Genomic DNA, 56,937 nt, shown 5'->3' with positions numbered 1-56,937 from the left:
GGTGGTGATCGTCGGCACGGGCGCCGGCGGCTGCGCCGTCGGCCCGGGTGGGCAGGACGACGCGACCGAGGGCGTGGCTCCGGGCTCCGCCTCGACCGTCCCCGGCCCGTCGGGCTCGGCTTCGGGCGCGGGGGAGGGGCACGGGCTCGGCCTCGACGGCGAGGGCTTGGGGCGCGGCCAGGTCCGCTGCGGCGTCGGAGTGGACGTCACGGGGGTCGGGCTCGGCTGATGGACGCGGGTTCCGCCGACCGAGGGGACGACCACGGCCGGGGGCGGCGTCGCCGCGGGCGGGCGCGTCATGGACGAGGTGTCGCGCTCCCCGTCGTCCACACTGGTCGTCTGAGACAGGCCGGTGCTCTCGACCACCTGGGTGCGCAGGTCCGGGATGATCATCACGGTCGCGCCGGCCACGAGGACGGCGCCCGCGACGGATGCGCCGACCCGCCACCAGAACAGGTTGCGCACGCCGCGCCTCGCGATCCGGGCGCGGATGATCTCTAGTCCTTCGGGAGACGGTACGACCGAGTCCGCCTCCGCGCGCAGGGCACGGCGCAGCGACTCGCCGTACTCGTCGTCGGGCGGGAAGGTCATGAGAACTGCTCCAGTGCCATCCGTAGTGCGGCCATGCCGCGGGACGTGTGACTTTTCACCGCGCCCTTGCTGATGCCCATCGCGTGCGCGATCTCGGCCTCCGACAGGTCACCGTAGTAACGCAGCACCAGCGCCTCGCGCTGCCGGGTCGGCAGGCGGCGAAGTGCCTCGATGACAGCGGAGCGCTCCAACTCGCCGATCGCGCCGTTCTCCGCGCTGGGGGCGTCGGGCAGGCCCTTGGGGGCGTACTTCTCCACGACCGCGCGATGGCGCAGCACGGAACGAGAACGGTTGACGACCGACTGGCGCAGGTAGGCGAGCGCCTTGTCGGTGTCCCTCAGGCGGCGCCACGCCCCGTGAATCGCGACGAACGCGTCCTGGACGACCTCTTCGGCGCTGGCGACATCGCGCACCAGAAGCACCGCGAGACGCACCAGCGACCGATAATGGGCGCTGTAGAGCGCTGTAACGGCCATGTCGGCGTCCCAGCCGACGGGCACCGCTCCCAGCGACCGGTCGGCCACGAGGGTCTCAGTGGTCACGTCGATAGGACGCTCGTCATTCCCGGGGGGTTTACGTTCTTCCGAATCATTAGGGGGCATGGCCCAGCGCTGTCCTCGCCCGACGCTAGGAATTTTTTCCTGTGCAGTCTCGCACAAGCTCAGGTTATCCGGCGGGATCATCAGCGTCATCACGGATCGACAACGGCTAATGTTGCCCTGTGACCGACTGCCTGTTCTGCAAGATCGTGGCCAAGCAGGTGCCCGCTGAGATCGTTCTGGAGGCCGGCCGCGCACTGGCCTTCCGCGACATCAACCCGCAGGCGCCGACCCATGTCCTCGTCGTACCGAAGTCCCACTACGAGAACGCCGCGGCCCTGGCCGCCGCCGACGACGGCCTCGCCGACGACGTGCTCAAGGCGTGTCACGCGGTGGCCGTCCAGGAGGGCGTGGCGGATTCGGGGTACCGCATTGTGTTCAACACCGGGTCCGGCGCCGGTCAGACGGTCTTCCACGTCCACGCGCACGTGCTCGGCGGCCGGGGCCTCACCTGGCCGCCGGGCTGAGCCCGTCGGCGGCCCGGCCGGGGGCGCTAGCATGAAAAGGAATTAGGGAGGCGAGCAGGCCGTAGGGCCGCCCATGACCGAGTCACAGCAAACCAACAAGACCCAGGCCAAGGTGGTCATTCCCGAGGGGCAGTCGATGGTCAGCCTCCTCGGTTCGCGTGACGAACTGCTACGGGTCATCGAGAAGTCCTTCAAAGCGGACATCCACGTGCGCGGCAACGAGATCACCATCACCGGCGGCCCCGAGGAGAGCGGCGTCGTCGTCCGTCTCTTCGAGGAGTTGGTCGAGCTGGTCGGCTCGGGCGCCGAGCTGACCCCCGACGCCGTGGAGCGCAGCATCGCGATGCTGCGGATGGCGACCGACCGCCCCGCCGAGGTGCTGTCCCTGGACATCCTCTCCGCGCGCGGCCGGACGATCCGCCCCAAGACGGTCAACCAGAAGCGGTACGTCGACGCGATCGACAAGCACACGATCGTCTTCGGCATCGGCCCCGCAGGCACCGGCAAGACCTATCTCGCGATGGCGAAGGCCGTGAAGGCCCTGCAGAACAAGCGGGTCAACCGGATCATCCTGACCCGGCCCGCCGTCGAGGCCGGGGAGCGGCTGGGCTTCCTGCCCGGGACGCTTTACGAGAAGATCGATCCGTACCTGCGGCCGCTCTACGACGCGCTGCACGACATGATCGATCCCGAGTCGATCCCGCGGCTGATGGCCGCCGGCACGATCGAGGTCGCGCCGCTCGCGTACATGCGCGGCCGCACGCTCAACGACGCGTTCATCATCCTCGACGAGGCGCAGAACACCTCGCCCGAGCAGATGAAGATGTTCCTGACCCGGCTGGGCTTCAACTCGAAGATCGTCGTCACCGGTGACGTGACCCAGATCGACCTCCCGGGCGGCCAGGAGAGCGGGCTGAAGGTGGTCCAGAACATCCTCGAGGGCATCGACGACATCCACTTCAGCAGGCTCACCAGCGCCGACGTGGTGCGGCACCGGCTGGTGAGCGACATCGTCGACGCCTACGGACGCTACGACGCGGCGCTGGCCTCCGAGCCGCGGACCATCGCCAACAAACAACGGCCGCGGAGCAGACGGTGATCGAGGGCATGACGCCTCCCCATCCGGGGATCGCGGAATCAGGGGCCGGGGGCGCGAGCGGACCGGACGAGGAGATCGGTTTGAGCATCGAGGTGGCCAACGAGTCGGGCGTGGAGGTCGACGAGTCCGCGCTCGTGGAACTGGCGGGCCACGTGCTCGGCAAGATGGGCGTCAACCCGCTCGCCGAGCTGTCGATCCTGGTGATCGACGAGGCGGCGATGGCCGAGCTGCACGAGCAGTGGATGGGCGAGCCCGGCCCGACCGACGTGCTCGCCTTCCCGATGGACGAGCTGCGGCCCGACTCCGGCAGGGACGAGGACTCCTCGCCGGACCCGGCGCTGCTCGGCGACGTCGTGCTCTGCCCGCAGGTCGCCGCCAGGCAGGCGGCCGAGGCCGGGCACGCGGCGCAGGACGAGCTCGAGCTGCTGTGCACGCACGGCATCCTGCACCTGCTCGGCTACGACCACGCCGAGCCCGAGGAGCACGCCGAGATGTTCGGCCTGCAGGATGAGCTGCTCGGATCGTGGCGGGAGGTGCGGCGGAAGCCGTGAACAACGGCTGGCTGCTGTCTGCCGTCATCCTGATCGTGATCGGCGGCCTGCTGGCGAGTGCCGAGACCGCGCTGACCCGCATCTCCCGGGTGCGCGCCGAGGAGTTCCTCAAGGACGGGCGGCGCGGGGCGCGGCCGCTGCGCGCGATCGTCGCCGACCCGCCGCGCTACCTCAACCTGGTGCTGCTGCTCCGATTGAGTTGTGAGCTGGCCGCCACCGTGATCGCCACCCTGCTGTTCATCGACTGGCTCGGTGACCAGGGGCAGGCCTACGCGGCGGCGGCCATCGTCATGATCATCGTGAGCTACGTGATCGTCGGCGTTTCGCCGCGTACGCTCGGCCGCCAGCACGCGGAACCGGTCGCGCTGGCGAGCGCGCCCATCGTGTACGGCCTGACCCGGATCTTCGGCCCGCTGCCCAAGCTGCTGATCCTGCTGGGCAACGCGCTCACGCCGGGCCGCGGCTTCCGTGAGGGGCCGTTCACCTCCGAGGCCGAGCTGCGCGACCTGGTCGACCTGGCAGAGGAACGCCGCGTCATCGAGCCCGACGAGCGGGAGATGATCCACTCGGTCTTCGAGCTGGGCGACACCCTGGTCCGCGAGGTCATGGTCCCGCGCACCGACATGGTCTTCATCGAACGGGGCAAGACGCTGGGCCAGGCGCTCTCGCTCGCCCTGCGCAGCGGGTTCTCCCGCATTCCGGTGGTGGGGGAGAACGAGGACGACGTCGTCGGCATCGCCTACCTCAAGGACATCGTCCGCCGCATGCAGGACACCGGCGACTCCGCCGCACGGGTGGACGGGCTGATGCGTCCGGCGACGTACGTGCCGGAGAGCAAGCCGATCGACGAGCTGCTGCGCGAGATGCAGGCCCGGCAGACCCACCTCGCCATCGTCATCGACGAGTACGGCGGCACCGCCGGGCTCGTCACCATCGAGGACGTGATCGAGGAGATCGTCGGGGAGATCACCGACGAGTACGACCAGGAGATCCCTCCGGTGGAGTGGCTCGACGACGGCGTGGTGCGGGTCACCGCCCGCCTGCCGGTCGACGAGCTGGCCGAGCTGTTCGGCGCCGAGATCGAGGCCGAGGACGTGGACACCGTCGGCGGGCTGCTCGCCCACGCGCTGGGCCGCGTGCCGATCGCCGGCTCCCAGGCCACGATCGGCGGGCTGCGCCTCACCGCGGAGAACCTGGCGGGCCGCCGCAACCGGATCAGCACCGTCGTCGTGCGCCGCGTACCGCCGACCGACAGCGGGGACGAGATCGTGGCCGCCGCTGCGGAACACGAGTGACCGGCTGCAAGCGGTCGTCAAGCGCTCTGCAAGCGTCGTGGGACACAGTCGTGTCGGGCGCCCGGGAGGGAAACGGGCGTCCGGTGAGGGAGCCGGGACTCGGGGGAGGGGTTCACCGGGGTCCGGCGCACCTCTCGGGGGGGGCTGTAAAAGTGCGGGGCCCTCGCCCGGTTCGGGCGAGGGCCCCGCACTTTCGCGGCGGTGAGCGCCCGGATCGTCGCCCAGACGGTCCGGTCCCCGGGATCGGTACGCTTGACTCGTGACAGAGACGCTGGATCCCGAGGACAACAAGATCATTACGCTGGCGAGGTCGGTCCGCGCCCGCAACGGGTCGCCCGAGGGAGCCGCCGTGCGGGACGAGACGGGGCGGACCTACGCCGCGACCGGGGTCGCGCTGCCCTCGCTCACGCTGTCGGCGATCCAGGTCGCGGTCGCCATGGCCGTTTCCAGCGGCGCCAAGTCCCTGGAGGCGGCCGCGCTGGTGACCGACGCCGACGAGCCGGACGCGGCCGATCTCGCCGTCATCGGGGACGTGGGCGACGGCACGCTGTTCCTCGCCGCTCCGGACGGGTCGCTGAAGGGCCGGTACAGCTGACGTGAACGCGGACCTCCACGCCGGCTTCGGCACCGGCTCCGACGCGGGATTCCGCGCCGGGTTCGCCTGCTTCGTCGGCAGGCCCAACGTCGGCAAGTCCACGCTCATGAACGCCCTGGTCGGCACCAAGGTGGCGATCACCTCGTCGAAGCCGCAGACGACGCGCCGGGCGATCCGGGGCATCGTGCACCGGCCGGACGCGCAGCTCGTGATCGTGGACACGCCGGGCTTCCACCGGCCGCGCACGCTGCTCGGCGAGCGGCTGGACAGCCTCGTCCTGTCCACGCTCACCGAGGTGGACGTGATCGGTTTCTGCGTCCCGGCCAACGAGGCCGTCGGCAAGGGCGACCGGTTCATCGTCGACAAGCTGGCGGCGGTGAAGAAGACCCCGGTCATCGCGGTCGTCACCAAGTGCGACCTCGCCACCCCCGAGCAGATCGCGAGCCAGCTCCTCGCGGTGTCGGCACTGGCCGACTTCGCCGAGATCGTCCCGGTCTCCGCGGCCGGTGGCGAACGGCTGGACGTGCTCGCCGACCAGCTCATCGCCCGGCTGCCCGAGTCCCCGCCGCTGTACGCCGGTGGGGAGCTGACCGACGAGCCCGAGCAGGTCCTGGTCGCCGAGCTGATCAGGGAGGCGGCCCTGGAGGGCGTACGCGACGAGCTGCCCCACTCGATCGCGGTCGTGGTCGAGGAGATGGCGCCACGGGAGGGCCGCGACGATCTCCTCGACGTCTACGCGTTCATGTACGTCGAGCGCCCGTCGCAGAAGGCCATCGTCATCGGTCCCGGCGGGGCCAGGCTGAAGGACGTCGGCACCCGCGCCCGGCGGCAGATCGAGGCGCTGCTCGGCAGCCGTGTCTACCTCGACCTGCGGGTCAAGGTCGCCAAGGAATGGCAGCGCGACCCCAAGCAACTGCGCCGCCTCGGCTTCTACGACTGACGCGGGAAAGCGGCGATGGCGAGGACGGCCACCGCGATCGAGGCCAGCAGAGCGGCGAACCAGCCGTACTGGATCGCCGGAGACACGGCGAACGGCCCGGGGAAGCGGAGGCCGAGCCGGTCGGCCAGCTCACGGGGGTCGGTGAGGAACATCGCGAGCGCGAACGCCGCGACCGCGCCGGGCAGGATGGCGAACCCCGCGAACAGCCGGTCGCGCCGCATGCCGAGCATTCCGAGCAGCATGGCGGTGATCCCCGCCCCCAGGACGAACCACCCCGCACCGTAGTCGACCCCGCGGATCGAGCGGGTGAGCTCCGCGCCGAGGACGGCCGTCCGCGCGGTCACCCCCGCCCAGGGCAGCAGCGCGGTGCCGGCCAGCGCCAGACCGGTCACGGTCACGCCGACGGCCGGCAGCCCGCCGGTGCGCTGACGCGGGGTGCCGCCGATCGGCGGGGTGGGGTCGGGCACGATCACCAGGCTACGACGCCGGGGTTCCCGCTGCCATTCGCGCGGAAGTCTTCACCCCCCGCCCGGGTTTCATCCCGCCCCGGTTGCACTGTGCCCGCCGCCGGCGTGGCTCAACGCAGGGGCGGGACGGCGTCCCCGGCCCGTTGGAGGGCGAGGTCCGGCCAGAAGACACCGCCTTCCGGCGAGGCGACTCCGTAGACCGGGTCCTCCGGACCGGAGGCGCCGCGCCTGCACCGCCCGCTCGACCTGGTGGGATCGCGAATCCACAGGTAGGCGTCGGTCAGCTCGCTCGCCGTCGCGGTCGTGGCACGGATGCCGACACCCCGGCCCGGGGGATTGCACCAGGTCTGGGGGTCTTTGTACTTCCCGTCGGGGGGCGTCCACTCGCCCTTGCCGTTCCGGGCCGTGTCGATCACGAAGTGGGGCAGCCCCGCGGCGTCGTCGGGCACCGCGTCGATCTCGGCGTCGAGACAGTCGTTCCGGCCCGTCGACCTGACCACGTGGACGCACTTCGCCAGCTTGATGCCGTACGCCTCGATCTGCGCTGTCGGCTGGAAGCCGGAGGCGTTGAGGTAGAACCCGTCGGCCCGGTCGATCCCGGCCTCGATCAGCCTGGTCGCGGCGTTCTCGACCGCCGGCCAGTGCTGCTGCCCGCCGTCGAGGTAGACCGCGGTGTTCGGGAGCCGCCCGAGGCGTTCGACCGCGTCGGAGAGCTGGGCGTACCGCGTCTTTCCACCCTCGGGTCCGCCCAGGTCGCAGCTGTTGCCACCCGGAAGCTTGCTCAGGCTGTTGGGCTCCAGGATGATCACGGTCGGGCTGTCGCCGATGGTCTCGGCGATCGTGTCGATCCACGAGGAGTACGCCCGTGAGTCGGGCAGGCCGCCGGGATGGCAGTCGCGCAGGGGGATCGCGTTCGTGACGAAGACGGCGACCGCGCCCTGTCGCGCCGCGACGTCGAGCGTCGCCCGCACGGCCCTGGCCGCGTCGGCCGGGCCGGACCACCGCTCCAGCCACACGGCCTTGGGGGCCTCGGCGAGCGCCGCCATGAGGGCCGCGTCCGAGCTGCGGCCGGAGGCCCGCAGGGTGGACGCCGCGCGGGAGGCGTCGCTGTCGGGGCTCACGTAGAACCGCACGTTCCGGCCGCCCAGCGGGTTGCCCGCCCCGACGCCGGAATCCCCACCGGCTTCCGTGCTCGAATCCGTGCTCGGTTTCGTGCTCGCCGCGGAGCCGTCGGCGCCGATGCCGCCCGCGGTCTCTGCCGGTGCCGGCGTGGACGCCCGCGCCGACGAGGTGGAGAGCGCCCGCATCCGCGAGCCTTCGTCGCCGTCGGCCGCGCCGAGTCGTACGGCGACGATGGCCCCCGTCGTCACGAGCACCGCGGCGGCGACCGCGCCCACGACGATCCCGGGCCTGCGGCGAGTGACGATCGTGCCGGTGCCGCCCTGCCGATGCCCGGTGCCCTCGGCGGATCCGGTGTTTCCCGTCGTGCCGGGGATTCCGGCCCCCTCGGCGGGTACGGCCCCGCCGAGGGCAGCCGTCCGATCGGGGAGCGCGGCGGGGTTGTGCCGGGTGAGGGCGTCGAGGAGCTGCTGCGCGGTGGGACGCAGCGCGGGGTGCTTGGCGAGAGCCCGGGCGACGATGGCCCGAAGTCCCGGTTCGAGCGCGGCGAGGTCGGGCTCGTCGTGCACGACCCGGTAGAGCACGTTGGGCAGCGGCCCGTCGCCGAAGGGCGGCCGTCCCGCGGCCGCGTAGGCGATCAACGCTCCCCAGGAGAAGACGTCGGACGCGGGCGTGACCGGCTCGCCCCTGGCCTGTTCCGGAGACATGAAGGACGGGGTGCCGACGACGACGCTGCTGACGTGCGCGCCGGGCTCGGCGAGCTGGGCGATGCCGAAGTCGATGACCTTGGGACCGAGCGGCGACAGCAGCACGTTGCCCGGTTTCAGGTCGCGATGGACGACTCCGGCGCCGTGTATGGCCTGGAGGGCGACGGCGACGCTCACCGCGACGGTCTCCAGGTGGGAGCCGCTGAGCGGCCCGTGGACGCGTACGGCCTCCCGGAGAGTGGGACCGGGGACGTATTCGGTGACGAGATAGGCGATGTCGCCGTCGACGTCGGCGGCGAGGACGGGCGCGGTGCAGAAACGGGCGACCCGCTGGGCGGCGGCGATCTCACGGGTGAAGCGCCGTCTGAAGTCGGGATCGGCCGCCCACTGGCGGTGGATGAGCTTGACGGCGACCTGCCGACCGTCGGGCGCGCGGCCGAGGAAGACGGTGCCCATCCCGCCCTCGCCGAGCCTGCGCAGCAGCGTGAAGGGCCCGGCCCGGCGCGGATCCCCCTCGCGCAGGCCGCCGTTCACCGCGGATTCATCGCCACCGGCTGATCCCACTTTGCGATCATAACTGCCCGAATCCGACGTCGAAGGCTGGTGCCGCGACCGCCAAGGTTTGCCCGGAAGGAGCGGCGGCCAGGGTGGTGCATCGCAAGGCGGAGGAGGAGCCGAGTAGCGGAGCTACGAGCGACGACTCCAACGCCGCGAGGTGCCGCCCTGGACGACGCGACGGGGCAAAGATCGGCGGGAGGGGCACTAATATTCGTAGTCCTCGATCTCGCCCGCCGGTCGGGGCGCCGCGTGGTCGGGGTCGTCGCCCACGTCCCGTCGAGCGCGCCGCTGCCGCAGCAGATCCCAGCAGCGGTCAAGGGACCGCTCCAGGAGCCGGATCCTCGACTGCTCCTCCTCAGAGGTGAGCTCGCCCGCGGCCAGGCGTGCCCGCAGCCGATGCTGCTCATCGATGAGCTGTCTGATTTGTCCGAGAATCTCATCATCCCTCATGTCCACTCCCCGAACTGTCGATTGCCAGGCGTCTGCTACCCTTCATGGCATGCTGCGCGGGCTCCTTCTTATCCGCCGCGGCGAGGGCCTGTAGCAGGCCGGCTCCCTCGCCGCGGAGATGAGTCATGCGCGTCGGCCGCTTGGTCTCTTCCACCCGGCGACCTTTCTCTCGGATCTTTCGATTCTCTTGAGACTTCCCGTCTCCCGATCCCTCGTGTCGCCGGTCTGCCCGACGAGGAGCATGATGAACGCGAATTCGCAGCAGCAACCCAGCCCGATGCCGTACCGGCGTTATGCGCCGTTCGAGCCGGTACGGCTGGCCGACCGCACCTGGCCGAACAAGGTGATCACCAAGGCGCCGCGCTGGTGTGCGGTCGACCTGCGCGACGGGAACCAGGCGCTGATCGACCCGATGGACGCCCACCGCAAGCTCAAGATGTTCGAGCTGCTGGTCCAGATGGGCTACAAGGAGATCGAGGTCGGCTTCCCGGCGGCCTCGCAGACCGACTACGACTTCGTCCGCCAGATCATCGAAGAGGACCGCATCCCCGAGGACGTGGTCATCCAGGTGCTGACGCAGGCCAGGCCCGAGCTGATCGAGCGGACCTTCGACTCGCTGCGCGGCGCCAGGCAGGCCATCGTCCACCTGTACAACTCGACCTCCACCCTGCAGCGCCGGGTGGTCTTCGGCCTGGACCGGGAGGGCATCACCGCCATCGCCGTCGAGGGCGCCAAGCTGTGCAAGAAGCTGGCGGCCCAGATGGAGGGCACCGAGATCTTCTTCCAGTACTCGCCGGAGTCGTTCACCGGCACCGAGCTGGAGTACGCGGTGGAGGTGTGCAACGCCGTCAACGACGTGTGGCAGCCGACCCCCGACCGCAAGGTCATCGTCAACCTGCCGGCGACCGTCGAGATGGCCACGCCCAACGTGTACGCCGACCAGATCGAGTGGATGAACCGCCACCTGGCGTACCGGGACTCGATCGTGCTGTCGCTGCACCCGCACAACGACCGTGGTACGGCCGTGGCCGCGGCGGAGCTGGGATACCTCGCCGGCGCCGACCGCATCGAGGGCTGCCTGTTCGGCAACGGCGAGCGGACCGGCAACGTCTGCCTGGTCACCCTGGGCATGAACCTGTTCTCCCAGGGCATCGACCCGGAGATCGACTTCTCCGACATCGACGAGATCCGCAGGGTCGTGGAGTACTGCAACCAGCTCCCGGTCCACCCCCGTCACCCGTGGGGCGGCGAGCTGGTCTACACGGCCTTCTCCGGCTCCCACCAGGACGCGATCAAGAAGGGCTTCGAGCACCTGGAGCGCGACGCGGCGATCGCCGGGGTGGCGGTGGACGAGTTCGCGTGGGCCGTGCCGTACCTGCCGATCGACCCCAAGGACATCGGCCGCACCTACGAGGCCGTGATCCGGGTGAACAGCCAGTCCGGCAAGGGCGGCGTCGCCTACATCATGAAGGCCGACCACAACCTCGACCTGCCGCGTCGCCTGCAGATCGACTTCTCTCGGGTGATCCAGGGCCACACGGACGCCGAGGGCGGCGAGGTCACGCCGGCCGAGATGTGGGAGCTGTTCCAGGACGAGTACCTGCCCAACCCCGCCAAGCCGTGGGGCCGGCTCGGGCTGCTGGCCCACCGGCACACCTCGACCGTGGACGACAAGGACGTCATCAACGCCGACGTACGGTTCGACGGCGAGGTCCGGGAGATCGAGGGCGTCGGCAACGGTCCGATCTCCGCCTTCTGCGACGCGCTCGCCGTGGTCGGCGTCACGGTCCGGGTGCTCGACTACACCGGGCACGCGATGAGCGCGGGCACCGACGCCAAGGCGGCCTCCTACGTGGAGTGCGAAGTCGGCGGCCCGGACGGCGTCCAGGTCCTGTGGGGTGTCGGCATCGACGCCAACACCACCACGGCCTCGCTCAAGGCCATCATCTCCGCCGTCAACCGCGCCACCCGCTGACCTCCCCCCACCCGGCCGTGATCTTGTAATTACTCGCGGGGAGGCGGCATGACCTGCCCCGATCCCATTCGTGATCTTGCAAGAACTCGCACGTACGGCCGTTGACCTGCCCAAAAGGCTTTCGTGATCTTGCAGTTGGGGCGGCATCCGGGCGATCCCCGGGTGCCGCCCCTGCTGTGTTCCCGTCTCTCACACGGGATTTCCGACCGGAGCGCCTCCAGGATCCACACTTGTCGCAGACGATTGGCAAAGCCGGGTAAGGCCGCACGCTCGACGTTCTGGTCGGCTGACAGACTCTTGGCTTGTGATGACCATTGAATCGGTGCTGCGTCTTGAGATGGCTCCGGGCATGATCGAGATCCCCGCCGGTGCGATCATCCTGCGGGACGAGGGCACGAAGACGGGCTGGAAGGTCGAGGTCGAGGCATTCCGGCTGGCGCCGCATCCCGTGACATGCGAGCTGTACCAGGCTGTTCGAGGTGAGGCGCCCGTTGGCTCGGCAGGGCCGCGGACACCGGTGACCGAGATCTCCTGGATGGAGGCCGTACGGTTCTGCAACCTGCTCTCGCAGGCGATGAGCCTCGAACCCTGCTACTCGATGGGTGACGACCCCGATGGGCAGGACGTGGTCTGCGACTGGGACGCCGACGGCTTCCGCCTCCCGTCGGAGGCGGAGTGGGAGCACGCGTGCAGGGCCGGGACTTCCGGCGTTCGCTACGGAGAGCTGGACGAGATCGCCTGGCATCGCGGAAACTCGGGCGGCGAGTTGCACGATGTCGCCACCAGGGCGCCGAACGCGTGGGGCCTTTACGACATGATCGGCAATGTGTGGGAGTGGTGCTGGGATCTCTATGACCCCGGCGTCTATGGCCCGTACCGGGTGTTCCGCGGCGGCGGCGCGTATGACCGGCCCAGAGGATGCCGGGCGTCGTGCCGCCGTAAGAGCCACCCGACCTTCCGCATCGACGATCTCGGGTTCCGGCTCGCCCGATCGCTGTGAGCGGGGTTCGCGCTCGGATCGAACCATGTAGATAGCGATTTGTCCCGGTGATACCGCATCGTACGGATCACTTCCAGAGGTATCGCACCCGCGGGAGTGCGGTTTCGCCGTCGATCATGACGTTATTGCTGAAAAAACGCGGGTTTCACAGCAACAACGTCATGGTCGATTGGTTGTTCGCTGTCGTGATCACCAATAGATGATCAATGCGAGTTGTCGGGTGAAGCGGATCGGGCCGCCGTGGCGGGATTTGCCCGAAAGGTACGGGTATGGAGACGCCGGCAGGTAGGGTCGTCCGCGTGGATCTGAGCGACATCGCCGCCCGGCTCGGGGTGCCCGTCGAGGACGTCGACCGCGTGCACCGGCTCGCCGGCGCCCTGCCGTCGGCGCCGCTGCCCGCCAAGGCCGACGTGCCCGCGATCCTCGACCGGCTCGCGGTGCGGCCGGACGACGCCGCCGAGATCATGGCGGGCTGGCCCGACCCCGACTCTCCACTGTGGACTCCGGAGCTGCGCTGGCTGCTCGACCGCTCGATCGCCCTGGTCCGCGCCGATCTCGGGGGCCACGACTGGCTGTCGCCCGGTCCGGACCTGCCACGCGAACGGGGCCCCGCCTGGCGGCATCTCTACGTGTATGCCTACCTGGCCCTGGTCGAGGTCGTCACGGGGTACCACCGCGACCACGGCATCGCCGATGCCGTCTCATGGGTGACCCTCGCGGACCTCGGCCGCAACCTCGCGATCGACCGGCGGATGCACGGCGAGGGCTGGCCGGTCATGCAGAGCTGGCTGACGCTGCACGCGCGCGGCGGCGTCTACGAGCTGGGCCGGCTGCAGTACCAGCGCGGCGACACCGCCATCGGCCTGCACATCCCCGAGTCGGGACCGATGACCCCGGAGGCGGTCGCGGCGTCGCTCGACGAGGCCCGCGAGTTCTTTCCGCGCCACTTTCCCGACGAGCGCTACACGGCGTTCTCCTGCGGCTCGTGGCTGCTCGACCCGCAGTTACTGGAGTATCTGCCCGAGGACTCCAACATCGTCCGGTTCCAGCGGAGGTTCGAGCTGGAGCCCTACGAGGAGCCGGAAGGGCTGGACGCCGACGTCGAGGCGCTGCGGTTCGTGTTCCGGACCCTGACCACGCCGCTCGACCGGCTGCCGCGCCGCACCGTGCTCCAGCGCGCGATCGTCGACCATCTGAAGGCCGGCCGCCACTGGCACTGGCGCACCGGACGTTTCCCGATCTAGGGCACCTCCCCGCCGGGACGGCGCAGTTCGAGCAGCCTCATCGACTCCTCGTCGCGGGCATCGGAGCCACACAGGGCACCACCGCGCGCGAACAGTTCCTCGTCCGGCAGGTCGCCGAAACGCTCATGAGCGAAGCACAGGTACATCCGCCGCCTGTCCTCCGGCTCGGCCACTGCGGCTCCCGGCGGGCCACCGAGCCCCAGGCCTATCGGGCGGTCATGCCGTTTCGCGGACTCTGTCAACGGCACGGTGGCGCTCAACCGTGGTACGGCCGAGGCGACCGAGAACATGTCATCCTCGCGGCGATCCGCCGGCGTAAACGATGCGTTCCAAACATGGCGCATCAGTCGAAAGGCAGGCCGAGGAGGTGGGCGAGGCAGGTCATGCTGTGCTCGAAGAGTTCGGCGCGGTGCTCAATGGTGCCGTTGAACTGGCCGAACAGCTCGAAGCTGACCATGCCGAACAGGTCCGTCCAGGCGATGACGGCGCGGGCGACCACGTCGTCGGGGACGCCGGGCATCAGCTCCCGCACCGCATCGAGGTCCGCCGACAGGATCGCCGGCGGCTGCGGGCATATCGGCGGCGGCGACAGCCGTCCGGCATGGTGGGCCTCGGAGATGATCCGTCCATAGACGATCGTGTCGCGGGTGGCCGGCCCGATCGTGTCCTGAGGGGCACGGTAGCCCGGCACCGGCGATCCGTACAGCAGGGCGTACTCATGCGGGTGCGCCAGGGCCCAGTTCCGTACGGCATGGCAGGTGGCGAGCCAGCGTCCGGTGAAGTTCTCACGGGGGCAGGCGGCATCCGCCTTCTCCACGGCCTCGCCGATGGCGTTGTATCCGTCGATGATCAGCGCGGTGAGCAGGTCGTCCCGGCTGGGGTAGTACCGGTAGATCGCCGAGGAGACCATCCCCATTTCACGTGCCACGGCCCGCAACGACAATCCGGCCGCCCCATGGGTCGCCAGATGACGCCGCGCGATATCGGTGATCTCCCGGATCAGTTCCGCCCTCACCCGCTCCCGTGCGGTACGGCTCGCGTTCATGGGGCCACGTTATCAGAGCATGAGAGCAAAACGAGAGCACCGCTCTTGACATTTGCACTCCCGTGAGAGAGCGTTGCTCTCGTAAGAGAGCGGTGAGCGCCAGGGAGACGTGATGCAGGTCGCCAAAGGGGCCAACCTCGCCCTGACCTTCCTTCTGGAGTTGGGCGTGCTGTTCTCGGCGGGCCGCTGGGGCTTCACTCTCGACGCGGGAGCCGTGCTCAGGATCCTCGCCGGGCTGGGCGCCCCGGCGGCGCTCGCCACCCTGTGGGGATTGTTCATGGCCGGGGGCAAGGCGCCCTTCCAGTTTCACGGGCTCGCCCGTGCCGTGTTCGAGATCGTCTGGTTCGGGATCGGAGCCGGTGCGCTCGCCGCCTCCGGGCTCGTCACCGCGGGTGCGGTCTTCTACGCGCTCTACGTCATCAACGCCGTCCTGCGGCTCGTCTGGCACCAGGTCTGACAGCCCACGCATACCATCGTAAAGGAGAAGATCATGGCCAAGCACGTCATCGTCGGGGCCGGGCAGGTCGGTGGTCATGTAGCGGAACTGCTCGCGAATGCGGGCCACGAAGTCGTGGTCGTCACCCGCTCCGGATCGGGTCCCCGCAGGGCAGGTGTCACGCTGGTCGCGGCCGACGCCGGTGACGCCGCGACGATGCGGCGGATCACCGAGGGAGCCGAAGTCCTCTACAACTGCGCCAATCCGCAATACCACCGATGGGCCCGGGACTGGCCGCCGATCGCGGCCTCCCTGGTGTCGGCGGCCGAGGCGGCGGGGGCGGTCCTGGCCGTGCTCGGCAACCTGTACGGCTACGGCCCGGTCGACGGCCCGATGACCGAGGACCTGCCCCTGGCCTCCACCGGGGTCAAGGGCAGGGTGCGGGCCCGGATGTGGGAGGACCTGCTCGCCGCCCACCGGTCGGGCCGGGTGCGGGTGACCGAGGTGCGCGGCTCGGACTACTTCGGTCCTCACGCATCGGACCAGTCGTACTTCGGCGAGCGGTTGCTCGGGCCGCTGCTGTCGTCCGGCAAACCGGCGATGGTTCCCTGGAACCCCGACGTCCCGCACAGCTGGACCTATCTGCCCGACGTCGCGCGGGCCCTGGTCGCGGCGGCGGCCCGGGAGAGCGCCTGGGGCCGGGCCTGGCATGTGCCGACCGGCCCGGCGATGACCATGCGTGAGGTGGCGGAACGGCTGTGCCTGCTCGCCGGCGCCCCCGCACCCCGGTTCAGGCGGCTCCCCGGCTGGATGCTCACCGCGGCCGGACTGGCCGTGCCGTTCCTCAAGGAGTTGAAGGAGATCCGCTACCAGTTCGACCGGCCGTTCATCCTCGACTCCTCGGCGTCGGAGGCCGCCCTCGATCTCGCGCCCACCCCGATGGACGACGCGCTCAAGGAGACCCTCGCCTGGTGGCGCGGCCGCTGATCTGTAGTGTACCGCTGAAATTTCATGGTACGCGACTTCCATATCGTGTACCGCGCCTCTTGAAAGGTGGACAGCCCGGCGTTTAGCCTTACAGCATGACGGACGAAGTCATCAGCGTCGGAGTGCGGGAGTTGCGTGATCGGCTCGCGCACTTCCTGCAGCTGGCCCAGGCGGGGACCGTTGTGGAGATCACTGAAAGGGGGCGGCCCGTGGCGCAGCTCGCGGCTCTGCCGCACGACCGCGTCGTCACCGAGAAGCTCGTCGCCGAGGGGCGGATGACGATGCCGGAGATCGAGATCGACTGGAACCACTGGCATGTCACACAGGGGCAGCCGGGTGCGCCGCTGCCGAGCGAGACGCTGGCCGATCTCCGGTCGACGGAACGATGATCTATCTCGACTCTTCGGCACTGGTCAAGCTCGTCGTCCTGGAGGCCGAGACGGCGGCGCTCGGGCAGTGGCTGGCGGCGAGGGCGACGCCCGTGGTCACCTGTGCCCTGGCGCGTACCGAGGTGCCGCGGGCGGTACGGCCGCACGGAGCCGAGGCGATCGCCGCCGCACGCGGCCTGCTGTCCAGACTGCGGATCATCGCCATGGATGACCGCCTCCTCGACGCCGCAGGGGTGATCGGGCCGCCTGGCCTGCGCAGTCTCGACGCCGTCCACCTCTGCGCCGCGCAGGCGCTCGATCGCGCGCTCGACTGGTTCGTCGCCTACGACGAACGCCTGCTCGCAGCCGCCGAGGGCGCTGCTATGCCGACCATCTCTCCGGGAGTCATATGAAGATCGGAATCATCGGACTGGGCGACATCGCGCGCAAGGCCTATCTGCCGGTGCTGGCGGCCACGGCGGGGATCGAGCCGCACCTGTGCACACGCGATCGGGAGGTCCTCGGCCGGCTGGGCGACGCTTACCGGATCGGCGCCAGGTTCACCTCGGTCGACGAGCTGGTCCGGGCGGGGATCGACGCGGCGTTCGTCCACGCCGCCACGGAGGCCCACGTGCCGATCGTGTCCGCGTTGCTGGAGGCGGGCGTGCACGTCTACGTGGACAAGCCGCTCGCCTACGATCTCGCCGACGCCGACAAGCTCGTACGGCTGGCCCGGGAGCGGGACAGGTCGCTCATGGTCGGCTTCAACCGCAGGCACGCCCCCGGCTACGCCGCGCTGCGTGAGCTGCCACGCGACCTGATCGTGATGCAGAAGAACCGGTCGGGCCTGGCCGCCGACCCCCGTGCGGTGATCTTCGATGACTTCGTCCACGTCGTCGACACGCTGCGCTTCCTCGCCCCGGCCGAGGTGACGGACACGGTCATCAGGACCCGGGTGCGCGATGGGCTGCTGGAGCACGTCACGCTCCAGCTCGGCGGCGACGGCTTCACCGCCGTCGGCGTGATGTGCAGGGTCAGCGGCGCCGCCGAGGAGACCTGCGAGGTCATGGGCGGCGACGTGAAGCGGAGGGTGGTCAACCTCGGCGACGTGATCGACTACACCGCGGGCGAGACGCTCGCCAGGAGGGCCGACTGGACCCCGGTGGCCCGGCAGCGCGGCATCGAGCAGGCCTGCGGCGCGTTCCTCGACGCGGTACGGCAGGGCCGTACGATCAGCGCGGATGACGCCCTTGTCACCCATGCCATCTGCGAGGACATCGTCGCCGCCGCCGGCTGAGCCGTACGCCACCGGGTCACGGGCCGGTGTCACGCGGTCAGCTGATCACCGGGAGGACAGGTACCGCTCGCCGAGTGCGCGGAGCCGGGAGTGGGCCGACTCGTACGCATCCGGACAACCGAGGTACGCCTTGGGTAGCTTGGCGACCATTGTGTAGTTGGTGTCCACCACGTTGCCCACGGGCGCCTCGCCGCCCTGGCTGATCAGCTGGTAGGCGTCGAGCGTGTCGAGCCCGGTGAGCGAGGCCGTCCAGGTGACGAGGTCGTGCTGGCTGATCCGGTAGGCGTCCTCCAGCGGCCGGGCCGAGCCGGTCGACATCAGGTGGTCGTCGTCCTCCAGTCGCGGCCACGGTGTGCCGACGCCCTTGACGAGCTCGACGGCGACGACCGTGTTCATCGCGGCCTCGACGGCGGTGCCGCAGACCTCGCCGTGGCCCTGGCGGCAGTGCCCGTCGCCGACGGAGAACAGCCCGCCCTCGACGTTGACGCCCAGGTAGAGGGTGACGCCGGCCCGCAGCTCGGGGGTGTCCATGTTGCCGCCGTGCGCGTCCGGAGTGATCGTCATCCGCGACTCGGACGCGGCCGGGGCGACCCCAACCGTGCCGTGCATCGGGTCGAGCGGCATCTCCACGCTGAAGTCGCCGCGCCGCGCGTGGTAGCGGACGACCCCCTTCTCCACGTCGACGTCGTACATCCAGACCACCTCGTCCAGCGGCGGGTGCAGCATCGCCGTGGTGTGGGTCGTGGTGAGCGCCCCGAAGTGCGGAAACGTGGTGGAGACCGCCCAGTCGCGGGCCGGCTCTATCGACACGAAGTGCAGCGCGATCGTGTCGCCGGGCTCGGCCCCCGCCACGTGGAAGGGCCCGGTGACCGGGTTCAGGTACGGAAACTCGCAGACCCGCGACGGCAGGTCCGCCGGGCCGCGCACCCGCCCGCCGAAGCAGTCCTCCGTGTAGATCTCCAGGATCGTGCCCGGCGCGATAGTGGCCACGGGCGGCCGCCCGCCGAAGGTGTAGGACAGCTCTTCCGGCGTGGGCCGGTAAGAGACGACGTTCACTCGGAGACCTCCGTCTCGTCGGGAAGGGAGGGGCGACGGCCGAGGAGAGTCAGCACGCCGAGCGTGACGATGCCGAGCGCCAGCCAGATCAGGCCGACGGTCTGCGCGGCGACCTTGGCGTTGATCACGACGTACAGCAGGATCAGGAAGCCGATGCCCGGGGCGATGAGGCGCCGCCACCAGTCGCGGCTGCCCTTGCGTACGACGTAGTGGACGACGACCGAGACGTGCAGTGCGAGGAAGGCGGTCATCGCGCCGAAGTTGATGAGCGAGCTGAGCAGGTCGATCCCGTCGTCGCGCGAGGACATGTAGACGCCCAGGACCAGCGAGACGGCGGCGACCAGCAGCGTGGCGTTGACCGGCGCCTTGTGCTTGGGGTCGATCTTGCTGAGGAACCGAGGGAGCTGCCGGTCGCGGGCCATCGCGAACAGCAGGCGCGAGGTGGCCGCCTGGGCGACCAGGGAGTTGGCGAAGCCCCATGCCACGGCGGTGGCGACGGCGGTGAGCACGCTCAGCCAGTGGCCGCCGGCGGCCTCGGCCGCGTTGTAGAACGCCGTGCCGTCCGGGTCGCCGTTGGCGAGCAGCTCGGCGCGGTTCGGCACGAGCAGCGAGGCGACCCAGGTCTGGGTGATGAACAGCAGGCCGGCCAGCATCAGTGCGCCGAACATGGCCCGGCCGAGCTTGCGGGCGTCCTCGCGGCTCTCCTCGGCGAGCATCGAGATGCCGTCGAAGCCGAGGAAGGAGAGCACCGCGATCGACACCGCGCCGAACGCGAGCTCCCAGGTGAACGTCGAGGAGTCGAAGATCGGGCTGAAGAAGTCGCCGTGGCCCTTGCCCTGCGCGAGCGCGACGACGCCGATGACCAGGAAGATCGCCAAGACGATCAGCTCGCCGATCAGCATGATCTTGTTCATCCTGGCGGTCATCTTGATGCCCAGGGAGTTGACCACCGTGTTGAGCACGATGAACATGATCATCCAGGCCCAGAGGGGCACGGCGGGCACGAACGACGCCATGGCGGCGCTGGCCACCAGGTAGAGCAGTGCGGGCACGAGGATGTAGTCGGCCAGGATGACCCAGCCGGCGAGGAAGCCGACCGGGGCGCCGATGCCGCGCCCGGCGTAGGTGTAGACCGATCCAGACATCGGGAACGCCTTGGACATCTGCGCGTACGACAGCGCGGTGAACGCCATCGCGACCATGCCGATCGCGTAGACGAGCGCGACCATCCCGCCGGAGGACTGGAAGACGCCGCCGAAGATCCCGAACGGTGCGATCGGCACCATGAAGATCAGGCCGTAGATCATCAGGTCGGCGAAGCTCAGCGACCTGTTCAGCTCCTGCTTGTACCCGAAGCGTTCCACTCCGGAGGGGGATGCCGCCGGGGCCGGCGACTCGGAGAGGGATGACATTCGTGCTCCTTCGCGTGGGGGGCAGAGCGTACGATAGAGCTAATCCTTGAATTAGAAAAGGTTTCTCTAGAAACTTTCTTGCGAAAACCCTTACAAATCGACGACCGGGCAGGTCAGCAGGAGGTCACGACATCGAAGTCCAGGCCATCGGCTCGTCCCAGGTATACGCGCTGCCGTACGTGCCGCCCGGAAAGGGTGAGCGGCCCCCGGCCGCTGACGATCGAGGTGCCGTCGGAAACGGCGTCGATCGCCGGCACGACGAGGGCGCCGGCGCGCTCGGCGAGGGCCGCGAGCATGAGCACGCCTTCGTAGCAGCCGTGTCCGTGGCCGTTGAGCAGCGGAGCCTGCGGCCCGAACCGCCGGGTGTAGCGTTCGCGAAGGCCGAGGTTCGCCTCCGTGGCGATGCTGCCGAAGTAGCCCATGGCGGCGTACAGCTCCCCGCTGGTGTCGCCCCCGATCGCCAGCAGGCCGTGCTCCTCCAGCGCACCGCACAGCCGGGCGCAGCCGAGCCCGCTCGCCGCGAACTCCCGGTTGAACCCGACGAGGTCGCTGCCGATGAGGTTGAGCAGCACCGCGTCGGGCCGCACCGCGGCCAGCTCCTCGATCAGCGGGCCCATGTCGCGGATGCCGAACGGAACGAGCCGTTCACCGACCACGGTGGCCGACCGCGACAGCAGATGGTCCCGCGCGGCGGCGTGCACCAGCCGCGGCCAGACGTAGTCGTTGCCCAGCAGGAACCAGCGCCGTGCCCGGCGGTGCTCGATGAGCCAGTCGAGTCCCGGCCCGACCTGCCGGGAGGCCGGCTCGCCGAGGAAGTAGACGCCGGGACGGCGGACGCCGCCTTCGTACGGCGGCGCGTAGACGAAGGGGACCATGCCCCGCAGCGAATCCTCGATCGACACCCGCACGTCGCTGGCGTGGGTGCCGACGACCGCCTGTACGGCCCCGGCCCGCGCCAGCTCGGCGACCTCTTCGGCGACCAGCGCGGGTGGGCGGCCGCCGTCGACCAGGACCAGCTCCACCGGCCTGCCGAGCAGCCCGCCCGCGTCGTTGACCTCCCCTGCCGCCAGCATCGCGCAGTTGATCGCACCCGGGCCCACGAGGCCGAGTACGCCGGAGACCGGCACCACCAGGGCGAAACGGAGCGTGTCGGCCCTGAGCAGGTGCGCCTCCAGCGGTTCGAGGAGGGCTGCGGCAAGATCGGCCACGGAGAAGAGTATGGTCCATCGGCACCAGCCGGGGAAAGGATGAATCGATGGTGACGGCCGGGCGCGACGGTGACGACGGCGCCGGAGTCTCCCGGGCGGCGCCCGCCGACCCCGGCTCGACCGGGCCAGGCTCGACCGGACCAGGCGCAACGGGATCCGGCTCGACCGGACCGGGCTCCTCCGGGCTGGGCTCCTCGCTCGCCTATCTGCTGAGCCGCGCCGAGCGCGGCGTCAACCGGGGGCTGGCGGCCGCGCTCGCCGCGGAGGAGGTCACCGTCGAGCAGTGGCGCATCCTCCAGGCCCTCGCGGACGGGCGTGGCCACACCATGGGCGACCTCGCCGAGGCCGCGCTCATGCCGCACCCCACGCTCACCAAGGCCGTCGACCGGCTCGTCGACCGGGCCCTCGTCTACCGGGGGCGCGACCCCGTCGACCGCCGCAAGGTGGTGGTCCTGCTGGCGGGCCGGGGCAGCGACCTGCTCGGCCGCCTGGAGGCGGGGATCGCCGAGCACCACCGGGTGATCCTCGGGACGTACGGCCCGGCCAGGACCGAGCGGCTCATGCGCGAGCTGGAACAGCTGGTGCGGTCGCTGGAGGGCGAGCCATAGGCCGTACCACCCTCGCCGGTCCGCGCCATCCTGGCCGGTTCCGCCGTCAGAACTCCTTCAGCGCCTCCGCCAGCCGGTCGACCGCCCAGGACAGGTCCTCACGGGAGACGACGAGGGGCGGCGCGAGCCGGATCGTCGAACCGTGGGTGTCCTTGGCCAGCACGCCCCGGCGCATGAGCGCCTCGCTGATCTGGCGGCCGGTGCCGAGGGCGGGGTCGATGTCGATGCCCGCCCACAGGCCGCGCCCGCGCACCGCCACCACGCCCCGGCCGACCAGCTCGTCGAGCCGCTCGTGCAGGAGAACGCCCAGCTCGCGGGCCCGTGCCTGATATTCGCCGGTACGCAGCAACCCGACGACCGCGATGCCGACCGCGCAGGCGAGCGGGTTGCCGCCGAACGTCGAGCCGTGCTGGCCGGGCCGGATGACGCCGAGCACGTCGGCGTCGGCGGCCACGGCCGAGACCGGGACCACCCCGCCGCCCAGGGCCTTGCCCAGGACGTAGATGTCCGGCACGACCCCCTCGTGGTCGCAGGCGAACGTGTCGCCGGTGCGGCCGAGCCCCGACTGGATCTCGTCGGCGATGAACAGGATCCCCTGCTCGGAGCAGAGCTCGCGGACCGAGGCGAGATAGCCGTCCGGCGGCACCAGCACGCCGGCCTCGCCCTGGATGGGCTCCAGGAGCACGGCGACCGTGTTCTCGTCGATCGCCTCTCTGATCGCCTCGGCCGAGCCGTACTTGACGATCCGGAAGCCGGGGGTGAAGGGGCCGAAGCCCCCGTGGGCGTCCGGGTCGGTGGAGAAGCCGACGATCGTCGTGGTGCGGCCGTGGAAGTTGTCCTCCATGACGACGATGTTCGCCCGGTCCGGGGCCACGCCCTTGACCTCGTAGCCCCACTTGCGCGCCACCTTGATGGCGGTCTCCACGGCCTCGGCGCCGGTGTTCATCGGCAGGATCATGTCCTTGCGGCACAGGTCGGCCAGGGCCGTGGCGAACTCGGCGAACCGGTCGTGGAAGAACGCCCGGCTGGTCAGCGTCAGCCGGTCGAGCTGTTCGCGTGCGGCGGCCAGGATGGTGGGGTTGCCGTGGCCGAAGTTCAGCGACGAATATCCGGCCAGGCAGTCGAGGAAGCGCCGGCCGGCCACGTCGGTCACCCAGGCGCCCTCGGCGGAGTGGAGCACGACGGGCAGCGGGTGATAGTTGTGCGCACCGCGGGTCTCGCTGATGCGGATGAAGTCTTCGGCGTTGGAAGGAGTGTTCACCGGATCTCCAGGGTGCAGCACTTGGGACCCCCGCCGGACTTGCGCAACTCGCTCAGGTCCACGGGGACGACTTCGAAGCCCCGGCGCTTGAGCTCCAGGATGAGCCCGGTCGCCTCGGCGTTGACGACCACGTTCCGCCCGTCGCTGACCGCGTTGAGGCCGAGCACCTCCGCGTCGGCGGCCGAGGCGATGACGGCGTCGGGGAACAGCCGCTGCAGCACGCGCAGGCTGCCGGCCGAGAACGCTCCAGGGTAGTACGCCACGTTGTGGCCGTCCAACGGGAACAGCGCCGTGTCGAGGTGATAGAACCTGGGGTCCACCAGCCGCAACGTGACGACCGGGCGGCCCAGGAACTCCTGGGCCTCCATGTGGGAGGCGACGTCCGTACGGAACCCGGTGCCGGCGAGGATCACGTCGTCGAGCGTCAGGTAGTCGCCCTCACCCTCGTTGGTGAAGGACGGCGCCAGCGTCTCGTAGCCCCGCCGGATGAACCAGTCGAGGTAGGCCGGGCCCTCGGCGGCCCGCTCTGCGTGGGCGAACTTCGCCCCGTAGACCCTTCCCTCGACGACGAGCGCGCCGTTGGCGGCGAACACCATGTCCGGCAGGCCCTCGATGGGGTCGATCAGGCTCACCCGGTGCCCGAGGCTCTCGTACGCCTGCCGCAGGCTCTCCCACTGCCCTACGGCTCTCGCCGTGTCGGTCCCCTCGCCGGGGTCCATCCACGGGTTGATGGAGTAGGAGACCGTGAAGAACTCCGGCCGGCACATCAGGTAGTGCCGAGCCGTGCTCGTACGGTCGCTGCGCGAGATCTCAGCCGATGGCGCGAGTGACATTCAGACTCCATCCGAAAAACACCTCAGCTAACGGATCTTCAGGTTAGGAATCCGGGGCCGTGGGGCCAATGGGTGCTCGTTGCGCCTTCGGGTGGATCGGTTGCGTCTTCGGCCGAATTTCGGCGATCCGTTAACCCGGGGGCGCGGGGTGGTGGTGGGTCCCGCTGATCAGACGGGACAGGACGATCGAGCTCTTGGTCCGCACGACGAACGGCTCGGCCGCGATGCGCTCGATGACGCGCTCCACATGGCGTACGTCGGTCGCGCGGATGTGCAGCAGGGCGTCCGCCTCGCCGGTGACCGTGCAGGCCGAGACGACCTCCGGGTGCCGGGCGGCGGCCGCTCCGATCTCCGCCGGCGAGGTCTTGCCGCGGCAGTACAGCTCGACGTACGCCTCGGTCGTCCAGCCGAGGGCCGACGGCTCGACCCGGGCGCTGAAGCCGGTGATCGCGCCGGTCGCGACCAACCGGTCGACGCGGCGTTTGACCGCCGGAGCCGACAGCCCGACCTGGCTGCCTATCTCGGCATATGTCGCGCGCGCGTCCTCTACGAGAGCCCTGATGATGGCGCGGTCCAGCTCGTCCACCTTCACGGGACCTGTATACCGGTCCGCCGTCCGCTGCACGTCACGCGGCGGCGGCGCCGCGGCCGCTTCACCCGTCCGTGGCGGGACGTAGCGCGTAGTCGCCGACTCCGTGCTCGAGCAGGTCGAAGGCGATCTCGGCCTGGGCCCGGATGTCGGAGACGATCCGATCGCCGTCCTCCCCGGCCATCCTGCGGACCGCGAAGTGGCGGGTCAGGGTGGTGACCACCGAGCAGATCTGGGCCGCCACCAGCCAGGGCGTGACGTCGTCGGGGTCGGCGTCGGTCTCGTCGGCGAGCGCCTCGGCGAGCAGCTCCTCCCGGCGGCGGGTCATCAGGCTCAGGCGGGCCTGCAGGGCGGCGCTCTCCCGGACGCGCCGGGTGAACAGGTCGGCGCCCTCGTGCATGCCGTACCGCCAGTCGCCGTCGCGCAGGGACTCGAAGAAGTCGCGGCGCACCGCCCCGACGGCCGACTCGCCGGGCCGCCGGTCGAGGATCACCCGCGCCAGCAGGTTTTCGACGTCCTCGCTCCGGTCGAGGAACAGGTCCTCCTTGGTGTGGAAGTAGTTGAAGACCGTGTTGACGGACACGTCGGCGGCCCGCGCCACCTCGGCCACGGTCACGTCGTCGAATCCCCGCTGCAGGAACAGCCCCATCGCGATGTCGGCGATGCGCTGCCGGGTCTCCCGCTTCTTCCGTTCACGCAGGCCCTCCATGCGGACATTCTAAGGGTCGCAACAATTTTTCAGTGACTCCAAATTTGGTGTTACTCTACCAATCATGATTCACGCCAGAGGACTCACCAAGACGTTCGGCGACGTCGAAGCCGTGCGCGGCATCGATCTCGACGTGTCGGCCGGGGAGATCGTCGGTCTTCTCGGGCCGAACGGGGCCGGCAAGACCACGACGATGCGAATGCTGACCACCCTGCTCCGGCCGACATCGGGCACGGCCGCCGTCGCCGGATGCGACCTGCTCGCCGACCCGGCGGGCGTCCGGCGGCACATCGGCTACGTCGCCCAGGGCGGCATGATCGGGCCGTTCTCGCCCGTGGGGGAGGAGCTAGAGCTCCAGGCCCGCCTGTACGGCATGCGCCGTACCGAGGCCGGGGAACGGGTGACCCGCCTGCTGGCCGAGCTGGACCTGAGCGGGGTGGAGCGGCGGATCGCCGCGTCGCTGTCCGGGGGTCAGAAGCGGCGGCTGGACATCGCGATGGGCCTGCTCCACCGGCCGGACCTGCTCTTCCTCGACGAGCCCACGACCGGGCTCGACCCGCAGAGCCGGGCCGACCTGTGGGAACGCGTACGGCGCCGGCGCGAGCAGGACGGCCTGACCGTGTTCCTGACGACGCACTACCTGGAGGAGGCCGACGCGCTGTGCGATCGGGTCCTCATCGTCGACCACGGCCGGATCGTCGCCTCGGGCACGCCGCGCGAGCTCAAGTCGGCGTACGGCGCCGCCACGCTCGACGACGTCTTCCTCTCGGTCACCGGCCGGGAACCGCGTGAGGGAGCCGCGGCATGACCACACTCACCGGGCCGACCACCGCGCACACGCTGGCCGCGCTGATCGGCTACTACCTGCGCGGCACCCTCAAGAACAGGTTCGCGATCGTCTTCGGCGCCGTGCAGCCGTTCCTCTACCTCGTGCTGTTCGGTCCGCTGTTCGACCGCAGCGGCGTCGGGTCGTGGGCCGTGCTCGTTCCCGGCCTGCTCGTCCAGCTCGGGCTGATGAGCGCCGGGATGGTGGGCTTCACCATCGTGTTCGACCAGCGGTTCGGCGTGTTGGAGCGGCTCAGGGTCACCCCGGCGAGCCGGGTCGCGCTGCTGCTCGGCCGGGTGTTCAAGGACGGCCTCGTGCTGCTCGTCCAGGCCGTGGTCATCATCGCGGCGGGGTTCTTCCTGGGGCTGCGGGCGCCGCTTCCCGGCGTGCTGCTCGGCCTGCTGCTCATGGTCGTCCTGTCGGTCGGCATGGCCTCGCTGTCGTACGCGGCCGCCCTCACGATCAAGCAGGAGCTGTTCGCGCCGGTGATGTCCACCGTGGCGATCCCGCTCATGCTGCTGTCGGGGGCGCTGCTGCCGATGTCCCTCGCGCCCGCGTGGCTGGACGCGGTCTCCCGGCTCACGCCGTTCCGGTACGCGGTCGAGGCGCTGCGTGCGCTGTTCGCCGGAGCTTACGCCTCGCCTGACGTTCTGTGGGGCGTGCTCGTGACGTCGGCTTTCGTCGTCATCGCGGTCGCCATGGGCACCCGGATCTTCCAGCGGGAAAACTCCTGATCATCGGCGCGGAAAGTCAGCGGAAAACCACGCGAACTTCCTTCCGGTTGCGGCAGCGCGTACACGACTGAGGCGGTCACAATGGTTGCGTGGCGGACGTCAACTTCACACTCGTCCAGCTGCGTTACTTCGTGACGGCGGCCGAGCTCGGCAGCATGACCGCGGCCAGCAGGGAGCTGATGGTGGCGCAGTCGGCGATCTCGGCCGCCATCGCCCAGGTCGAGCGGGAACTCGGCGTCCAGCTGCTGATCCGCCATCATGCCAGGGGGCTGTCGCTCACCCGTTCGGGGGAGCGGTTCCTCGTGGAGGCCCGTGAATTCCTGTCACACGCCGCCGCGCTGGCCCAGTCGGCGCGTGGGCTCGCCGGCTCGCTGACCGGGGAGCTGTCCGTCGGCTGCCTGACCGCGCTCGCGCCGTTCTACCTGTCCCGGCTGCTGCGCGAGTTCGCCGGCCGGTTCCCCGGCGTCCGGGTCACCGTGATCGAGGGGGAGATCTCCGCCATGGAGGCCGCCCTGCTCGACGGCCGGTGCGAGGCCGCCCTGGTCTACGCGACCGACCTCGCCCTCGATCTCGACCTCCGGCTGCTCACCCAGGCCAGGCCGCACGCGCTGCTGCCGCCGGGGCACCGGCTCGCCGAGGCGGAGGCGGTGTCCCTGGCCGACCTGGCGGGGGAGCCGATGATCCTGCTGGACCTGCCGCGCAGCCGCGACTACTTCCGCACGCTCTACGCCAGCGAACCCCGGGTGCGGTTCCGCACGTCGAGCTTCGAGACGGCCAGGTCGTTGGTGGCCGGCGGGCACGGTTACTCGATCCTCACCCAGCAGGCCGCGACCGATCAGACCTACGACGGCGGCCGGGTGGTCAGCGTGCCGATCAGCGACGAGGTGCCGCCGCTCGACGTCGTGCTGGCCTCGGTGCGTGGCGTACGGCCCACGGCCCGCGCGGCGGCCTTCGCCGAGACGTGTGCGGCGTTCTTCGCCGCGATGCCTGAGTGATGACAATTGCACGTGCAAGCGCGCTTGCATACGCAAGGGTCAGGGCAAGATACACGATGAAGGGAAGCTCACATGAGGTGACGGGTGACGACCTGAGGGAACGGCGATGACCGCAGATCTGGCAGGGCCGGGAGCAGCGACAGCACCTTCATGGCTGACCACGATGTTCGAGCAGGACGACTTCCCGGATCTGCCGGTTCCGCCGTCGGTCGTGTGCGCGCTTCCGGCCGGAAGCGTTTCCCCCGCCGTCGCCCGGGACTTCACCGCCGAGACGCTGCGCGCGTGGGGTTTCCCGCGGCTCGTCCCCGACGCGCTGGTCGTCGTGTCCGAGCTGGTGACGAACGCGCTCCGGCACGCACCCCGATGTTCGCAGCGCCAAGATTCACAGCGCCAAGATTCACAGTGTCGCGATTCCCAACGCCGCGATCCCGACGGCCCGCCCATCCTGTTGTGGTTGGTGAACCACGTGGATGTGACGGGCCGCTTTCATATCGGCGTCGGCGTCGGCGACGCCAGCGAGCGGGTTCCGGCACTGAGCCGGGAGTGCGATCTGTCGACGGAGACCGGCCGGGGCCTCCACCTGGTCGACGCGCTGAGCATCGCATGGGGCTGGATCCTCACCGGCGACGGCAAGATCGTGTGGGCGCTGTTCGACGGCCACGCCGACTGAGCTGCTCAGATTCAGGCGGCGGCGCGGACTGAAGATCAGCGGGGTGCCCCCCTCGCCCTACCTGCACCGACCCGTCGTCCGGGACGTCGTGCCCGTGCTGGAGCGTCCCCGGCGGCACGGGCGGGCTCTCGCCTGCAGGCGTGAACCGGCTGCCGCGGCGACGGCAGGCCGGCCACGATCCGGTGGCGGGCCCCGCCGCCGCTGGTCAAGATCGCTGCATGCGCATTCTCCATGAACTCACCCGGGCCCACTGGGAGCAGCGCCGGTGGCCATGGCCACCCAGCCGAGATCGCGGCGATTGCAGACTTGCCGGTAGGGACGGGTACGGCCACCGCGATCATCGAGTGTCGTGCTGACAATCAACGATCAAGCGGTGGCCGCAGGCCATGCCCCCTCGCCTGGAGACCGGAGAAGGAGCCGGGCTAGGCCGGGTCGGCGTCGCCCGTGAGCTGCTCGGCCGCCTCCTCGGGCGACTGCTCGAGATCCTGGTCGGCCTGAGCCTGGGCCTGGGCGGAGGCCTTGTCCAGCCGCACCCAGCTCACCACGCTCTCCACGGCGAACAGGACGAACAAGTAGGCCGTGAGGACGGCGACGACGGCGGTCAACTGACCGGCCACCGCGCCCACACCCAGGATCAGCAGCCGGCCCTCCCAGCCGAGCCCGGCGCGGAACAGCCACGCGGGCGGCCAGATGCCCTGCCTGGTGCGATAGACCGTGTCGTACGTGTGGTAGCCGACCACGTAGAGTAGCACGAACAGCAGCCACTTGGGGGTGTCCTCGGCCAGCCCGAGCAGGATGATCGTGAGGAACTCCGCGCCCCGCAGCAGCGGCGGGGTGAGCCAGTCCAGCCGTCCGAGGTGGTCGCTCGGCGCGCTCGGCACGACCAGGGCGACCAGGATCAGCACGGGCGCCAGCAGGATCGGTCCCTCGTCGAGCACGCCGCCGACGGCCAGGGCCACGATGGCGAGCAGCGCCACGAGCGTGAACGGCACGGGCGGCAGGCCGCGGCCCAGCACCCCCTTCAGCGTGGTGGCGATGGGGCCGTCGTCGCGATAGGCCAGCAGCCGCTCGGTCTGTATGCGGCGGCGTTCCTCGTCCGGGTCGGGAATCGTGGTGGTCTGCGGCTGGGTGATCATGCGAGAGACCTCAGGATGCGTCCGGTGAGGGTGTAGATGGTCGCGACGCCGCCCCAGATCACGAGCGTGAGGAACGTGACGCGGGGGTCGAAGAAGGCCGCGGTGATCGCGATGGCGGCGAAACGCTCCCCGATAGGGAACACGATCATCTTGCGCGCCCAGTGCACGGGACGGAACCTCCCGGCCTTGGTCCAGAGCTTGAGCAGGCTGCGGATGCCCGAGTTGCGGCGCGCCTTGCGCTCCTCCAGCGCCTCGCGCAGCGGGCGGTCCTCGGGGACCGTCAGATCGAGCGTGGGCAGCGGGACGGGCGCCCTGCGCCGGTTGGCCGCGCCGAACGAGAAGTCGAGCAGGTGCTTGACCGACTGGAGCGCCAGCGCCACCAGGGCGAGGATCCAGATGCCCTCTCCGTCCCCGAACTGACCGGACACGGTCGCGCCGACGGCGAGGCCGACGAAGACCGCGTACTCCTTGAACCGGTCGAACGTGGCGTCCAGCCAGGCTCCCAGCACGCCGAACTTCCGTGCGTATCGGGCGACCTGCCCGTCGACGCAGTCGAAGACGAACGCGAAGTAGATGAGCACCGCGCCGGCGATCGCACCCCACCGGGTGCCGGTCGCGAACGCGCCGGCCGACAGCAGGCCGAGAAGGATCGAGATGAGGGTGACCTGGTTGGGGGTCAGCCCCCGGCGGGCCGCCCAGCGCGCGATGAACCTCGAATAGGTGCTGACGAAGAACGTGGTGAAGAAGCCGTCGGCGCCCTTCACGGCGTGGTTCAGCCGGGCCCGGTCCTCGTCGAACCCGGCCATCTCCGCCAGGGCCTCGTCCGCCTCCCGCTGATCGTGGACCCGGCGGTAGAACAGGTCCCTGCGGCCGCGGATGCCGACCGACACGCCGCGCCGTACGAGACCCAGCACGAGCAGCTCGACGACGTCGTCCTCGGGGCCGAACAGGTGGGCCATGTCCGCCAGCTCGCGGGCGGCCTCGGCGAGCACGGCGGCGTGCCGCTGGTGGAGGCGGAGCGGTCCGAGCAGCGCGGCGTTCGGGCGGGTGACGGCGTGATAGGCGGTGCCGACCGAGATGATCCGGCCGCGGCCGGCCCGGGTGCGCTGGGGGAGACCCTCGATCACCTTCTGGCCGATCTCGGGCTCCGCCTCCTCGATGGGCGGCTCCTCCGGCGCGTCCTCGTGCCGCTCCTCCCGGACGATCAGTGCGAGGGCGTGCCGCTTGGCCTTGTTGATCTGGTAGATCAACTCGTCGTGCACCAGCGACTGCGCGGGCAGGATCAGCAGGTTGTCGGCTGAGTCCTCGACCGCGTCGGCGAGCGCCCGAAGGTCCCCGGCTACGTCCGGGCTCTCCACGACCCGCCTCGAATGGCGTCGGAAGGCGGGAGCGTCGGCAGGCCGGGCGATGGTGATCGGCTCGGGATCGAGCGAGGCGAGCTGCTCGAGCAGCCTGCCGTACACCGAGGGGGCTCCGGGAAGCGACGCCAACGTGATGTCCGCCGGCGACACGGGCTGGCCGCCTGGCGGTGGAGAACCGATCGGGCCGGGCGGCGAGCCCAGCAGGACCACGCGGGTCATGGCAACCTTTCAAGCGACAGGGGGATCAGGCCACGGTCGCGGCCCGTGGATCTTCTGGACCTACCTGCGTCGCTACGGCGAAGACCCATCGGGACACTCCCTGGGCGTGCCCCGGGATCGTCGCCGTGGCGAGACCCACGGGACACTCCCTGGCTTGACCGGCGCGGAGAAATCCGCCGGAGGCCAAAGCTTAGTGACCTTTCGGTCGAACCAGTGCATCCCAGGCACACCGTACGACCGACAAATGCCCGAGCAGCCCAATCATTACCGAATTTTCATCATAATGAGCCCGGCCGTCGCCGCTCTCAGCCGCCGCTCCAGGCGCCGATCGGGACGGCCATAGGATGGGACGATGAGCCTCTACCGGGACGAGGGCGTCGTGCTGCGCACCCAGAAGCTGGGCGAGGCCGACCGAATCATCACGATCCTCACCAGGCGCACCGGCAAGGTCAGGGGCGTGGCCAAGGGCGTACGCAAGACCAAGTCGCGGTTCGGCGCGCGGCTGGAGCCGTTCTCCCACGTCGACCTGCAGATGCACGCCGGCCGGTCGCTCGATGTGATCACCCAGGCCGAGACCCTGCGTCCGTACGGCGAGGCACTCGTGATCGACTATCCCCGCTACACCGCTGGCACGGCGATGCTGGAGACGGCCGATCGGCTGATCATGGGCGAGAAGGAGCCCGCCCTGCGCCAGTTCCTGCTGCTGCTGGGCGGGCTGCGCACGCTCGCCGAGGGCGGGCACGAGCCCAGGTTGGTGCTGGACGCGTTCTTCCTGCGCTCGCTGGCCGTGGCGGGCTACGCCCCCGCCCTGTCGGGGTGTGCCAGATGCGGGGCAGAGGCCGTACGAGCCTTCGCGATCGCCGCGGGCGGCGTGGTCTGCGGCTCGTGCCGCCCGGCCGGAGCCGCGGTGCCCGCCGCCGAGACGATCGCGTTGATGATCGCGCTGCTGCGCGGCGACTGGCCGGCCGCCGACGCCTCCGAGTCCCGGCACCGGACCGAGTGCAGCGGTCTCGTCGCGGCCTACCTGCAGTGGCACCTGGAGCAGGGCATCCGGTCCCTCCGCCATGTCGAGAGGGAGTGGCACGAGCGCGAACGGCCGGAGCGCGGCCGGGCGTTCCGTCCGGAAGAGGCCGCCGCGAACCACGGCGATGTGCGGGCCGGGCGGCCGGGTCCTGCACGGGATCCGCACATCTTCCCCGTCTGAGGACCCCCGCGGAAGCAATACGCTCGGAACATGGTCCGTCCTCCGACTCCGCATCCTTCCGGCGCGGTCCCGCCCGCCATCCCCCGCGGCCTCGTCCCACGGCACGTCGCGATCGTCATGGACGGCAACGGCCGCTGGGCGAAGGCCCGAGGGCTGCCGAGGACAGAGGGCCACAAGATGGGCGAGGCCTCGCTGTTCGACGTCATCGAGGGCGCGATCGAGCTCGGCGTCCCCTACCTGTCGGCGTACGCGTTCTCGACCGAGAACTGGAAACGCTCGCCCGACGAGGTCCGCTTCCTGATGGGGTTCAACCGGGACGTGATCCGCCGCCGCCGTGATCAGCTCAACGAGATGGGGGTCCGGGTCCGCTGGGCCGGGCGCCCCGGGAGGCTCTGGAAGAGCGTCATCAAGGAGCTCGAGGACGCCGAGCGGATGACGACCGGCAATGCGACGTTGACGCTGCAGTTCTGCGTCAACTACGGGGGCCGCGCGGAGATCGTCGACGCGGCCGTGAAGCTCGCGCGGGACATCGCCGCCGGCCGGGTCAATCCGGCGAAGGTGTCGGAGAAGGCCTTCGCCCGCTATCTCGACGAGCCCGACATTCCCGACGTCGATCTCTTCATCCGGTCGTCCGGCGAGCAGCGCACGTCGAACTTCCTGCTCTGGCAGTCCGCCTATGCCGAGATGGTCTTCCTCAACCGGCTCTGGCCGGACTTCGACCGCCGGGACCTCTGGCAGGCCTGCGAGATCTACGCCAAGCGCGACCGGCGGTACGGCGGTGCCGTACCGAACGAGGTCCGTCCGGCCGCCGAGCCCCTGCTCGACCGGACCGTCTGAGATCCACCGGCGGCACCGGCGGCACCGGTGGCAGGGGTGGCATCTGGAGGGTCACCCCAGCGCCGGGCGCTTCTTCCCCTGACCGGACTCCGGGCGCCGCCGGGCCCGATAGGCGGCGACATGCATGCGGTTTCCGCAGGTGCGGCTGTCGCAGTAGACCCGGGAGCGGTTCCTCGACTCGTCCACGAACACGTTGTCGCAGTCCGGTGCACGGCATTTGCGCAGCCGGTCCCACTCGTCCTCGGCCAGCACGTGCGCGAGGGCGACGCCGCAGTCGGCCGCGAGATGCTCGGCGAGCGACGCGCCGGGGGCGAAGTAGTGGACGTGCAGCGGGAAACCGTCGTGTTCTGTGAGCCTCGGCGTGATTCTCGTGCGGCCCAGCAGCTTGTTGAGCCGGGTCACGACGGCGGCCCGGTCGGGAGCGGTGAACACGTCGTGGAAGTCGGCGCGGAGCATGCGCACCTCGGCCAGATCGCGGCCGGTCACCGCGCCGACGCCGCTGACCCGGCGGCTGCGTACGAACGCGCGAAGGTCGTCGATGTCGGTCAACCCGTCGTGGTCGCCGGTCGCGGTGTTGATCAGCTCCACCACGGTGGCCAGCGAGTAGACCATGTCATGACCGAAGGGCATGGCAGGCACTCCTCTTTAGCGGCGCTGGCAGCGTACCCCGCGGGAGCCACGGGCGTGGCGAGATCAAGAACATCGGCGGACGGAACATTCGCCTGGTCATGGGAGGGTCACTGCGAGGCGGCCTCCGTCCGGCAGGAGTCGGTGCAGGAGGCGCAGGTGCCGAAGACCTCCACGGTGTGGGTGATCTCGGTGAAGCCGTGCTCGACGCCCATGAGCTCGGCCCAGCGCTCGACGTCGGGATTGGCCACCTCGACGGTGAGCCCGCAGCGACGGCAGACGAGGTGGTGATGATGAGACTCGGTCTCGCAGGCCCGGTAGACGGACTCGCCTTCGTCCGTGCGCAGCACGTCTACTCGGCCCGCGTCCTGCAGCGACTGCAGTGCCCGGTACACGGTGGTCAGGCCGATTTTCGCACCGTCCGCCCGCATTTCGGCGAACACGTCCTGCGCACTGCGGAAGCCCGGGCTCTGACGCAGGATCTCGTGTACGGCCTCGCGGCTCTTGGGACTCCTGGTCATGATGACTCCTGTGTACGGCTTCGCCCTAAAATCTACCGAATCAGTGGGGAGGCCAGGACTCGGACCAAGCCGATCAGATCAGACCGAAGCGGGTGGCGGCGAGCAGGACGAGGAAAGTGACGAGCGCGACCCGCAGCAGACGTCCGCCGGCGCGCAGCGACGGCCACGACAGGTATGCCAGCCAGACGACGAACGCGAGCACGGGCAGCACGGCCAGCGCCCCCCGCCAGTCCGGCACGACGAGGCCGACGAGCAGCAGCACGACCATGACGACCGGCAGCACCCAGCGCGGCAGCTGGAACAGGAACACCAGCGGCGCCGCGCTCTTCACCTCGGCCGCCCGCCTCACGCCGGTCGCGCCGGGCGTGAAGAACGACTCGCCCGCGGGCAGCGGCCGTCGCGCCGGCCGCTCCGACGCCGGACGCGCGGGCCTGCGCGCCAGCGGGTGGGCCGGGAGCGAACGGCCCTGGGCCGGGGGCCGGCGTTTCGGATCGGTTTCGCTTCCCACAAGCCGAGCCTAGTGCCCCTCCAGGGTCCCGGGGCATGTTCTGCCAGGCCGCGGGCGGCTGTGGGCGGCCGCGGGAGCCGTACGGCGTGCATGGCATGCTTGGACCCGTGATCGCGTTGATCCGTTACTCGGTTCCCGGCTCCCGCACGGAGGAGTTCACCGCGGGCGCGCGCGCCATCCTCGAGGTGCTGGCGGCGCAGCCCGGATACGTCCGTGGGCAGTTGGGGCGGTCGGTCGACGAGCCCGCGCTGTGGGCGCTGGTCAGCGAGTGGGAGGGCGCGGGGTTCTACCGGCGGGCGCTGTCGGCGGCCCGGATGGACATGTACCCGCTGATGACCCTGATGATCAATGAGCCCAGCGCGTTCGAGGGGGTTTACGGCCTGCCGGAGCCCCCTCTCGGCGGCGTCTGAGCGAGCGGGCGCCGAAGTCCCCTAAGCTTGTCCACAGATTCGGGCAGGTGCCCGGCCGTACGGCTGCCTTCGGACGCGCCTCTCGCCGACCTGACCCCTGACCCCGATCTGGTTCGATCTCAACGCCGACACCCAGCCGGATGGAGTTCCACTGATGGCACGTCGCACCGACGTTCTGGACACGATCGTCAGCCTCGCCAAGCGCCGCGGGCTCGTCTACCCGTCGAGTGAGATCTACGGAGGACTCCGCGCGTCCTGGGACTACGGTCCGCTCGGTGTCGAGCTCAAGAACAACGTCAAGCGCGAGTGGTGGAAGGCCGTCGTGCAGGGCCGCGACGACGTCGTCGGCCTCGACTCCTGCGTCATCCTCGCCCGCGAGGTGTGGCAGGCCAGTGGCCACGTCGACACGTTCACCGACCCGCTGACCGAGTGCCAGTCGTGCCACAAGCGCTTCCGCGCGGACCACCTCCTGGAGGCGTACGCCGAGAAGCACGGCGCGGAGCCGGCCGGCGGCCTCGCCGACATCACCTGCCCCAACTGCGGCAACAAGGGCACCTTCACCGCGCCGCGGCAGTTCAGCGGGCTGCTGAAGACCTCCCTCGGCCCGGTCGAGGACGAGTCGGGCCTGGCCTATCTGCGGCCGGAGACCGCCCAGGGCATCTTCATCAACTACCTCAACGTGCAGCAGTCCGCGCGCCGGAAGGTCCCGTTCGGCATCGGCCAGGTCGGCAAGTCCTTCCGCAACGAGATCACGCCGGGTAACTTCATCTTCCGCACCCGCGAGTTCGAGCAGATGGAGCTGGAGTTCTTCGTCAAGCCGGGCACCGACGAGGAGTGGCACCAGTACTGGATCGACGAGCGGCTGCGCTGGTACGTCGACCTCGGCATCAACAAGGACAACCTCCGGCTCTACGAGCACCCGAAGGAGAAGCTGTCCCACTACGCGAAGCGCACCGTGGACATCGAGTACCGGTTCAACTTCGCCGGCGGCGAGTGGGGCGAGCTGGAGGGCATCGCCAACCGCACCGACTTCGACCTGACGTCGCACAGCAAGGCGTCGGGCACCGACCTGTCGTTCTTCGAGCAGGAGTCCGGCGAGCGTTATGTGCCGTACGTCATCGAGCCTTCTGCCGGCGCGGACCGGGCCACGCTGACCTTCCTCGTCGACGCCTACACGGTCGACCAGGCGCCCAACGCCAAGGGCGTGATGGAGGAGCGGACCGTGATGCGGCTCGACCACCGCCTGGCCCCGGTCAAGGTGGCCGTGCTGCCGCTGTCGCGCAACGCCGACCTCTCGCCCAAGGCCCGTGACCTGGCCGCGCAGCTGCGCCGCCGGTGGAACGTCGACTTCGACGACGCGGGGGCGATCGGCCGCCGCTACCGCAGGCAGGACGAGATCGGCACCCCGTTCGCGATCACGGTCGACTTCGGCACGCTGGAAGACCACGCCGTGACCATCCGCGAGCGTGACAGCATGATGCAGGAGCGGGTCGCCCTCGACCAGGTCGAGGACTACCTCCGCCGCCACCTCAACGACTGAGCGAACCAAACCACCAACAGGTGGTGATCTTGCGAATTCTGGCAGGGGAGTGCGCTGAGCTGCGCATTCCCCTGTCGTGATCTTGCAGATAATCGCAGGCAATGCCGCTGACCAGGGCGAATGTGCTTCCTGATCCTGCAGTTGCGACTGCAAGATCAGGAAAGGTGTAACCGCAGATGGATCGGGTGGTCTGCGAGTTTCTGCAAGATCACCACAGGGATCGGTGTTGGTCAGCGGTCATCCCTGCGAGCAACTGCAAGATCACGCCCGGGGGAGGGGGGGAGAGGGGGGCTACTTGGGGCAGCGGAGGCCGTCGGTGGGGACCTTGCCGTCGAGCAGGTAGGCGTTGACGGCCGAGTCGATGCACTTGCTCTGGCCGTACGCGCCGTGGCCCTCGCCGTCGAGGGTGAGCAGCACGGCGGTGCGGAGCTGCCTGGCGAGCCGCGGCGCCCATTGATACGGCGTGGCCGGGTCGTTGGTCACGCCGACCACGACGATGGGGTTCGATCCGGAGGCGTCGATGTGCTTGGCGGCGTTGTCCCCGCGCACCGGCCAGACGCTGCAGCTACCGGCGCTGACGATGGTGGGGGCGAAGATGGGCGACCGCTTCTCCATCCGCCGGGCCAGTGCCTCCGCCTGGGCCACGGTCGGCCGGTCGGTGGAGTCCACGCAGAGCACGGCGGGCAGGGAGAACTGCAGGGTGGCGTAGGAGCCGTCCGGCCGGCGTCCGCCGTACTGATCGGCCAGGGTGAGCAGCCCGCGGGCGTCGCCCTTCTTCGCCGCGTCCCTGAGCGCCTCGGTGAGGAGCGGCCAGGTGAGCTTGCTGTAGAGCGCCTGGATGATCGCGGTCCTCGTGACGTCCTCGGTGATCTCACGGTCGCCGACCTTCAGCGGCTTGCGCTCGACGGAGCGCAGCAGCTTCAGCACGGTGTCGTTCGCCGCCGTGGTGTCGGCCCCGAGCGGGCAGCTCGTCGTGGTCTTCGCACAGTCGGCCAGGTAGTCCTCATAGGCCTTCTGGAAGCCCAGCGCCTGCGTCTTGGCCATCTCCAGCATGCCGACCTTCGGGTCGACGGCCGCGTCGAGCACCATGCGGCCCACGTTCTTCGGGAAGAGGGTGGCGTAGACGGAGCCGAGGTGGGTGCCGTACGAGAAGCCGAAGTAGTTGAGCCGCGGGTCGCCGAGGGCCGTGCGCAGGGACTCGAGGTCGCGGGCCGCGTTCACGGTGCCGACGTACGGCAGGATCTTCTTGGCGTTGCGCTCGCATCCCTTGGCGAAGTCGGTGACGAGCCGCTGCTCCTCCGCCGCGGTGTCGCCCGGCTCGTTGGCGAGGTAGCGGTCCATCTGGGGGCCGTCCAGGCACTTGATCCCGCTGCTGCGGTCGACGCCGCGCGGGTCGAAGCTGACGAGGTCGTAGCGGCGGTTCAGCGCGCTGAACGCCTGGGCGGCGTTGAGCAGCGTGCTGACGCCAGAGCCCCCGGGACCGCCGAAGTTGAAGATGAGTGAGCCGAGCCGCTGGGCGGAGTCCTTGGCCTTCACCCGGATGAGGGCGATGTCGAGCTTTTCGCCCTGCGGTTTGTTGTAATCGAGCGGCACCGGCATCTTCGCGCACTCGAATCCAGCGGGGGACGCGGCCTCCTCGCAGTGCGACCACTGGAGCCGGTCGGTGCCGGTCGGCTGCCCGGTGGGAGCGACCTTCTGGCCGGCGCAGGCCGTCGCGGCCAGCGCCAGCGCGCCGAATCCTGCCACCGCGGCCAGTACGGCACGCCCGCCGCCTCGCGAAACGATCACTCCCGACACGCTCACCCCTATGTAATCGAATGTAATCAGAGGGTCACCAACTTATACCGTACGGCGACCTGAGTGGTGGGGAAGGCGCACCGGGATCTCTCGGGTGGGCGTCATGGAGATCCATATCCATCCGCCGATCTCTCTGTCGATCTCTCTGCTGAGAAATGGTCTACACCTTTTGGTCTACACCATTCGCGGGAGAATTGGTTCATACCAATGTGACCGGTGAGAAAATTTGCCGATCTTTTCGCGATCGCGGATTGGATTAGACCTCGTTGCGGTCCACTACCTGCAGATATGTCTAATCCATCCGGGTGTGATGTTTGATGCGCCTTTTGATAGGTAGAGTCCCCGTGCGGGGTGGATCCGCGGGTTTTAATTTGAAGTCGCGAAGGAGCTCAAGTGCCCAAGTACGTTTACGACTTCACCGAGGGCAACAAGGATCTCAAGGACTTGCTCGGCGGTAAGGGTGCGAACCTGGCGGAAATGACAAACCTCGGTCTCCCGGTTCCTCCGGGTTTCACGATCACGACTGAGGCCTGCCGCCACTACCTGGGCAACGGGGGCATGCCGGACGGGCTCGGCGAGGAGATCTCGGCTCACCTCGCGGATCTGGAGGCCCAGATGGGCAAGCGGCTCGGCGACCCCGGCGATCCGCTGCTCGTCAGTGTCCGCTCCGGGGCGAAGTTCTCCATGCCGGGCATGATGGAGACCGTGCTCAACATCGGGCTGAACGACAGCTCGGTTCTCGCGCTGGCCAAGCAGTCGGGCAATGAGCGTTTCGCCTGGGACTCTTACCGAAGGCTCATTCAGATGTTCGGCAAGACCGTGCTGGGCATCGACGGAGAGTTGTTCGAGACCGCGCTCGACGAGATGAAAGGCGGCCGGAAGGACACCGATCTCGGCTCCGCCGACCTGCAGCGGCTCGTCGAGATCTACAAGGGCGTCGTGAGGGCCGAGACCGGCCGCGACTTCCCCGGCGACCCACGTGAGCAGATGGACCTCGCGATCCGGGCGGTCTTCGACTCCTGGAACGCGCCGCGCGCCGTCCTCTACCGTCGCCAGGAGCGCATCCCCGCCGACCTGGGCACGGCCGTCAACGTGTGCGCCATGGTCTTCGGCAACCTCGGCATGGACTCGGGCACCGGCGTCGCCTTCACCCGCGACCCCGGTTCTGGACAGCAGGGCGTGTACGGCGACTACCTGCAGAACGCCCAGGGCGAGGACGTCGTCGCCGGCATCCGCAACACCGTGCCGCTCCAGGAGCTCGAGAGCATCGATCCGGAGGCGTACCGCGAGCTTCTCGACATCATGGCGCGGCTGGAGGGGCACTACCGCGACCTGTGCGACATCGAGTTCACGATCGAGCGCGGCAAGCTGTGGATGCTGCAGACCCGGGTCGGCAAGCGTACGGCCGCCGCGGCCTTCTGCATCGCCACCCAGCTCGTCGACGAGGGCCTGATCGACATGGATGAGGCCGTCACGCGGGTGACCGGGGGGCAGCTGGCGCAGCTCATGTTCCCGAGGTTCGCCGACACCACCGACAACCGGCGCCTGACCACGGGCATGAACGCCTCGCCGGGAGCGGCCGTGGGCAAGGCCGTGTTCACCTCGGAGAAGGCGGTCGAGCTGGCCGGGCGGGGCGAGCCCGTCATCCTCGTGCGCAGGGAGACCAACCCCGACGACCTCGCCGGCATGATCGCGGCACGCGGCGTGCTCACCTCGCGGGGCGGGAAGACCTCGCACGCCGCCGTCGTCGCCCGGGGCATGGGCAAGACCTGCGTCTGCGGCGCCGAGGAACTGGAGGTCGACGTACGCGCCCGGCGCTTCACCGCGCCCGGCGGGGTGACCGTCGAGGAGGGCGACGTGATCTCCATCGACGGCTCGAGCGGCGCGGTCTACCTCGACGAGGTCCCCGTCGTCGCCTCCCCGGTCGTCGAGTACTTCGAGGGCGGGGCGGCCGAGGACGAGCTGGTCGTGGCCGTGGACCGCATCATGACCCACGCCGACTCGGTGCGGCGCCTGGCCGTACGCGCCAACGCCGACAACCCCGAGGACGCCGCACGCGCCCGCCGGTTCGGCGCGCAGGGCATCGGGCTGTGCCGTACGGAGCACATGTTCCTCGGCGACCGGCGGCGGCTGGTCGAGGACCTGATCCTGGCCGCGACGCCGGAGGAGTGCCGGGCCGCCCTGGACGCGCTGGAGCCGATGCAGACGACCGACTTCAGGGGTCTGTTCGAGGCGATGGCCGGCCTGCCGGTCACGATCAGGCTGATCGACCCGCCGCTGCACGAGTTCCTGCCCGACATCACCGACCTGTCGGTCAAGGTCGCCCTGGCCGGGGACGGGGCGACCGAGCGGGACCGCAGGCTCCTGGAGGCCGTCAAGCGGCTGCACGAGCAGAACCCGATGCTCGGCCTGCGCGGTGTACGGCTCGGCCTGGTCATCCCCGGCCTGTTCGAGATGCAGGTGCGGGCGATCGCCGCGGCGGCGAAGGAGAGCGCCGACGCGCGGGCGGAGATCATGATCCCGCTGGTCGGCGCCGTACAGGAGCTGGAGATCGTACGCGAGGCGGCCGAGCGGGTCCTCGCGGAGGCGGGCGTGTCCGCGCTCATCGGCACCATGATCGAGGTGCCGCGCGCCGCGCTGACCGCTGGTCAGGTGGCCGAGGCGGCCGAGTTCTTCTCCTTCGGCACCAACGACCTCACGCAGATGACCTGGGGCTTCTCCCGGGACGACGTCGAAAGTGGATTTTTCAGTAAATATCTCGATCTGGGGGTGTTCGGCGTTTCGCCGTTCGAGTCGATCGACCGGGACGGCGTCGGCCGGCTCATGCGGATCGCGGCGGAGGAGGGCAGGCGGACCCGTCCCGGCCTCAAGCTCGGCATCTGCGGAGAGCACGGCGGAGACCCCGAGTCGGTGCGCTTCTGCCACGAGATCGGGCTCGACTACGTGTCGTGCTCGCCGTTCCGGATCCCGGTCGCCCGGCTTGAGGCGGCCCGCGCCGCCCTGACCGCGGAGGGCTCCGACAGTCGCTGACTCCGTGGACCCGTAGATGACCGTCCGCACCCCCGGAACCCGCGTGAAGCGAGGGTTCTGGGGGTCTGGGACGAATCGTCGTGACTCATTGTCGTGGCGAGCGGGTACGCTCCTTCTCCCGCCGCGGGGGTGCCGTGAGGAAGGGAGGACGCATGGCCCGTTACGACGAGCACGATCAGGCACGATGGGTGCCGGAGCCGCAGAGCGGCGCCGAGCGCAGCGCCTTCGAGCGGGACCGGGCCCGTGTGCTGCACAGCGCTTCGTTGCGCAGGCTCGCCGCCAAGACGCAGGTGGTCACCCCGGCCGACTACTCGGGTCTGTACAGCCCGCGCACCCGGCTGACCCACTCGCTCGAATGCGCCCAGATCGGGCGGGAGATGGGCAAGGTTCTCGGCCGTGATCCCGATCTGGTGGAGACGGCCTGCCTCGCCCATGATCTGGGACATCCCCCGTTCGGCCACAACGGCGAGACCGCACTGAACGAGATGGCCGCGTCGTGCGGCGGATTCCAGGGCAACGCCCAGAACCTCCGCCTGCTCACCCGGCTGGAGGCGAAGGTCATCACCGAGGACGGCCGCGGCGCCGGGCTCAACCTGACCCGGGCGACGCTCGACGCGGTCTGCAAGTATCCCTGGGCCGGTCCCGGCTGCCCGGATCCGGAGGTGCCGCGTGCCGCCGAGGGCATGCCGTACTGCGTCTATCCGGACGACCTGGCGGTCTTCCGGTGGGTCAGGGAGGGGGCTCCTGGCCGCACGCCGAGCTTCGAGGCCCAGATCATGGACTGGGCCGACGACGTGGCCTATTCGGTGCACGACCTCGAGGACGCGCTGACGTCGGGCCACGTCACGGCCGAGGCGCTGCGCGACCCCGAGGAGCGGCTGGCCGTCTGCGACCTCACCCGCGAGTGGTACGCCCCCGACGCCGACCGGGGCGAGCTGGCCGAGGTCTTCGGGCGGCTGGTCGCCGGGCCGCTGTGGCCGGGCCGGTTCGACGCCGGGCTCGTCGATCTCGCCGCGCTCAAGCGACTCACCAGCTCGCTCATCGGCCGGTTCTGCCGGGCGGCGCAGGAGGCGACCAGGGAGGCGTACGGCTGCCACGCCGTGCCGGAGACCCCGCCGGGCCGGCACGGGGCCGACCTCGTCGTGCCGAGGACCACCCGGCTGGAGTGCGCCCTGCTCAAGGGGGTGACCGCCTACTACGTCATCACCCGCGCCGACCATCACGCGATGCGGGCCCGGCAGCGCGAGCTGATCGCCGAGCTGGGGCACCTGGTCATGAGAGGGGCGCCCGCCACGCTGGCGCCGACGCTGCGCCCCGAGTTCGAGCGCGCGCCGGACGACGCGGCGCGGCTGCGCGTGGTCGTCGACCAGATCGCCTCGCTGACCGACGCATCGGCCGTGGCCTGGCACCGCCGCCTGTCGCTGACCGGGGCCGGGGTCACTCCGGCGTGACGATCACGACCTCGGGGTCTTTGCGCTTCCTGGGCGGCCTGCGCTCCTCCTGCTTCTTCGTCTCCTCCTGCTTCACGGGGACCGCCTTCGACGCGCACAGCTGGGTGCAGGCCGGGAGCTCGCCGACGCGCTCGCGCAGCTTCAGCATCTCCGCGCGGGGGGACAGCGTGCGGTTGCCGTCGTCCCAGGCGTCCAGATAACGCCACGGCTTGACCATGCCGCGGCGGACCCACCAGTACTGCGGCGGCGTCGGCCACGACATCGCGAAGTAGAGGTTGGTGGCCATGTCGCGGGCGTTGCCCGAGTTGCCGACCGTGCCCAGCCGCTGGCCCGCCTTGACGCGCGTGCCGGGAGCGAGACCCGCCTCGACGGTGTCGAGGTGGCCGCCGAGGTAGAGCACGCCGTCGTCGCCGGTCACGCTGACGAACCTGCCCTCCCGGTCCCTGCCGTGGTCGGTGGTCGGCGACCACCTGTTGGCCGTGTCGACCTCGCGGATCACGCCGTCGACCGGCGAGACGAACGCGCATCCCCTGGCGGCCCAGATCGTGGTCTTCGGCAGCACCAGCAGCTTGCGCGAGTACGTCACCTCGCATCCCTTCACCGGGAACACGTAGGTGAACCGGGACAGCTTGGGCGGTGGGATCCGTACCGGACCCTCCACCTGGGGCGGAGTGTCCGCCGCGGCCGTGGCGACGGCGGTGTCCGCAGCGGGGGACGCCGGCGGCAGCGTGCTCACCCCGGCCACTCCGGAGGGCGCGCCGCAGGCGGCGGCCAGGCAGGCGGTGCCCGCGAGGACGGCCAGTGCCGCGGTTCTCCCCGATCGCATGGTATCCACCAGGTCGACGTTACCGAACCTTTCCTTTGTACCGGGAAATCCGCATTCGTCACGACCGGTTCCGGGAAGTTCTCTCCTTCTCGTTATCGGACACCCCATAGACTCGCAGCGTGGCAGGGCGGATCAGGGATGAGGACATCGCGCTCGTACGGGAGCGGTCGCCGATCGCCGACGTCGTCGGCGAGCACATCCAGTTGCGCAACGCGGGCGGCGGCAACCTGAAGGGGCTGTGCCCCTTCCACGACGAGAAATCGCCCTCGTTCAACGTCACCCCGGCCCGGGGCTACTACTACTGCTTCGGGTGCGCGGAGGGCGGCGACGTCATCACGTTCGTCCGCAAGATCGAGAACCTGACGTTCGGCGAGGCCGTCGAGCGGCTGGCCCGGCGCGCCGGGATCCAGCTCCGGTACGAGCAGGGCGGCTACGTGCCCGGCCGCGAACAGGGGGAGCGGCGCCGCCTGATCGAGGCGCACCGGGCCGCCGCCGAGTTCTACGCCGCGAGGCTCGCGGCGCCTGACGCCGCTCCCGGACGGCGTTTCCTGTCGGAGCGGGGCTTCGAGCGGGTCGACGCCGAGCACTTCGGAGTCGGTTACGCGCCGGCCGAGTGGGAGGTGCTGACCAGGCACCTCGTGGCCCGCGGGTTCACCCCCCAGGAACTGATCAAGGGCGGGCTCGCCCGGGAGGGCCGCCGGGGACCGGTCGACCGGTTCCGCGGTCGTCTCGTCTGGCCGATCCGCGACATCACGGGCGACGTCATCGGGTTCGGCGCGCGCAAACTGCTCGACTCCGACGACGGCCCCAAATATCTGAACACGCCGGAAACCCCGATCTATCACAAGAGCTCGGTGCTGTACGGCGTCGACCTCGCCAAGCGGGAGATCGCCCGGCGCTCCCAGGCGGTCGTCGTCGAGGGCTACACCGACGTGATGGCCTGCCATCTGGCCGGTGTGCCCACGGCGGTCGCCACCTGCGGCACGTCGTTCGGCGAGGAGCACATCAAGGTGCTGCGGCGGCTGCTGCTGGACCAGGCCGAGTTCCGCGGCGAGGTGATCTTCACGTTCGACGGCGACTCGGCCGGGCAGAAGGCCGCGCTGCGGGCGTTCCAGGACGAGCAGAAGTTCGTCACGCAGACGTTCGTCGCCGTCCAGCCCGACGGCCTCGACCCGTGCGATCTGCGGGTCAAGCAGGGCGACGCCGCCGTGCGCGATCTCATCGCCCGCCGGGAGCCGCTGTTCGCGTTCGCGATCCGCAGCGTGCTCGCGCAGTACGACCTGAACACCAACGAGGGCCGTCTCGGCGCGCTGGACGCGGCCGCGCCGATCGTGGCCGGGATCAAGGACCCGGGGCTGCGCAAGACCTACGTGGTCGACCTCGACCGCTGGCTCGGGTTCATGGACGAGCGCTTCGTCATCCGGCGCATCCAGCAGGTGGCCGGGCGGACCACCGGCCGGCCCCAGGGCAGGGCGGGCCGCCCGGCGGGCGGGACGGACGGCGGGCCGGTCACGCGGACACAGCGGGGAGCCCCCGCAGGCGCGGCGCACGATCCGGCCGCGCGGCTTGAGGCGGAGGCGCTCAAGCTCGCCGTGCAGCGGCCGGCTCTGCTGGGGCCCGAGTTCGACGCGCTCGGGCCGGACACCTTCACGGTGCCCGAGCACATCGCGCTGCACGGGCTCATCACGGCCGCCGGCGGGACCGTCGCGGGCGGGCCGGGCGGCCGGGAGTGGGTCGATCACCTCCTCGCCCACGCCTCGTCGGCCGGGGCGTCCCCCGAGGGGACCGAAATCGACCTGCAGGCGCTGGTGACCCGGTTCGCCGTCGAGGCCCTGCGCGCCGACGTGAGCGTCGAGGAACGGTACGGCGCGGCCGTACTGGCCAAGATCCAGGAGATCGCGGTGGGCCGGGCCATCAATCAGGTGAAGTCGCGGCTGCAGCGGCTCAACCCCGTCGAGGAGCAGCAGGACTACAACCGTCTCTTCGGGGAGCTGGTAGCCCTGGAACAGCAGCGGCGGGTGTTGCGGGAGCGCGCCGCCGGGGCGTGAGCGGCCGGACCGGAATTAATGACCATTTCCAGTTCCTCCTGCGGCCAAACATATATCTGATATCGATTCGATATTGTTCACTGCCTTACCTTGAGTGACAAAAATAGGCCTGCCATTTTCCTGTGTCCATACCGCACACTGTGTTGCGTGGGTGCATCGGTGCTGCCAAGCAGGCCGCCATCGGTCGAACGACAGGTGGCGGACCTCGTCGCGAAGGGAAAGGAACGCGGCGGAAGCGTCACGATCGACGACGTCGCCGCCGCGCTCGATCGATCCGAGCTGCCTACCGACGCGTTGGAACGCGTCGTGCGCATGCTCGCTGAGAACGGGGTCGAGGTACGCGAACCTCAGGGGGACGAGGAGCCCAGCAGACCAGACGATGAGGATGTCGGAAAGCGGGCGCCGACCAACGACCTGGTCAGAATCTACCTACGGGAGATCGGCAGGGTTCCGCTGCTCACGGCCGAGGACGAGGTGGAGCTCGCCAAGGCCATCGAGGCCGGGCTGTTCGCGGAGGACAAGCTCTGCGCGACCCCGGCCGCTCGGTTCGTACGTCCGGAGCTGGAAGACCTCGTCTGGGAGGGCGTCCGCGCCAAGCAGCGGCTCATCGAGGCCAACCTCCGGCTCGTGGTCTCGATCGCGAAACGTTACGTGGGGCGGGGAATGCTGTTCCTGGATCTGATCCAGGAAGGCAACCTCGGTCTCATCCGCGCGGTCGAGAAATTCGACTACACGAAGGGCTACAAGTTCTCGACATATGCCACATGGTGGATTCGCCAGGCCATCACCCGCGCCATAGCCGATCAGGCGCGGACCATCCGGATTCCGGTTCACATGGTCGAGACGATCAATAAATTGGTCCGGGTGCAGCGTCAGCTCCATCAGGACCTCGGCCGGGAGCCGACCCCGGAGGAGATCGCCGCCGAGATGGACATGCACATCGACCGGGTGGTGGAGATCCAGCGCATCGCGCAGGAGCCCGTGTCGCTGCAGTCGCCGATCGGTGAGGAGGATTCCGATCTCGGCGACTTCATCGAGGACGCCGACGCGGTCGTGCCGATGGAGGCGGCCGCGTTCATCATGCTCCAGGACCAGCTCGACGACATCCTGGCCACGTTGTCGGAACGGGAGCAGCGGATCATCCAACTCCGGTTCGGCCTGTCGGACGGTCACCCTCGGACGCTCGAGGAGGTCGGCAGGGAGTTCGGCGTGACGCGCGAGCGCATCCGGCAGATCGAGTCCAAGACCCTGGCCAAACTACGCCACCCCACCCGTGCCCAAATGCTCCGGGACTACCTGGACTGATCGACCGGACGACTCGACCGACATGGACCCGGGCCGACGCCCGATCGTATCTTGGCTCTGATGGCTGAGAACCAAGAAACGAGGTAGTCGGTGACCCGAGACTCGCGACGTACCGTCGTGGCGGTGGACGGCATGGGGGGCGACCTCGGCCCGGGCCCCGTCGTCGAGGCGGTGCTGGACGGCCCGGAGGACGTGGAGATCCTCCTGGTCGGCTCGGTGCCGCACCTGCGGCGACACCTGGGCGACGGCGGCCTGCCCGGACGCGTCACGCTGCTGCACGCGCCCGAGGCCGTCGCGATGCACGACGATCCGGTGCGCGCGACGTGGAACAAGCGCGGGTCGTCGCTCCTCGTCTGCGCGCAGGCCGTACGATCGGGCCGCGCCGACGCCATGGTGAGCCCGGGCAACACCGGCGCCGCCGTGCTCGCCGCCGCGGCCCGTCTGCGCCGCCTGCCGGGGGTGCGCGCCCCCGCGCTCGCCACCACGCTGCGCGGCCCAGAGATGGGTCCGACCGTGCTGCTCGACATCGGGGCCACGGTGACCGAGCGCCCGGAGTGGCTGGCGGAGTTCGCCCTGATGGGCATGCGCTTCGCCGAGGCGCGCCTCGGCGTCGAGAACCCGCGGGTCGGGCTGCTGTCCAACGGCGCTGAGGACGTGAAAGGGGGGCCGGCACAGCGGGACGCCCACCTGCTGCTGTCGGCGCTGCCCGCCTACGTCGGGCAGATCGAGGCCTATGACGTGTTCAGCGATCGGGTCGACGTGGCGGTCACCGACGGCTTCACCGGGGACGTGCTGTTGAAGACGTACGAGCGCACGCTCGACCTCACCGCACTGGTCGCGGTCTCCGCCGTACGCTCCGGCGGCGGCCCGCTGGCCGAGCAGAATGCCCAGGCGATATCCCGGCGGGTGCGGGCGGTGCTGGCCGCCGATCCCGGCGGTGTGCTGCTCGGCGTGCGCGGCGTGTGCGTGGTGTGCCACGGGGCGGCGCCGGCGCGCGACATCCGCGCGGCGATCCGGCTCGCGGCCGAATGCGTGCGCACGGGCGTCGTGGAGCACGTCGGCGCGGCCTTTCCCGACAAGAGACCGGCCGAGCCTCTAACTTGTATCGCCTATCTGTGATTAAACTCGGCATTACCGAAGACAGATCCAAGGGAGGCGCGTGGTGTCCGAGTCTGTGCTGCAGAAAGACGCCGGCCAGCTCCTCATGGAGCTCATGATGAAAACTCCCGAGACCGTCCGGGATCCCTACCCTCACTACCACGCGCTGCGCGCAGCCGACCCCCACTACCGGATGGTCATCCCCGACCACGGCGCCGGGTGGGTGCTCACCACCTACGACGACTGCAGGTTCGCGATGAAGAGCCCCGCCCTGGACAAGTCCGGGGTGCGCCCCAGGCTCGGCAAGGAGCGGGGCGACGAGCGGATCAGGACCCTGCTGTTCATGGACGGGCCGGAGCACACGCGGCTGCGCGGGCTGATCAGCAGCGCCTTCACCCCGCGCCGGGTGCAGAAGCTGCGCCCCCGGCTCGAAGCGCAGGTGGCGAAGCTCATCGATCCCATCGTGGCCGGCCTCACCTCGGCCGGAGGGGTGTTCGACCTGGTGGAGACGTTCGCCCGCCCGCTGCCCATCGCGGTGATCGGCGAACTCGTGGGGGTGCCGGAGCAGGACTACGCGATGCTGCGCGACCTGACGAAGAAGGCCAGCGCGGCCGTCGACACCATCGACATCCACGACCCCGAGATGCTCCGAGCAGCGGACGCGGCGATGTTCGAGATGGAGCAGTACTTCGTGAGCCTGCTGGAGGAGCGCCGGGCGAATCCCAAGGACGACCTCATCTCCAACCTGTCGACCGTGGAGATCGACGGCGACCGGCTGTCGACGGAGGAGCTGGTCTCGGTCGTCGTGCTGCTGTTCAGCGCGGGCTTCCACACGATGACCGACCTGATCAGCCTGGGCACCCGGGCCCTGTGCGAGAACCCCGGCGAGATGGCCAGGCTGCGCGCCGACCGGTCGCTGCTCGCCTCGGCCGTCGAGGAGTTCCTGAGGTACGACTCGCCGATCCAGATCACCGGCCGCTCGTTCATCGCCGACACCACGCTGTCCGACGGCACCCCGGTCCCGGCCGGCGACCAGGCGGTCGTCGTCATCGGCGCCGCGAACCGCGATCCGGCCCGGTTCGCCGACCCCGACCGGCTCGACATCGGCCGCTACGCCGCCGGCGGGACGACCGAGCCGCCGCTCTCCTTCGCCTGGGGCGCGCACCACTGCCTCGGTGTGCAGCTGGCCCGGCTGGAGGGCGTGCTCGCGTTCGGCGCGCTGCTCGACAACTTCGCCGACATCCAGCTCACCGGTGAGGACCTGCGCTTCAAGTCCAGCGGCATGTTCCGCGGCTTCGACGCGCTGCCGCTGCACGTCGTCCCGGCCGAGGCCCCGTGACCGCGCCGGTCGCGGGAGTGATCGGTCGTCCGTACCCTGCTGACCGTTTCATCCGTTCTATTCGTTCTATCCGTGATTCGCGGGCCGTGCCGGGCGGAGGGTGACGAGCGTGGGGGATCTGGCGATCGACTCAGCGGTGACGCCCGTCGGCGAGGGCCGCTACGCCGCCACCCTTTCTGAGGAGTGGAACGTCTGGGGCCCGATCGGCGGCTACCTGGCCTCGGTCGCGCTGCGCGCCGCGGGCGCCGAGACGCGGCTGACCCGTCCGGCGAGCATGAACTGCCAGTTCCTCAGCACCGCGAGGTTCGAGCACGTCGACGTCGCCGTCGAACGCCTGCGCGCGAGCCGCAGGGCCGAGGCGCTGCGGGTGAGCATGTCGCAGCACGGACGCGCCGTGCTGCACGCCACGGTGTGGGCCGTCGCCGGAGACCTGGCCGGCCCACGTCAGCGGCTCGCCACTCCGCCGCAGGCGCCGCCCCCGCACGGCCTGCCCACGATCGAGGAGCGCGCCGCGACCGAGTGGGGCGGCATCGCCCTGCCCCACCTCGCTCATTGCGACACGCGGCCGGTCTTCTGGCTGGAGGCCGTGCCCGAGCGGTACGGCGAGCCGAACCAGCGGGGCTGGGTGCGGCTGCGCCCGCGTGCGACGTTCCCGGAGGACCCCTGGCTGGACGCCTGCCGATCCCTCATCCACGTCGACATCACGCCGTTCCCCTGCGTCATGCTCGCCAGCCCGAACGACGTGGAACCGTTCGTCGCGCCGACGATGGACCTGCAGGTGATCTTCCATGACGCCGCGCCGGAATCGGAGTGGCTGCTCGTGGAGGGGCACGCCAGCGCCCTGTCGCACGGGCTGGCCGCCGGGCGCGCGGCGGTCTGGTCGCCCGACGGCCGCCTGCTCGCCACGGGCGCCCAGCAGATGCTCTGCCGGCTCTTCTCCGCCCCCGAGCAGGCCGGTGAACCGGCCGCGACGAGCGCGGGCGCCGAAGCCGGGGGCGGGCCCTGATCCGGGCGGTGCCCGCCGTACGGTGCCCGGATCGTGGGCCGGGAGCGGTCTCAGCGCATGAGGCCGCTGACGTGTTCGCCGATCATCATGCAGGACAGCGCGTTCGGCGCGCGCAGCGGCACCGGCACGATGGACGCGTCGGCCACCCGCAGCCCCTCGATACCGCGTACGGCGCACCGCTCGTCGACCACGGCCAGCGGATCGGAGTCCGGGCCCATGCAGCAGCCGCCGAGCGGTGACCAGCGGCTCGTCGTGGTCATGCGCAGGACGGCGTCGAGCTTCTCGTCGTCGGCGATCGTGGCGTCGTCCAGGAGCGCGAAGCGGTCCACCGTCGCCGTGAACGCCGCCTGGTGGGCGATCTCCCACGCGGTGCGCAGCGCTCCGCGCATCCGGGCGAGGTCGTCTTCGGCCGAGTAGAAACCGAGATCGACGAACGGGTGCTCCTTCGGATCCGGCGAGCGCAGCGTGATGCGGCCGCGTGACGCGGGCGCGAGGTCGCCCGCGCTCACCACGGTGAGCAGATCGGTGCCGACCAGCTCGGCCAGCGGCGGGATGTCGATGCCGGAGAAGAGCACCAGATAGAGGCTGTCGTCGGCGGGGAACCCGGGGATCTCACGCAGCCGGCCGGTGACCTGGTTGGTGGGCCACAGCTCGGCTCCGGCCGAGCGGGTCGGCACGACGGGGATGCCGGCCCCCGGCTGGTCGACCACGCGCTCGCCGACGCCGGGGGCGTCGAGGACGACCGGGATGCCGAGGGCGCGCAACCGGTCGGCGGGGCCGATGCCCGAGCGCAGGAGCAGGGCCGGGCTGAACGGGACGCCCGCGCACAGGACGACCTCACGCGCGGCGATCTCCTCGCCGTCGGCCTCGACGCCCACGGCGCGACCGCCGCGTACGATCACGCGCGACACCTGGCAGTCGCCGCGCACCGTCAGATTGGGCCGTGATCTCGCGCCGGCGAGGAAGGCCAGGTTGGTGGAGACCCGGGCCCGACCGTCGCGGTTCTGCGGATATATGGCGACCCCGGCGGCGTCGGGCGCGTTGAGGTCGTCGCACAGCGGATGCCCGGCGGCCTGGGCGGACTCCAGGAAGGCGGCGGCTCCCGGGACCAGCTCGGAGTGGTCCCACCGCACGATCGGCAGCGGCCCGGAGTTCCCGTGGTAGGGACGGTCGCCGAACTCCCGGTCGGTCTCGATGCGGCGGAACGACTCCAGGACCCGGTCCCAGCTCCAGGCCGGCAGACCGAGCGCGGCCCAGGCGGCGAAGTCGGCGGCCGGCGGGCGGATCGCGCCGCGCGCGTTGGTCTGGGAGGATCCGCCGACCACCCGCCCGCGGGCCAGCAGTGAGGTGTTCCCCTCGCAGAGCCGCGCCTCCAGCCCCCAGTCGTAGGCCGGATCGACGACCTGGAACTCGTCGTGCAGCCGACGGGGCAGGCTCGCCCCGTCGGCGAAGTCGGGCCCGGCCTCCAGCAGCAGGACCCTCTTCGTGTCGTCCTCGCTCAGCCGGGCGGCGAGCACCGCGCCGGCCGACCCCGCGCCGACCACGAGGTAGTCGACGACCTCCATCAGCGGCTCCCGTCCCTCGTATCTACAGCATCTCCGGCAGCGGGTGCCCTAGGACATCTCCGGCCGGTAACCGCCGAAGCTCCACACGTTTCCCTCGAAATCGCGGGCGGCGTAGCCCTTACCGCCGTAGTCCTCTTCGCGCGGCTCCTGAATGATCTCCGCACCCGCCGCCACGGCCCGCTCGTGGTGCGCGTCGACGTCGTCGACCACCACGTAGATCCAGGCGGGGCCGTGCGGTACGGCGAGACGGCCGTCCTCTCCGTCGGAGGCCGGGCCGAGCATCACCATCCCCGTCCCGTAGGTGAGCTGCGCGTGGGCGACCGAGCCGTCATCGGTGCGGGCGACGAACGCCTCGGTCAGCCCGAAGGCCTCGCACAGCCAGCTGATCGCCTTGGCCGGGTCCTGGTAGCGCAGGGTCGGAATGACAGAAGGTGCGGCACCCCTCATGTGCCATCTCCTTAAGATGCGGGAAAGGAGTCGGTCCTCGGGACTAGTCTTACACACCATCACGACGCCGGTCAGGCCATCGGCGCGTGTCCGGAGGAACCGGCATACGAGATACTCGTCTCGCCGGAAAGGGCGGGCGGCGGCGCCTCCGTGCCCCGGCAGGCGGGCTCAAAGACCCAGGTGGGCCAGCGGGACCGGAGCGCCGCCCGCGACAGCGGCGGCGGCGGACAGATAGCCCTCCAGCATGTCGGACGCGGTCGAGGGCGCCAGCCGCGCGGTGTGGAAGAGCAGGACGCGCATCCCCGCGCCGTGCGGCGTGACGGCCAGCTCGACGCCGAACCTGCTGCCGATGTCCTCCGGCACCAGCAGCTCGAACTCGAGGTCGCCGACGCGGCCCACGTGGTCGAGCTCGGCCATCATCTGGAACACCACGTCGTCGGCCCTGCCGCCGCCGAGGCTCGCCGGGTCGAGCGGCAGCGTCTGGTAGGGCTGCTCCTGGTAGGCGAGCGCCCCGGCGACCGTCTCGTGCGCGGCGCGCACCAGGGCGGGGAACGTCTGCCTGCCCGTCGCCGTCGTGCGCAGCACCACCATGTTGGCCAGGAAGCCCACGGTGTCGCGCGCCTCCTCCCGCGACCGGTTGGCGAACAGCGACGCCACGGCCAGGTCGTCCTGCCCGCACACCTGCCGCAGCACCGCGTAGTAGAGCGCCAGCATGACGCTGAACAGGGTGGCCCGGCAATCACGCGCGAGGCGGCGCAGCCCGGCCGCCACCTCCGGGGGGATGTCGGCGCCGGTCACGGCCGACGGGCCGCTCGCCTCGCGGTAGGGCAGGCGCGGCAGCCGCAGGCCGGCGAGCCTGGCCCGCCAGTAGTCCCGATGCCGGTCCAGCCCGGTGCCCTCGCACAGCCGCGTCTGCCAGTCCACGAAGTCGCGATACTGCCAGCGTGGCGCCCGGATCGGGGAGGCCGACCCGAGGGCCAGGCCGTACCGTGCCCGCAGCTCATGGAAGATCAGCCCGGCCGACCACGCGTCGGTGACCAGGTGGTGCATGTTCAGGCAGAGTGCGTGGTCGGCCGGGCCGAGCCGCCACAGCGTGGCCCGGGTCGGCCAGTCGGCCACGTCGATGGGCGTGGCGAGCTCCCCGGCCAGCGCGGCGGCGAGCTCGGCCTCACCCGCGAGATCGACCCGGGCGAGCGGCAGCGTGCGCGGGGCGTGGATGACCTGGGTCAGCCGGCGGCCGCGCCCGGCGAACGCCGTACGCAGGGCCTCGTGCGCGGCGGTCAGCCCGTCGAGCGCCGCCCGCAGCGCGTCGACGTCGAGCGGCCCGCGTAGCCGGCACACCACCGGGCAGTTGAGCGCCCCGTGCCCGGGACGGTAGTGCCCGATCATCGCCAGCAGGCGCTGGCCTATCGACGCCGGTACCTCGATGGAGCCCACGTGCGCAGCGTACCGGAGAACACTAGATACATGATACGAGCTGGGGTCTGGTATCTGAATGCGTCTGTGGTTAGGCTGATCGCATGTCCGGTCTCTTGGTCAACGTGCCGGTCGACGCACGGCTCACATGGAGATACGAGTCCGAGTCGCAAGCGATCCACTCGCTCTACGAACGTGCGAAGCAGGCCCAGTGGAACGCCACGACCGACGTGGACTGGTCCATCGAGGTGCCCTTCGGCGCGCCGCTGCCCGATGACTCCTCCTTCGCCATGGCGTCGTTCGCCGCTTCGCCGCTGGCCCCCGCCGGCCGGCAGATGTGGGACGTCTTCCGCTGGGAACTGCAGACCTGGATGGTGAGCCAGTTCCTGCACGGGGAGCAGGGGGCGATGGTCGTCGCCGCCCGCCTGGTCGAGGTCGTGCCCGATCTGGACAGCAAGTACTACGCCGCGAGCCAGGCGGCCGACGAGGCGCGGCACGTGGAGGTCTTCTCGCGCTATCTGCGGGAGAAGGTGCCGCACTTCTACCCGATCACCGCGCCGCTGAAGGAGCTCCTGGAGGACCTGCTCTCCGACACCCGCTGGGACATCACGGCGCTGGGCATGCAGATCGTGGTCGAGGCGCTCGCCATGGCGGCCTTCCGGCTGGCCAACAGCACCTTCCACGACGATCTGATCTGCGACATCACCCGCCTGGTCGCGCGGGACGAGGCCAGGCATGTGACCTTCGGCATCCTGTCGCTGTCCGGCATCTACAGCGAGATGAGCTCGGCCGAGTTGTCCGACCGCGAGGACATGGTGCTCACCTCCGCCTCCCTCATGCGCCGCCGCTTCCTGCTGGAGGACGTGTGGGAGCGGCTCGACGTCGACCGAGCCGAGGGCATGGAGTTCGCGGCCCGGGACGAACTGATGATCAAGTATCGGCAGGCGATCTTCTCGAAGGTCATCTCCTCGCTCGCCAACATCGGCCTGCTCACCCCCCGGGTGCGCGACGGGCTGGAGAAGCTGGAGCTGCTGGGATTCGCGGACCGTTCGATCCGTCCCGGCTACCGCCGGGGCCCGCGTGGATAGGGCGTACACATGTCGATGAGCGACCAGCGGGAACACGTGGACGCGCCGCTCACCCTGGAGCGCATGCGGCAGGACGTCGCCGAGCGGCTGGGCCTGCCGCCGGAGCGGGTCGGCGACGACGACGATCTGCTGCGTCTCGGCCTGGACTCGATCGGCCTGATGCGCCTGGCCGCCGCGTGGAGCCGCGCCGGGGCGCCGGTGACCTTCGCCGAGCTGATCGAGCACCGCACGCTGGGCGAATGGTGGCGGCTGGCGGACACCACGGCGGCCGTCGACGGCCGGAACGGCCATGACGGTCGTAACGGCTCCGGCTCCGGCTCCGGCTCCGCCGCCGCCGAGGTCGACGAGGCCGCGCCGTTCCCGCTCGCGACGATGCAGCACGCCTACTGGGTGGGCCGCACCGACGGCCAGGTCCTCGGCGGTGTCGGCGCCCACTTCTACAACGAGTTCGACGGCCGTGGCGTGGACCCCGTCCGCCTGGAGCGCGCCGTGCACGCGCTGTTCCTGCGCCACCCCATGCTGCGCTGCCGCTTCCTGGACGACGGCACGCAGCAGATCATGGCGGAGCCGGCCTGGTCCGGCCTCGCCGTACGCGACCTGCGGGGCCTGCCGGACGGCGAGGTCGCGGAGATCCTGGCGCGGGTGCGCGACGAGAAGTCCCACCGGCGGTTGGACGTCGCCTCCGGCGAGGTGTTCGAGGTGTCGCTTTCGCTGCTGCCCGGCGGCGCCACGCGCGTGCACGTGAAGATCGAGATGCTGGTCGCCGACGCGCACAGCTTCCGCGTGCTGCTCGCCGACCTGGCCGCGCTCTACCTGCGCCCGGACGCGCCGCCGCCGCCCATCTCCTACAGCTACCCGCGCTATCTCGCCGATGTCGCCGCGCTGCCGGCGGCGGAACACGACGCCGCCCGCGAATACTGGCTCCGCCGCGTGCCCGAGCTGCCGGGCGGGCCCGACCTGCCCGTGGCGACGCCGCCCGAGCGGATCACCTCGCCCACCGTCGGCCGGCGCTTCCACTGGGTGTCGCCGGAGGACTGGGAGCGGCTGTCCGCCCGCGCCCGCGAGCACGGCGTCACGCTGTCGATGGTGTTCCTCACGGCGTTCGCCGAGGTGCTCGCCGCCTGGAGCGCGCGTCAGCGGTTCGTGCTCAACCTCCCGCTCTACGACCGCAGGCCGCTGCACCCCGAGGTGCCGCACCTCGTGGGCGACTTCACCAACCTGCTCCTGCTCGAGGTCGACGCCGAGGGCGACCGCGGTTTCGCCGAGCGCGCCCGCGACCTGCAGGAGCGCTTCGCCCGTGACGTACGGCACAGCGCCTACTCCGGAGTCGAGGTGCTGCGCGACCTCGCCAGGGCGGGCGGCGGCGAGGCCGTGCTCGCGCCGGTGGTGTTCACCAGCGCGCTCAGCCTCGGCGAACTGTTCGGCCCGGACGTGCGCGACTGCTTCGGCGCCCCCGGCTGGACCATG

The 56,937-nt window shown here is 70.3% G+C and carries 56 protein-coding genes (1 of these 56 only partly in view); 32 read left to right on the top strand and 24 right to left on the bottom strand.

What is annotated here, in order from left to right; translation table 11 throughout:
* A protein-coding gene (locus tag AP234_RS31425; RefSeq protein WP_055483381.1) for a hypothetical protein crosses the window boundary here: on the bottom strand, positions 1 to 591 show its 5' portion. The gene continues 114 nt to the left of window position 1, outside the view; 591 of the gene's 705 nt are visible here — the first part of the coding sequence; the start codon lies at positions 589 to 591; its stop codon lies off the left edge, out of view.
* Positions 588 to 1,067, bottom strand: a complete 480-nt coding sequence (locus AP234_RS31420; RefSeq protein WP_055483394.1) for a SigE family RNA polymerase sigma factor — start codon at positions 1,065 to 1,067, stop codon at positions 588 to 590. The genes AP234_RS31425 and AP234_RS31420 overlap by 4 nt, the downstream gene beginning before the upstream one ends.
* A gap of 245 nt (positions 1,068 to 1,312) precedes the next feature.
* Here AP234_RS31420 and AP234_RS31415 point away from each other — a divergent pair, with 245 nt between their 5' ends.
* From AP234_RS31415 to era, 6 genes are all read left to right on the top strand, one after another.
* Positions 1,313 to 1,657, top strand: a complete 345-nt coding sequence (locus AP234_RS31415; protein WP_055483380.1) for a histidine triad nucleotide-binding protein — start codon at positions 1,313 to 1,315, stop codon at positions 1,655 to 1,657.
* Between the two features lie 73 nt (positions 1,658 to 1,730).
* Positions 1,731 to 2,756, top strand: a complete 1,026-nt coding sequence (locus AP234_RS31410) for a PhoH family protein (protein WP_055483379.1) — start codon at positions 1,731 to 1,733, stop codon at positions 2,754 to 2,756.
* 80 nt (positions 2,757 to 2,836) lie between these two features.
* Positions 2,837 to 3,307, top strand: coding sequence for an rRNA maturation RNase YbeY (gene ybeY, locus AP234_RS31405; RefSeq protein ID WP_055483393.1), 471 nt, complete (start codon positions 2,837 to 2,839; stop codon positions 3,305 to 3,307).
* Positions 3,304 to 4,602, top strand: a complete 1,299-nt coding sequence (locus AP234_RS31400; RefSeq protein WP_162842225.1) for a hemolysin family protein — start codon at positions 3,304 to 3,306, stop codon at positions 4,600 to 4,602. The genes ybeY and AP234_RS31400 overlap by 4 nt, the downstream gene beginning before the upstream one ends.
* Before the next feature lie 259 nt (positions 4,603 to 4,861).
* Positions 4,862 to 5,197, top strand: a complete 336-nt coding sequence (locus AP234_RS31395; protein WP_055483377.1) for a hypothetical protein — start codon at positions 4,862 to 4,864, stop codon at positions 5,195 to 5,197.
* A 1-nt stretch (position 5,198) separates the two neighbouring features.
* Positions 5,199 to 6,137, top strand: coding sequence for a GTPase Era (gene era, locus AP234_RS31390; RefSeq protein WP_055483376.1), 939 nt, complete (start codon positions 5,199 to 5,201; stop codon positions 6,135 to 6,137).
* Here the strand turns inward: era and AP234_RS31385 are convergent.
* The 3 genes from AP234_RS31385 to AP234_RS31375 form a co-directional block, all read right to left on the bottom strand.
* Complete coding sequence (locus AP234_RS31385; RefSeq protein ID WP_152990725.1) at positions 6,128 to 6,604, bottom strand: hypothetical protein; 477 nt, start codon at positions 6,602 to 6,604, stop codon at positions 6,128 to 6,130. The two genes, era and AP234_RS31385, sit on opposite strands and share 10 nt — an antisense overlap.
* A gap of 110 nt (positions 6,605 to 6,714) precedes the next feature.
* Complete coding sequence (locus tag AP234_RS31380) at positions 6,715 to 8,994, bottom strand: glycoside hydrolase family 6 protein (protein ID WP_152990724.1); 2,280 nt, start codon at positions 8,992 to 8,994, stop codon at positions 6,715 to 6,717.
* Between the two features lie 198 nt (positions 8,995 to 9,192).
* Positions 9,193 to 9,438, bottom strand: coding sequence for a DUF2630 family protein (locus AP234_RS31375; RefSeq protein WP_055483392.1), 246 nt, complete (start codon positions 9,436 to 9,438; stop codon positions 9,193 to 9,195).
* Between the two features lie 241 nt (positions 9,439 to 9,679).
* Between AP234_RS31375 and leuA the strand changes: the two genes are divergently transcribed.
* From leuA to AP234_RS31360, 3 genes are all read left to right on the top strand, one after another.
* Positions 9,680 to 11,413 (top strand): 2-isopropylmalate synthase, encoded by a 1,734-nt coding sequence (gene leuA / locus AP234_RS31370; RefSeq protein ID WP_083502603.1) that lies wholly within the window; start codon positions 9,680 to 9,682, stop codon positions 11,411 to 11,413.
* Between the two features lie 307 nt (positions 11,414 to 11,720).
* Entirely contained in the window at positions 11,721 to 12,413 is a 693-nt protein-coding gene (locus AP234_RS31365; RefSeq protein WP_055483373.1) for an SUMF1/EgtB/PvdO family nonheme iron enzyme, read from the top strand.
* Between the two features lie 299 nt (positions 12,414 to 12,712).
* On the top strand, positions 12,713 to 13,657 hold the full coding sequence (locus tag AP234_RS31360) for an acyltransferase domain-containing protein (protein ID WP_055483372.1): 945 nt from the start codon (positions 12,713 to 12,715) through the stop codon (positions 13,655 to 13,657).
* On the opposite strand, the gene AP234_RS37490 is transcribed toward AP234_RS31360, so the two are convergent.
* Complete coding sequence (locus AP234_RS37490) at positions 13,654 to 13,830, bottom strand: hypothetical protein (RefSeq protein ID WP_160330525.1); 177 nt, start codon at positions 13,828 to 13,830, stop codon at positions 13,654 to 13,656. The two genes, AP234_RS31360 and AP234_RS37490, sit on opposite strands and share 4 nt — an antisense overlap.
* A 170-nt stretch (positions 13,831 to 14,000) precedes the next feature.
* Positions 14,001 to 14,702, bottom strand: a complete 702-nt coding sequence (locus tag AP234_RS31355; protein ID WP_055483371.1) for a TetR/AcrR family transcriptional regulator — start codon at positions 14,700 to 14,702, stop codon at positions 14,001 to 14,003.
* 112 nt (positions 14,703 to 14,814) lie between these two features.
* On the opposite strand from AP234_RS31355, the gene AP234_RS31350 reads away from it, so the two are divergent.
* From AP234_RS31350 to AP234_RS31330, 5 genes are all read left to right on the top strand, one after another.
* Positions 14,815 to 15,159 carry a YrdB family protein gene (locus AP234_RS31350; protein ID WP_063843161.1) on the top strand — a complete coding sequence of 115 codons (345 nt, stop codon included), beginning with the start codon at positions 14,815 to 14,817 and terminating at the stop codon, positions 15,157 to 15,159.
* A 33-nt stretch (positions 15,160 to 15,192) separates the two neighbouring features.
* On the top strand, positions 15,193 to 16,125 hold the full coding sequence (locus AP234_RS31345) for an NAD-dependent epimerase/dehydratase family protein (RefSeq protein WP_055483369.1): 933 nt from the start codon (positions 15,193 to 15,195) through the stop codon (positions 16,123 to 16,125).
* Between the two features lie 95 nt (positions 16,126 to 16,220).
* Positions 16,221 to 16,514: a type II toxin-antitoxin system Phd/YefM family antitoxin gene (locus tag AP234_RS31340; protein ID WP_055483368.1), complete on the top strand. Its 294-nt coding sequence runs from the start codon at positions 16,221 to 16,223 to the stop codon at positions 16,512 to 16,514.
* Positions 16,511 to 16,906, top strand: a complete 396-nt coding sequence (locus AP234_RS31335) for a type II toxin-antitoxin system VapC family toxin (protein WP_055483367.1) — start codon at positions 16,511 to 16,513, stop codon at positions 16,904 to 16,906. The genes AP234_RS31340 and AP234_RS31335 overlap by 4 nt, the downstream gene beginning before the upstream one ends.
* Positions 16,903 to 17,790, top strand: coding sequence for a Gfo/Idh/MocA family protein (locus AP234_RS31330; RefSeq protein WP_055483366.1), 888 nt, complete (start codon positions 16,903 to 16,905; stop codon positions 17,788 to 17,790). The genes AP234_RS31335 and AP234_RS31330 overlap by 4 nt, the downstream gene beginning before the upstream one ends.
* Positions 17,791 to 17,835: 45 nt before the next feature.
* Here the strand turns inward: AP234_RS31330 and AP234_RS31325 are convergent, their stop codons facing one another.
* The 3 genes from AP234_RS31325 to AP234_RS31315 form a co-directional block, all read right to left on the bottom strand.
* On the bottom strand, positions 17,836 to 18,846 hold the full coding sequence (locus AP234_RS31325) for an acetamidase/formamidase family protein (RefSeq protein ID WP_055483365.1): 1,011 nt from the start codon (positions 18,844 to 18,846) through the stop codon (positions 17,836 to 17,838).
* The gene (locus AP234_RS31320; protein WP_055483364.1) at positions 18,843 to 20,258 is read right to left on the bottom strand and encodes an APC family permease; all 1,416 of its coding nucleotides are present in this window, start codon (positions 20,256 to 20,258) and stop codon (positions 18,843 to 18,845) included. Before AP234_RS31320 ends, AP234_RS31325 begins: the two co-directional genes overlap by 4 nt.
* A gap of 113 nt (positions 20,259 to 20,371) precedes the next feature.
* Complete coding sequence (locus AP234_RS31315) at positions 20,372 to 21,466, bottom strand: substrate-binding domain-containing protein (RefSeq protein ID WP_055483363.1); 1,095 nt, start codon at positions 21,464 to 21,466, stop codon at positions 20,372 to 20,374.
* 47 nt (positions 21,467 to 21,513) lie between these two features.
* Here AP234_RS31315 and AP234_RS31310 point away from each other — a divergent pair, with 47 nt between their 5' ends.
* Positions 21,514 to 22,074, top strand: coding sequence for a MarR family winged helix-turn-helix transcriptional regulator (locus AP234_RS31310; RefSeq protein ID WP_083502602.1), 561 nt, complete (start codon positions 21,514 to 21,516; stop codon positions 22,072 to 22,074).
* A gap of 46 nt (positions 22,075 to 22,120) precedes the next feature.
* Here AP234_RS31310 and rocD read toward each other — a convergent pair whose 3' ends face one another.
* From rocD to AP234_RS31290, 4 genes are all read right to left on the bottom strand, one after another.
* On the bottom strand, positions 22,121 to 23,335 hold the full coding sequence (gene rocD / locus AP234_RS31305; RefSeq protein ID WP_083502601.1) for an ornithine--oxo-acid transaminase: 1,215 nt from the start codon (positions 23,333 to 23,335) through the stop codon (positions 22,121 to 22,123).
* Entirely contained in the window at positions 23,332 to 24,168 is an 837-nt protein-coding gene (ddaH, locus tag AP234_RS31300; protein WP_055483362.1) for a dimethylargininase, read from the bottom strand. Before ddaH ends, rocD begins: the two co-directional genes overlap by 4 nt.
* A gap of 130 nt (positions 24,169 to 24,298) precedes the next feature.
* Positions 24,299 to 24,760, bottom strand: a complete 462-nt coding sequence (locus AP234_RS31295) for an Lrp/AsnC family transcriptional regulator (protein WP_055483361.1) — start codon at positions 24,758 to 24,760, stop codon at positions 24,299 to 24,301.
* Positions 24,761 to 24,821: 61 nt separating this feature from the next.
* A complete protein-coding gene (locus tag AP234_RS31290) occupies positions 24,822 to 25,466 on the bottom strand; it encodes a TetR/AcrR family transcriptional regulator (protein ID WP_055483360.1) in 645 nt (214 codons plus the stop codon).
* Positions 25,467 to 25,530: 64 nt separating this feature from the next.
* Between AP234_RS31290 and AP234_RS31285 the strand changes: the two genes are divergently transcribed.
* The 4 genes from AP234_RS31285 (at position 25,531) to AP234_RS31270 (ending at position 28,691) form a co-directional block, all read left to right on the top strand.
* Complete coding sequence (locus AP234_RS31285) at positions 25,531 to 26,274, top strand: ATP-binding cassette domain-containing protein (RefSeq protein ID WP_055483359.1); 744 nt, start codon at positions 25,531 to 25,533, stop codon at positions 26,272 to 26,274.
* Positions 26,271 to 27,026 (top strand): ABC transporter permease, encoded by a 756-nt coding sequence (locus AP234_RS31280; protein WP_055483358.1) that lies wholly within the window; start codon positions 26,271 to 26,273, stop codon positions 27,024 to 27,026. Before AP234_RS31285 ends, AP234_RS31280 begins: the two co-directional genes overlap by 4 nt.
* Before the next feature lie 89 nt (positions 27,027 to 27,115).
* The gene (locus tag AP234_RS31275; RefSeq protein WP_055483357.1) at positions 27,116 to 28,021 is read left to right on the top strand and encodes a LysR substrate-binding domain-containing protein; all 906 of its coding nucleotides are present in this window, start codon (positions 27,116 to 27,118) and stop codon (positions 28,019 to 28,021) included.
* A gap of 106 nt (positions 28,022 to 28,127) precedes the next feature.
* Positions 28,128 to 28,691, top strand: a complete 564-nt coding sequence (locus AP234_RS31270; protein WP_152990723.1) for an ATP-binding protein — start codon at positions 28,128 to 28,130, stop codon at positions 28,689 to 28,691.
* A 422-nt stretch (positions 28,692 to 29,113) separates the two neighbouring features.
* On the opposite strand, the gene AP234_RS39310 is transcribed toward AP234_RS31270, so the two are convergent.
* Positions 29,114 to 29,827, bottom strand: coding sequence for a DUF5941 domain-containing protein (locus AP234_RS39310; protein WP_055483355.1), 714 nt, complete (start codon positions 29,825 to 29,827; stop codon positions 29,114 to 29,116).
* Positions 29,824 to 31,407, bottom strand: coding sequence for a CDP-alcohol phosphatidyltransferase family protein (locus AP234_RS39305; RefSeq protein ID WP_055483354.1), 1,584 nt, complete (start codon positions 31,405 to 31,407; stop codon positions 29,824 to 29,826). Before AP234_RS39305 ends, AP234_RS39310 begins: the two co-directional genes overlap by 4 nt.
* Positions 31,408 to 31,759: 352 nt before the next feature.
* On the opposite strand from AP234_RS39305, the gene recO reads away from it, so the two are divergent.
* Positions 31,760 to 32,611: a DNA repair protein RecO gene (recO, locus tag AP234_RS31255; RefSeq protein WP_083502600.1), complete on the top strand. Its 852-nt coding sequence runs from the start codon at positions 31,760 to 31,762 to the stop codon at positions 32,609 to 32,611.
* A gap of 30 nt (positions 32,612 to 32,641) precedes the next feature.
* Positions 32,642 to 33,448, top strand: coding sequence for an isoprenyl transferase (locus AP234_RS31250; protein ID WP_055483353.1), 807 nt, complete (start codon positions 32,642 to 32,644; stop codon positions 33,446 to 33,448).
* Positions 33,449 to 33,499: 51 nt separating this feature from the next.
* Here the strand turns inward: AP234_RS31250 and AP234_RS31245 are convergent, their stop codons facing one another.
* The 3 genes from AP234_RS31245 to AP234_RS31235 form a co-directional block, all read right to left on the bottom strand.
* Positions 33,500 to 34,078, bottom strand: coding sequence for a CGNR zinc finger domain-containing protein (locus AP234_RS31245; protein WP_055483352.1), 579 nt, complete (start codon positions 34,076 to 34,078; stop codon positions 33,500 to 33,502).
* A gap of 107 nt (positions 34,079 to 34,185) precedes the next feature.
* Positions 34,186 to 34,596: a Fur family transcriptional regulator gene (locus AP234_RS31240; RefSeq protein WP_055483351.1), complete on the bottom strand. Its 411-nt coding sequence runs from the start codon at positions 34,594 to 34,596 to the stop codon at positions 34,186 to 34,188.
* Positions 34,597 to 34,669: 73 nt separating this feature from the next.
* The gene (locus AP234_RS31235; RefSeq protein ID WP_235558492.1) at positions 34,670 to 35,104 is read right to left on the bottom strand and encodes a DUF6703 family protein; all 435 of its coding nucleotides are present in this window, start codon (positions 35,102 to 35,104) and stop codon (positions 34,670 to 34,672) included.
* A 107-nt stretch (positions 35,105 to 35,211) separates the two neighbouring features.
* On the opposite strand from AP234_RS31235, the gene AP234_RS31230 reads away from it, so the two are divergent.
* Both AP234_RS31230 and AP234_RS31225 read left to right on the top strand, forming a co-directional pair.
* Positions 35,212 to 35,514, top strand: coding sequence for an antibiotic biosynthesis monooxygenase family protein (locus AP234_RS31230; protein WP_055483387.1), 303 nt, complete (start codon positions 35,212 to 35,214; stop codon positions 35,512 to 35,514).
* 154 nt (positions 35,515 to 35,668) lie between these two features.
* Positions 35,669 to 37,054, top strand: coding sequence for a glycine--tRNA ligase (locus AP234_RS31225; protein ID WP_055483350.1), 1,386 nt, complete (start codon positions 35,669 to 35,671; stop codon positions 37,052 to 37,054).
* A 291-nt stretch (positions 37,055 to 37,345) separates the two neighbouring features.
* Here the strand turns inward: AP234_RS31225 and AP234_RS31220 are convergent, their stop codons facing one another.
* Positions 37,346 to 38,842, bottom strand: coding sequence for an alpha/beta hydrolase (locus AP234_RS31220; protein ID WP_200926800.1), 1,497 nt, complete (start codon positions 38,840 to 38,842; stop codon positions 37,346 to 37,348).
* Between the two features lie 402 nt (positions 38,843 to 39,244).
* Here AP234_RS31220 and ppdK point away from each other — a divergent pair, with 402 nt between their 5' ends.
* Together ppdK and AP234_RS31210 are read left to right on the top strand one after the other, a co-directional pair.
* Positions 39,245 to 41,881, top strand: a complete 2,637-nt coding sequence (ppdK, locus tag AP234_RS31215; protein ID WP_055483349.1) for a pyruvate, phosphate dikinase — start codon at positions 39,245 to 39,247, stop codon at positions 41,879 to 41,881.
* Between the two features lie 152 nt (positions 41,882 to 42,033).
* Positions 42,034 to 43,332 (top strand): deoxyguanosinetriphosphate triphosphohydrolase, encoded by a 1,299-nt coding sequence (locus AP234_RS31210; RefSeq protein ID WP_055483348.1) that lies wholly within the window; start codon positions 42,034 to 42,036, stop codon positions 43,330 to 43,332.
* Here AP234_RS31210 and AP234_RS31205 read toward each other — a convergent pair.
* The gene (locus AP234_RS31205) at positions 43,319 to 44,158 is read right to left on the bottom strand and encodes a M23 family metallopeptidase (RefSeq protein ID WP_055483347.1); all 840 of its coding nucleotides are present in this window, start codon (positions 44,156 to 44,158) and stop codon (positions 43,319 to 43,321) included. The two genes, AP234_RS31210 and AP234_RS31205, sit on opposite strands and share 14 nt — an antisense overlap.
* Before the next feature lie 119 nt (positions 44,159 to 44,277).
* Here AP234_RS31205 and dnaG point away from each other — a divergent pair, with 119 nt between their 5' ends.
* The 5 genes from dnaG (at position 44,278) to AP234_RS31180 (ending at position 50,954) form a co-directional block, all read left to right on the top strand.
* Positions 44,278 to 46,206 carry a DNA primase gene (dnaG, locus tag AP234_RS31200; protein ID WP_055483346.1) on the top strand — a complete coding sequence of 643 codons (1,929 nt, stop codon included), beginning with the start codon at positions 44,278 to 44,280 and terminating at the stop codon, positions 46,204 to 46,206.
* A 159-nt stretch (positions 46,207 to 46,365) separates the two neighbouring features.
* Positions 46,366 to 47,511, top strand: coding sequence for an RNA polymerase sigma factor RpoD (gene rpoD / locus AP234_RS31195; RefSeq protein WP_055483345.1), 1,146 nt, complete (start codon positions 46,366 to 46,368; stop codon positions 47,509 to 47,511).
* Positions 47,512 to 47,601: 90 nt separating this feature from the next.
* On the top strand, positions 47,602 to 48,630 hold the full coding sequence (locus tag AP234_RS31190) for a phosphate acyltransferase (protein ID WP_055483344.1): 1,029 nt from the start codon (positions 47,602 to 47,604) through the stop codon (positions 48,628 to 48,630).
* Positions 48,631 to 48,673: 43 nt separating this feature from the next.
* Entirely contained in the window at positions 48,674 to 49,948 is a 1,275-nt protein-coding gene (locus AP234_RS31185; RefSeq protein ID WP_152990722.1) for a cytochrome P450, read from the top strand.
* A gap of 109 nt (positions 49,949 to 50,057) precedes the next feature.
* On the top strand, positions 50,058 to 50,954 hold the full coding sequence (locus AP234_RS31180; protein ID WP_055483342.1) for an acyl-CoA thioesterase: 897 nt from the start codon (positions 50,058 to 50,060) through the stop codon (positions 50,952 to 50,954).
* A gap of 50 nt (positions 50,955 to 51,004) precedes the next feature.
* On the opposite strand, the gene AP234_RS31175 is transcribed toward AP234_RS31180, so the two are convergent.
* The 3 genes from AP234_RS31175 to AP234_RS31165 all read right to left on the bottom strand — a co-directional run bounded on the left by AP234_RS31175 (position 51,005) and on the right by AP234_RS31165 (position 54,403).
* Positions 51,005 to 52,519, bottom strand: coding sequence for a GMC family oxidoreductase N-terminal domain-containing protein (locus tag AP234_RS31175; RefSeq protein WP_055483341.1), 1,515 nt, complete (start codon positions 52,517 to 52,519; stop codon positions 51,005 to 51,007).
* 48 nt (positions 52,520 to 52,567) lie between these two features.
* Entirely contained in the window at positions 52,568 to 52,966 is a 399-nt protein-coding gene (locus tag AP234_RS31170) for a VOC family protein (protein ID WP_055483340.1), read from the bottom strand.
* A gap of 168 nt (positions 52,967 to 53,134) precedes the next feature.
* Complete coding sequence (locus AP234_RS31165; RefSeq protein WP_055483339.1) at positions 53,135 to 54,403, bottom strand: condensation domain-containing protein; 1,269 nt, start codon at positions 54,401 to 54,403, stop codon at positions 53,135 to 53,137.
* An 83-nt stretch (positions 54,404 to 54,486) separates the two neighbouring features.
* Here AP234_RS31165 and AP234_RS31160 point away from each other — a divergent pair, with 83 nt between their 5' ends.
* A complete protein-coding gene (locus tag AP234_RS31160; RefSeq protein ID WP_055483338.1) occupies positions 54,487 to 55,470 on the top strand; it encodes a ferritin-like domain-containing protein in 984 nt (327 codons plus the stop codon).
* Between the two features lie 9 nt (positions 55,471 to 55,479).
* On the top strand, positions 55,480 to 56,937 hold a 1,458-nt coding region (locus tag AP234_RS31155; RefSeq protein WP_235558491.1), incomplete at its 3' end, for a condensation domain-containing protein.

Source organism: Sphaerimonospora mesophila, assembly GCF_001417795.1.
GTDB classification, from domain to species: Bacteria; Actinomycetota; Actinomycetes; order Streptosporangiales; family Streptosporangiaceae; genus Sphaerimonospora; species Sphaerimonospora mesophila.
The sequence above is the reverse complement of the archived record's forward strand: the minus strand, read 5'-3'. Positions and strand labels throughout refer to the sequence as shown.

Coding starts and splice junctions, on each gene's coding strand:
- leuA (WP_083502603.1), top strand. CDS start 9,680: ATGATGAACGCGAATTCGCAGCAGCAACCCAGCCCGATGCCGTACCGG.
- AP234_RS31250 (WP_055483353.1), top strand. CDS start 32,642: ATGGTCCGTCCTCCGACTCCGCATCCTTCCGGCGCGGTCCCGCCCGCC.
- AP234_RS39305 (WP_055483354.1), bottom strand. CDS start 31,407: ATGACCCGCGTGGTCCTGCTGGGCTCGCCGCCCGGCCCGATCGGTTCT.
- AP234_RS31240 (WP_055483351.1), bottom strand. CDS start 34,596: ATGACCAGGAGTCCCAAGAGCCGCGAGGCCGTACACGAGATCCTGCGT.
- AP234_RS31210 (WP_055483348.1), top strand. CDS start 42,034: ATGGCCCGTTACGACGAGCACGATCAGGCACGATGGGTGCCGGAGCCG.
- AP234_RS39310 (WP_055483355.1), bottom strand. CDS start 29,827: ATGATCACCCAGCCGCAGACCACCACGATTCCCGACCCGGACGAGGAA.
- AP234_RS31320 (WP_055483364.1), bottom strand. CDS start 20,258: ATGTCATCCCTCTCCGAGTCGCCGGCCCCGGCGGCATCCCCCTCCGGA.
- AP234_RS31355 (WP_055483371.1), bottom strand. CDS start 14,702: ATGAACGCGAGCCGTACCGCACGGGAGCGGGTGAGGGCGGAACTGATC.
- AP234_RS31175 (WP_055483341.1), bottom strand. CDS start 52,519: ATGGAGGTCGTCGACTACCTCGTGGTCGGCGCGGGGTCGGCCGGCGCG.
- AP234_RS31420 (WP_055483394.1), bottom strand. CDS start 1,067: ATGGCCGTTACAGCGCTCTACAGCGCCCATTATCGGTCGCTGGTGCGT.
- AP234_RS31335 (WP_055483367.1), top strand. CDS start 16,511: ATGATCTATCTCGACTCTTCGGCACTGGTCAAGCTCGTCGTCCTGGAG.
- AP234_RS31270 (WP_152990723.1), top strand. CDS start 28,128: ATGACCGCAGATCTGGCAGGGCCGGGAGCAGCGACAGCACCTTCATGG.
- AP234_RS31410 (WP_055483379.1), top strand. CDS start 1,731: ATGACCGAGTCACAGCAAACCAACAAGACCCAGGCCAAGGTGGTCATT.
- AP234_RS31170 (WP_055483340.1), bottom strand. CDS start 52,966: ATGAGGGGTGCCGCACCTTCTGTCATTCCGACCCTGCGCTACCAGGAC.
- AP234_RS31245 (WP_055483352.1), bottom strand. CDS start 34,078: ATGCCCTTCGGTCATGACATGGTCTACTCGCTGGCCACCGTGGTGGAG.
- AP234_RS31310 (WP_083502602.1), top strand. CDS start 21,514: ATGGTGACGGCCGGGCGCGACGGTGACGACGGCGCCGGAGTCTCCCGG.
- AP234_RS31345 (WP_055483369.1), top strand. CDS start 15,193: ATGGCCAAGCACGTCATCGTCGGGGCCGGGCAGGTCGGTGGTCATGTA.
- AP234_RS31225 (WP_055483350.1), top strand. CDS start 35,669: ATGGCACGTCGCACCGACGTTCTGGACACGATCGTCAGCCTCGCCAAG.
- AP234_RS31160 (WP_055483338.1), top strand. CDS start 54,487: ATGTCCGGTCTCTTGGTCAACGTGCCGGTCGACGCACGGCTCACATGG.
- AP234_RS31350 (WP_063843161.1), top strand. CDS start 14,815: ATGCAGGTCGCCAAAGGGGCCAACCTCGCCCTGACCTTCCTTCTGGAG.
- AP234_RS31340 (WP_055483368.1), top strand. CDS start 16,221: ATGACGGACGAAGTCATCAGCGTCGGAGTGCGGGAGTTGCGTGATCGG.
- AP234_RS31330 (WP_055483366.1), top strand. CDS start 16,903: ATGAAGATCGGAATCATCGGACTGGGCGACATCGCGCGCAAGGCCTAT.
- AP234_RS31280 (WP_055483358.1), top strand. CDS start 26,271: ATGACCACACTCACCGGGCCGACCACCGCGCACACGCTGGCCGCGCTG.
- AP234_RS31205 (WP_055483347.1), bottom strand. CDS start 44,158: ATGCGATCGGGGAGAACCGCGGCACTGGCCGTCCTCGCGGGCACCGCC.
- AP234_RS31375 (WP_055483392.1), bottom strand. CDS start 9,438: ATGAGGGATGATGAGATTCTCGGACAAATCAGACAGCTCATCGATGAG.
- AP234_RS31290 (WP_055483360.1), bottom strand. CDS start 25,466: ATGGAGGGCCTGCGTGAACGGAAGAAGCGGGAGACCCGGCAGCGCATC.
- AP234_RS31285 (WP_055483359.1), top strand. CDS start 25,531: ATGATTCACGCCAGAGGACTCACCAAGACGTTCGGCGACGTCGAAGCC.
- ddaH (WP_055483362.1), bottom strand. CDS start 24,168: ATGTCACTCGCGCCATCGGCTGAGATCTCGCGCAGCGACCGTACGAGC.
- AP234_RS31365 (WP_055483373.1), top strand. CDS start 11,721: ATGACCATTGAATCGGTGCTGCGTCTTGAGATGGCTCCGGGCATGATC.
- recO (WP_083502600.1), top strand. CDS start 31,760: ATGAGCCTCTACCGGGACGAGGGCGTCGTGCTGCGCACCCAGAAGCTG.